Source organism: Psychrobacter urativorans (genome assembly GCF_001298525.1).
Lineage (GTDB): Bacteria > Pseudomonadota > Gammaproteobacteria > Pseudomonadales > Moraxellaceae > Psychrobacter > Psychrobacter urativorans_A.
The window spans coordinates 1,614,800-1,672,470 of record NZ_CP012678.1 but is presented as its reverse complement, the minus strand read 5'-3'; the positions used below and the strand labels follow the sequence as shown (position 1 = coordinate 1,672,470).

Sequence of the window (57,671 nt, the reverse complement as noted above, 5' to 3'; positions counted from 1 at the left end):
GTCCGAGATTCATTATCGCCATGAATTTGGCGAACAAAATATCTACCGCTTAAAATTTAGTGATGACAAGGTGAAAAGCGAGCGCAATGATAAACAAGCCAATTTTCATTCCAAATGGCTGTTTGGCAAGGATGTCACTTATACCAAACTTGCCAGTATGCTATCCAAAAAAGCCCGCATTAAAATCACTAATATCACCGACTCTTATAGCCTTGAGCAATATAAAGCCGACAATAAACAATTCGTGCCGCTATATACCATTGATAAAGAAGGTAAATTGCACGTGATTACCGATAAATTCGATGGAACAGTACCGCGTGACCGTAAGCTGGTGGCTCTCGTTGTTGATGATGAGATACAGCCAAAACCTGTCGATGTGACCGCCAAACAAGAACAAGCGCGCGCAATGGCAGATGCCCATTTTGACGCGACGGCTAAAGCGCCAGAAAAGCGTAAAGAGATTAAGCTGGCAGAAGAACTGGCTAACGAGCTAATTGTTGATAATACTGGTGATATGACTCGTGGTATGACGGGCAAGCCTGACTCTGAAGGTGAGATAAATGAGAATACCCTGTTAAATAAAGACAGCGCAGCTATGCCAATAAAAGACCCTGCAAATAGCAGCACTAAAGCCAATGGCAATACGAAAAATAATAACAACACACCGAAACCTAAAAAAGGCGCGTTAGACCGCAATCGTTTACCTGACTCAAATAATGGCACGGATAACAGCGCAGATAGTGTGACGGATAGCAATACAGGTAACGATGAGTAGAACGCTCATTAAGCATTACGTTGCTTTGCTTTAAACTGAATTGAATGAAACGCTCGAGAATAAAAAAACCCAGCGTTAGCGTTGGGGTTTTTTATGGAGATTGGTACTGCTTAACAGATAAGACACGCTGAGCTTAAATTAAATTAGCTTAAATCGAATTTATCTTGCACCAGTTGCCAAATCCGCGCACTGACCTCATCGGCGCTCCCTGTCGCCTCAATACGGCAGATACGCTCCGAATGTTCGGTAGCCAGTAGGGCAAATCCTTCATGCACTCGGGTAAAAAATTCGCTGGCTTGTTGCTCAAAACGGTCGGCAGCACTACGCTTGCCCGCACGCGCCATGCCCTCATCGACTGGCAAATCGAGCCACAAGGTCAAATCTGGTAACTGCGGAATAAATTGGCTAATTAAAGACTCAATCTTTGCCAACATTGCCGCATCGCCATGCGCGCGCCCAAAGCCTTGATACGCCACAGTTGAATCGATAAAACGGTCGCATATTACCCACGTGCCACGTTGTAGAGCAGGCATAATCAGCTGTTGCACATGGTCACAACGCGCGGCAAACATCAATAACAGCTCAGTATCATCATTAATATCGGTCGCTGGGTCTAGCAATATGGTGCGTAGACGCTCCGCAAAGGGACTACCGCCCGGCTCGCGGCTACGTAAATAGTCAATACCGTTTGCTTGCAGGCGCGCACACAACGTCTCAATCGCCGTGGTTTTGCCAACGCCCTCTGTGCCCTCAAAGCTAATAAAGCGCCCTAATGGCAGCGCGTTTTCGGTAGCTTTTGCGTCTGCTTTAGCATTTAAAGATACTGACATGACATTGCCTTATATAAATTATACGTACGACTATCATTGCTGACAGCTCAAACTACTTATGGCTGAAATTGCTTACGGTCAACACAGTTTATTGCGCAGATGCTTGCGCTTTTTTCTGACGCATGACGCTGAGATAGTCTTTAACCGCTTGATTGTGTCCTGCCAAGCTATTGGTAAATTTATGACCGCCATTACCGGTTGCTACAAAATACAACACGTCACTATCTGCCGGATGCAAGGTGGCTTCAATCGATGCGGCTGATGGTAAGGAAATCGGTGTTGGCGGCAGACCGTCGATTTGATAGGTATTATAAGAGGTTTTTTCATCGATATCTTTACGGCGAATATTACCTTCATAGCCGCTGCCCATACCATAGATAATGGTCGGGTCAGTTTGCATGCGCATGCCTTTCTTAAAGCGATTATTAAATACCGCTGATACTAAAGGACGCTCCTCGGCAACGCTGGTTTCTTTCTCAATAATCGACGCCATTATTAGCGCCTCATACGGGGTTTTATACGGCAGATTGGGCGCACGATTCTCCCACGCTTTGGTCAAAGCTTTTTGTTGCAGCTTATATAAGTCAGTCAGTATCTGCTTATCGGTTGCGCCTTCGCCATAATAATAGGTATCGGGTGCAAACCAGCCTTCCAAGTTATGATTGACGATATAATCTTGGCTGTTGGTTACCGCATTCGGTAGTATGCCATCAAGCTCCAACGCTTGGGCGATACTGGCATTATCTGCATCTTTGGTAAGCACTTCTTTTTTGATGCCTTTTGCATCGCGTAAGGTTTGGTACAAATCCTTTGAGGTTTTGCCTTCTATCACTTGCACCTTGACCATGGCTACTTTTGCGCCTTGCTCGAGTACTTTTAGCACGCTGGTAAGCGATGGATTTTCCGGTAATTGATAGACACCGGCATGCAATGGCGCATCGACTTGCGACTTGATATACAGCTTTGCCAAACTTGCCGAAAACAGCGGCACGTTTTGCCACTTCGGCAGCAAGCCATAATAGGTATCGCCATGCTCAATGGTGACCAACTGTTGCGGCTGGGTAATCCGACCAAATAAGGTCTGATAAATCATCACCAATACAAAAGCAGCAATCAGCCCAAGCACCAATAATATCTGATAGCCACGCTGCATAAAAAAGGAGGGATTGTCTGTTTTATAGCGGCGCACGGTACTTTGTTCATTGATAAGGGAGAGGTCAGTCGCGGGCACTGTCTCGTCTGCTATCTTGTCCGTTTCTATGTGCTCTGTTTCTATGCTATCCGTTTCTATGTTGTTTGCACTATCATCCTCTGCCTGAGTGTGCTCCGCGCGCGCCTCATCAGCTGCTGTTGGTTCAGTGCTTAGCGGTGTCGCGGCATGCTCATCAACCGTATGTTCAGTGTCATTTTTAGCATTATCATGCGATTGATTAGAAGGTGTTTCAGGGGTCGGCGTGCTCATGGCTACTCGGAAGGCAGAAGTTTGCTAGAATTTAGCACTGAACCGTGCGCTTTTCAATATTATTTGATAAGACGTTAATAAAATGGCATTAATTTATGAATCTACATTTTAACCAAAAACTGGCAGAGAACTATCATTCACCGTCACAAATCATTCGCGTGCTCAGTGAAGCGTGGGTCAAAAATAATGGCTATTGTCCCAATTGCAATACACCGTCATTGTCCGAATTTGCCAATAATCAACCTGTCGCTGATTTTTATTGCCCCAGTTGTGCTGAGCAATATGAGCTTAAAAGTAAAAAAGGCACGCTGAGCCATATTATTAATGATGGCGCGTATGACACCATGATGCAGCGTATCAGTAGTGAGGATAATCCTAGCTTTTTCTTTTTGACCTATTCAAAAGAGCTGAGCGTCAATAACTTTTTAATCATTCCCAAGCATTTTTTTAAGCCGGATATGATTATTAAGCGTAAGCCGTTGTCAGTGACGGCAAGGCGTGCAGGTTGGGTTGGCTGTAATATTGATTTGCGCAAAGTACCTGAATCGGGAAAGGTGTTTTTGGTTAAAAATCAGCAAATTATCGCAAAAAATATTGTCAGCCAACAATTTCAGCAAACGCTGTTTTTACGCACACAAACGCAGCGGGCGCGTGGTTGGACATTAGATATTTGGCAATGCATTGATAGACTTGATGAGCAGTTTACGTTAAAACAAGTCTATCATTTTGTTGACGAGCTACAAGGCAAGTATCCTGATAACCATCATATTCAAGATAAAATCCGTCAGCAATTACAAGTGCTACGCGATAAAGGCATTATTGAGTTTTTAGCGCGTGGGCATTATCGGAAAATAGGATAACCATTCCGACTTATATCAAGCGTTTTTCAGGATAGCCTTTAGGTCGCAACCGCCCTTTGTTATCCTTATAAGCTGGTGTCGCTAATATTTTTTGCTCATCCCAAAGCGGGAGATATTCGCAAGCGACCAGACGTTCATGATAACGGTGAGGTGGATATTCTATTTCCAGCTCATCATTAACAGGAAAAAAAGGCTGTTCATCAATATCTAAATAGGTATAGCGTCTGTTTTTGACATAATCTTGCCAGTGCCACAGCAGCTCGACGGGCGTGCGCACAGGTTTGGTAAAAGCTTGCCGTTTTATGGTAATGGCGCACATGACGTATTGATAATGCGGTAAACGGTGCACGCCTTGCTCAACCACATCACGCCGTACATGCGCATATTCAAACATACCACCGTAGGCGATATATTTTTTGCAGTCTTGCAAATACATGACCCCAAATGCCTGTTTGGTATGCGGTAATAAATGAACCATCTTATTGGGTTTAAGCCTAGCCATACGACAAATTTCATTGAAAATTAATAATCGACGAATGGGAATTGGCAGTCGTTCTTCTTTATAACTCAAGCGATAAATTGAGCGCATCGATATTTCTCCTTTAAAACGTTCTCCTTTAAAAAATCATCATTGATCGATTTGCTTAATGACACAAGCCTGCGTAACAAAAGACGATCACTTCTTTTGAGTCGCCCCAATAATGAGGTGACATAATATTGCCAATAAATAGGATTAAGAGTGGTGAGTGCATAGCATGAATAAAGCAGTAGCCGTTAAAAGAATTTTTAACGTTGAAATAACGGAAATTTTAAGCAGAGTGATTAAGGTTAATGCTAAAGATGAACAAAGTGCTTTATCACGTGTTCAAGCACTTTATCAAAATGAAGAAGTTGTTTTAGGTTCAGAAGATTATCGGAATACGGAGTTTGAAGTTGTCGAATAAAATGCTTATGCAAAATTGATTACTTCACCCGTCAGCAATGTTAGCGAACTTACTGGCATTATCCCGCGCAGCGCATTACAAAAAAATAGCTGTGACAACTTTGGTAAATCCTCGTCCCTCAGCGGTCGTTCCATAATCGGTGTCGTGGACGTTGCAAACCCTTCCATGATAACGGTACGCATTACCCCTCGTACGCCTGAGTGCTCAAGCGGTGGCGTAAACCATTGGGTATTGTCAAATTGTTCTGCTGTAGCAGAAGTTTGTTTTTGAGAATTGAGACGATAAAATATATTGCTCATCGTGCCCTCAATCCAGCTCCCAGTCATATCTCGCACCAAGCCTTCACCAAATTTTTTATCAAGATTCGGTGCTGTCTGATTAAGACGCTGTAGCTCACCACTTGCCAGCACATTATCGAGACGGTTTAAGCTTTTTAGACCCGCTAAAGGTGGTGGAAAGCAAGCAAGTTGTGCGGTCAAACACGCAGCAGGTATCACAGGTTGCATAGGTACTAAATGCCCATTAGGTAGCTGCCATTGATCAATAGTGGCTATGTTCATAGGCATTGCCTTGAGCCAAATTTTACACTGACTACCTGATACTTTTGGGGTAAAGCCATAACCACGCACAGCTTGCGGCGCGCGAGTGATGATAAGTTTTAGCACCCCTTGTTGTAGCTGCTTGGCGTGAATTTGTAAATCTATACATAGCGCGTCACTATCAATATCAAGCTGTAGAGCGGTAGCATGAGAGCGGATGCGCTGACGGTGATAGTCTTGCCACAATATCGCACCATCAATGACGCCCATCGTGGTAAAAAACCCATCGCCATACGCCAGACCACGACTATCAAGGCTGACGCTGTTTAAAGGCTTATCCAAGCTAGCGGTAGCTTGCGACTGCAAACATATCCAACTATTCGTCTGCTTTATCATGACTGCTTTATCATTATTCAGTTATCATCACTGTATGACTCTCATTGGGCGCTCTATTCTTTATTGATTATTGGCTATTGATTATTGGCTATTAACGTCTGGCTCTGCAACGGTTGCCTCTGATACGGATTTATTGAGCACCAGCATACAGCTATAAAATTCACATTTTGCCAATTCTATTTTTTGCCCACCAACGGTTTTATTTTTGATAATTTGACCGGCAAGCATATCCGCCATAACTTTACCGCCATCATCACCCATCAGCTGCCGCGCCAGTTTATAGGCTTTTTTGGCATGAGCGCGGCTTATTTCCTTTTCTTTGTCGGTATCGGTTGGATTGGCAAAATACCAACCCATTTCTAAATATTTGGGCGAGTCAATGAGGTCAAGATACGGTGCATCGGTAGCCATAAAGCGATATTTGGTCGCAGGATTACTGGCATAGTCGAGGCTATTCTCATCCGTGCTTAATACTTTACCAAAGGTCGCTTTTATTTTATCTATCTCGCCCAAGTTCAGCGGTTCAACACTGCCTTTGCTCCATGCAGACACATCATAACTGACCGGCACGCCTTGCCCAACGGTAGCACCGTCTAAGTCTGCATTTGGCGTCGATGTTGCCGATGCTGACTGTTTGGCAGGGGCTTTTTCAGCACTCAAATCAGCGGTAACCTCTTCAACGCTGTCTGGTTTTGAGCCGTTACAGGCACTCAATGAAACGCCTGCCACTAGTGTGACACCGATAACACAGGTCTGTAGGATATTCTTCCACATGGACAATTTACTCACAGTTTTTGGGTTAATCTCTCAATAGTATTAACGAGACAGCATCAATGCTGCCGATAATGAAAAATAGTATGGTCTAACGAGACATTATTATTATGGTAGCTGTACGCATCAAAAATCAAAAGCAATCATCAGGGAAAGTGATAAGTGTAATGACGCGATGGATGCTCTGTTGCTAGTGACTGCATATTAATCCTTAATATCACTTCTTAAGACCAATCTTTAATATCAAGAATTAGCGAATCAATATCGAGCCTTTCTGCCATACAGTTTACCCAACTGCCCAGCAATTGACTACCTTTTACGTTACGCGTAACAATCGCAGCGGGTACAAATTTGTTAAAAACCTTGTTATCGCCTATGATGCCCTATGATGAATAAGGCTGATGATTTTATCTCAGCCGTATGAACTGATGAGATAACGGTTTTATAAGGTTTACCCTTTCACCTATTTTGGACAGCAGACAGGCTATGAATAAAAGCACGCACCATTTTATCGTTATTGGCAATCCGATTGCGCACAGCAAGTCACCTGAGATTCATCAGGTTTTTGCCGCCCAAACGGGATGTGATATTCGTTATGAGCGGCAATATTGTCCAAATAATGCTGAGAGCTTTACTGCGGTGGTTGAGGCGTTTTTTCATGGCGGCGGTATGGGTGCGAATGTGACCGTGCCTTTTAAACAAGTGGCGTATGCGGCGTGTTTGGCTCGTGGTGGGATATCTGAGCATGCAAGCGTTGCAGGCGCGGTCAATACGCTGTTATTAAATAAAGAGAAATTACAACAAGGCGCATCGTTAACAGACGCGCTGTATGGTGATAATACCGATGGTCAAGGCTTGGTCAATCACATCACAAGCTTAGGCTGGCAGCTTGAGGGCGCACGCGTGGCGATTATTGGCGCAGGTGGAGCAGCACGCGGGGCAATATTACCACTGATTGAAGCAGGTATTGGGCAGTTGACGCTTGCCAATCGTACGATGAGTAAGGCGACTGATTTAGTGTCTGAGCTAAGCGCGGCAAGTGCCACCATTCATCAGCATGATATTAAAAGTTGTGCAACTACCGAGTTAACTGGACAGTTTGATGTGATTATTAACGCCACCTCTATTGGACTGAGTGGCGAGACTTTACCTTTAGCGGATGATTTAAATTGTCACTTTGCTTACGATATGATGTACGGACGCGAATTGCCATTTTTACAGCATTTTGCTGCCCGTGGTGCCCAAACCTCAGACGGTTACGGGATGCTGATTGGTCAAGCGGCGTTGAGTTTTGAGCGTTGGACGGGGCACGTTATTGATGTCGCACAGGCAACTACAATATTAAAAAAGCAATCTGGATAAGTTCCTAACTGCTTAATTGCTTAATTAACTAACTGCCTAATTAACCAATTGCCTAACTCGCATTTTTATTCCCATCAAACCGTACCAGTAACCAATTTTCCACTCGCCGTAGCGGTGTGCGTATTGTGGTGGAATGCATGACCACCCCACCACTTAACCCTATCATACAGCCGAGCGCGGTATCCAACAGCCGCGCCTGAATAATCTCAGGGTACATCTCCGGCACGAGCGGTAAACCACTACCATATTCGGCAATAAATATCGTCAGCGGCGTAATAAATATCACCGCCAAGCCATAATGACGGTCAATCAATGACTCAATGCTCAGCACCATAAGCAGCAATGCAATCGCCACGCCCCACATGGACAGCCCCCACGACAGCATCCAGCTTGCCAGCCCAATACCAAGCATCGTCCCAAGCAGACGATGCAGCTGCTTAATCCATATCGTACGCAAATGAATGCCTTGAATAATAATAAAACAACTCACTGCCGCCCAATAAGGGTTAGACATCTTAAGGGTCATCGCCAGTAATAACGCCAGGCTGACAAAACCCGTGACAATAATACTTTCAGTGATGGTATCCGGCTCATAGCTATAAACGGGCGCAGGCTGCGAAGGTCGGGTCATCAGTAAAAATAGCGAATATAGCAACCCCATCACTATTGCAAAACCACTGCCCAACATCACCATGCCTGTCGCTGGTAACAGTTGCGTGAGCGGTAGCGGAATAAACAGCGCAAGCGCACTTGCCATCATGATAAACAGTCCAGCGGGTGGCGGCTGGCGATAATAACGCCCTAACCCCACGATCCCAAATGCCACCAACGTAAATACGGGCAACCTAAGAATAGGCACTTGCTGTGCGATAAGACCTAACGCAAAACATAACGACATGGCAAATCCCCATGCCAGCAGCGTCACAATCCGATAAGGCAATGTCCCCACCAAGGGTAAATTCAAAATAACCATGGCACCCAAAGACGCCTTAATACCCGACGATAACACGCCAAAATAAGCACCAATAAACACGGGGAAACTAATCGCAATCGCTGCCATCAGCGGTAAATGCCATGGTCGACGACTTTTATTAATCGTTAGCAGATGGGTTAGCTCACCACTGATAAAACGTTTCAGCGCTGCCGTGTACTGCGAGGTATGCATGAACGAAAATCCCAATTTAAATTTATTGACTTTAGTTTATTTATCTTTAGTTTATAAATAGACTCTGAAATATAGAAAGCAACATGATATATGCCTTACTAGCGACTCTTTATCTACATGAAATCAGCATAATATTCATACAAAGTAATACATTATCAATAAAACTATGAATATTAGTTATACGTACTATATTTCTCTAAACAGACGACTTATACTGACAATAACGCTGTATTACAGATACATATTAAGTAAAGCTTAACCATTATGATAATAAGTAAGCAATACTTCATAAAATTTATAAAAAATGCTCTTTTTCATACTGACTAACCGCACCTTTAACACACTAATAATGGCTTATTAATTCTACGACAGCCAACCGATTAAAGAGAATGACTATGTTAACTTACAAAGCTCCTTTACGTGATATTAAGTTCTTAATTAATGATGTTTTTAATTTTCAGAAGCATTATAAAGATTTGGATAATGGCGAAAACGCTGATCCTGAAACCGTCGATATGATTTTGCAAAGTATTGCTGATTTTGCCGAAAACGTGCTGATGCCTATTTATCAATCGGGCGATGCCGAGGGCTGTCATTTTGATAATGGCGTGGTTACTACTCCAAAAGGGTTTAAAGAAGCGTATCAGCAGTTTGTAGAAGGGGGCTGGCAAGGTATCTCGTATCCAGAACAATACGGTGGTATGAATTTACCCATGTCATTGAACCTCATTAAATCTGAGATTATCGGCACTGCCAATTGGCCATGGTCCATGTACCCTGGTCTATCCACCGGCTGTATCAATACTCTAATGCAGTACGGTAACGATGAGCAAAAAGAAACCTATTTGCATAAATTGGTCGCAGGCTCATGGGCAGGTACGATGTGTCTGACTGAACCGCAATGTGGTACGGATTTGGGTCAGGTAAAGTCAAAAGCCATTCCACAAGAAGACGGTAGCTATAAGCTATCGGGCACTAAGATTTTTATCTCCAGCGGTGAACATGATTTAACTGAAAATATCATTCATATCGTATTGGCTCGCCTACCGGACGCCCCTGAAGGCACGCGCGGTATTTCGTTATTTATCGTACCAAAATTCTTGCCCAATGCTGAAAGTGAAATTGGTGAGCGTAATGGCGTGAGCTGTGGCTCTATTGAACATAAAATGGGCATTAGCTCATCAGCAACTTGTGTCCTGAACTTCGATGAGGCAGTCGGTCATTTGATTGGCGAGCCGAATAAAGGTCTGAAAGCGATGTTCACCTTTATGAACACTGCTCGTATCGGTACTGGTATCGAAGGCTTGGCGCATACGGAATTATCCTTCCAAAACGCACTGCCCTATGCCAAAGATCGTCGCTCTATGCGCACGCTATCCGGTGTTAAAGACCCTGAAAAAGTAGCAGATGCTATTATTAATCATGCTGATGTACGACGCATGCTACTGACTCAAAAAGCGTTTGCTGAAGGTGGTCGCTCCATGATTTATCATGCCGCACGTTATGCTGATAAAATGTCACAAGCCGTTGTCAATGGCGATGAAGCAGAGTTTGAAAAATGGGATGATAAGCTTGGTTTTTATACCCCAATTATTAAAGGTTTCTTAACTGAGCTGGGTATTGAATCCGCCAAACACGGGCAACAAATCTACGGTGGACATGGTTATATTAAAGAATGGGGCATGGAGCTCATCGCTCGTGATGCCCGTATTGCCACTATGTATGAAGGCACGACCGGCATCCAAGCCCTAGATTTACTGGGTCGTAAAGTGTTGCTACAGTCGAAAGGGAAAATCATCCGCGACTATACCTCTAACATCATGAGATGGTGTGGCGAATATGCGCTTGATAAAGACATGCGTAAGTTTGTATGGGCATTGACCAAACTGTGTGCCGAGTGGAATACCCTGACCGTACGCTTGATGCTTATCGCTCGTAAAGACCGTGAAATTATCTCAGCAGCGTCCGACGACTTCTTAATGTATTCAGGCTATGTGATGATGGGCTATCACTGGGCGCGTATGGCAGCTGTCGCTCATGAAAAAATTAAAAATGGCGGTACTGAATCAGAAGAATTCTATACTGCTAAAATCCAAACTGCCGAGTTCTATTTTGATAAAATATTAACCCGTACGTCAGGTCATGCCGAAAGTATGGTAGCGCCAAGCGAAAGCATGACGGCAATGAAAATCGAAAGCTTTGCCTTTTTAGACTAAAAATAAATATAGTCTGAGCTGAGCTTGAGATAACACTAGCCTGCCAAATGTGATAAAAAAGCGCCTATTAAACGGGCGCTTTTTTTTGCTTAGCTTTTTTGCATAATCATTTTTGCTTAACCGTTTTGTATAAGCTTTTTTTATTAACCATGAACAGTATTACGACACAATATCGCCTTACATTCACCATATTTGGCGTTCTATGACTGTGATATTCTCAGAGTGATTTTACTATTTATTATCATTCATTATAGGAGCGGATTATGTTACCCATCACTATTAAGAAGCCTTTATCATCAGCGACGGTATTTATTGTATCCGTGCTCAGTATGACCATGGTGAGCCTAGCCGCAACTGCTGCAGTAACTAACACCAATAGTACTAGTGGCAATGATACGCCCATTCGTTTTGCTAAAGGACAAGTGAGCACCACTGTTACCGGTAAATTGAACCCAAAACAAAATGAACGTTGGTATCAATTTAGCGCCACAAAAGGTCAATATGCCATCATTAATATCACGCCACTAGCGGGCACTACTGAAACTGCTAACGTTGGTGTGTTGCAGATGCCCAATGGCACCCAAGATGGCACTAAAGGCGGTATTATTTATCAAGGATGTCTGCCCGCCTCGGGTAAATATCGACTACGTATGGCACGTAATTTAATGGCAACCGAGGGCAAAACTGCGGGCTACACCACCGAGATTATTATTTTACCTAAATATGCCAGTCAATCACTGTGTTCGTAAGGTTCCGGTATAAAAAACGATGAAAATCAGCATTATTGACCCAGTATTTTTTTCTGATAAATAGTGCTAATTTCTTCTACTTCGACACATATTTGTAATTGGGTGCGTCCTGATTGGGCGGCTGCCAACTTTTCGTCTATGGTCGTGACCAATAACTGCGCCAGACTATCGCGGACACTCGCCTCACGTCCTGACATCAATTTCAGATGTGCATAAATAAAGCCATGTTCTTGCTCATCATCTTCAACACCTACTAAAAAAGTATTCACTGGTAAAATACGCGCCTTAATATCAGTCGCTTGTTTAAAATGTCCCGTCTCCCAAAGCGCGTTATTTAACGTTTTGAGCAGCGATTCGGCATGAGGAATCATGACATTGGGCGTGGCTTGAATGGTTAAATGCGGCATAAAAACTATCCTTATAAGAAGTGAGCGATCATTCGAATTTTTAAATGAGAGACGATTTAGATATTAATAATGACTATACATTAAGCTTTTTTAACGGTCAGCGATATCCGCAAATCGAGCGTTAAGCGTAGTAGCCAACTGCTGCGGTGACAGTTCAATTTCTAAACCACGGCGACCAGCGCTGACATAAATGGTAACTTTATCTTGTGCTGATAAATCAATCACAGTCGTTAAGCACTTTTTTTGTCCCAGTGGACTGACGCCGCCAAGTACGTAACCGCTACTGCGTTCGACTTGTTTAGGATCTGCCATTTTGACCTTTTTACAGGCAAGGGCTTTTGCCATTTTTTTAACATTTAAAGTGGTAGCAACTGGCACAATCGCCACCGCAAGCGTACCCGATTCCGTTGCTACCACTAAGGTTTTGAATATTCGCGCGGCTTCAACGCCTAATTTTTCAGCAGCTTCTAGTCCATAAGAGGGTGCGTGCTCATCATGGATATATTCATGCAGCTCATAATCAAGACCGCGTTGTTTGGCAAGGTTAATGGCAGGCGTCATAAGGGCTCACAGTCAATAAGGGGTTATAAGAAACAAGTCAGAAAAACGAATGATAAAAACGAGTGATAAAAATGTAAGTCACTTATCTTACGCAAAAATTTTAGGCAGTGAAACCAGTGATCGTGTAAAGCGCGATATTATTCAGCTGAGATACCGACGCTATATATCGCTTTCGCGACTTTTATGGCATGATAAGGTTATTATATTTTACAAAATTTGACGTTTGATTATGATACCGAAGTTCTTAAAAAAGCGGATGTTTAAAGCGCCTGTTATTAGCGATACCACGATTAGCCATGATGTGGCTCAACTCTCTGACAACGATAAAATAGCGACGACGGTCTATACCAAAGCGCCGATTAATCAGCTCTATCGTAAGCTATCAGGGCAAGTTCTTGATGTGGCGGTCAAGCCAAAATTATTAGGCGAGCTACCAGAATTTGCTGCCGATGATAAAACGCTGACTTTTTATGTGCTGCAAGATTACTCACGCTCCAACAGTATTTTGATTGATTTGCAAACGCAAGAATATAAACTGCCGCCGGCTTTGGTTGGGGTAAAGGACAGCGTGCATCAAATCGATGAGAATGCCGCGATTGTCTTTTTGCATCATCCAAAAGCTAAAAATGATGACTTATCACCGCGTCTGTCTCGTCTCATTGCCGCGACGTTACAAAATCCAGCGCTTAAGATTCGCTTGGTGCCGGTCTCCATTCTTTGGGGGCGCGCACCTGAAAAAGAGGATTCTTTATTTAGATTGCTCATGATCGATGGTTGGGAAGACCCGAGCATTACTAAGCAATTATTTAATATCGGAATGATGGGTCGCGATACTTTTGTACAGTTTCATGCCCCGCAAGATTTGCGCAGCCTTATTTATGAGAGCTTACATGATGATGTCGCAGAGCCTGCGCATAGCACGGATAGTGCTAACTTGAATGATGAAACAAGCACTCATGAAGCAGTCACTCATGCTTTAGTACCATCTGCTAATGCCAATCGCGAGCTGGTACGCACGCTACAGCAACAGCTCAATATCTATCTCGATAAGCAACGTGCCAGTATGCTTGGTCCTGACTTATCTGACAGACGTAACTTAGTGGATAAGCTGATTTATTCGCCCGCTATTAAACACGCAATAGATAAAGAAGCCACGGCAACGGGCGTTACGGTACGCGAAGCGCGAATCTTAGCAAAAGGCTATGCCAATGAGATGGTCAATGACTACTCCTACCCCATTATTCGTATTTTTGATCGGTTCTTAACGTGGTTATGGACGCAGCTGTATGATGGCGTAGATGTGCATCATTTTGAGCGCGTGCGTGAGCTGGCGGTGGATCATGAGGTGATTTATGTGCCTTGTCATCGTAGCCATGTTGATTATTTATTATTGTCTTACGTTATTTATAAACGCGGCTTGAGTATTCCTTATATCGCCGCAGGTGATAACTTAGACGTACCAGTGTTAGGACCTTTTTTACGTGGTGCGGTGGCATTCTTTATCCGCCGTAGTTTTCGTGGTAATGCGCTTTATACTGCGGTTTTACGCGAATATATGCACACGCTGATTACCCGAAAAACCCCGATTGAATATTTTATTGAAGGCGGACGCTCACGTTCAGGGCGGCTCTTACCACCGAAGATGGGTATGCTCGCCATGACGGTGCACAGCCAATTGCGCCAGACCAATAAACCAGTCGTTTTTATTCCGACTTACATTGGTTATGAGCGCATTATGGAGGGCGGCACCTATATTGGTGAGCTAAAAGGTAAACCTAAAGAGTCAGAATCCCTCATGGGTCTGCTGAAAGTGAGCCGTAAGATTGAGCGGATTTTTGGTAATGTGCATCTCAGTTTTGGTACACCGCTACATTTAACCGACTTTATGCAGAAATTCGATGTGCCTGCGGATAGCCTACCCGCTGACCGTACCGATACGCCACTCGATGCGAAAGCCAGTGCCATGGTGGATAATATTGGCATCAAAATCATGCAAAATATTAATAAAGCAGCGGTGGTCAATCCAGTATCGCTGTTATCCTTAGTGCTGTTATCTGCGCCCAAAGCGGCACTGGATGAAGACATTTGCCGTGAACAAATTGCCCTTTATCAGAATATCGCGCGGCAGTTGCCTTATGCAGATGATACGGTCATCACCGACATGAGCCCGCAGCATATTATCGATTATGGTATCAAGCTCAAACTTATCGAACGTATACCGCATATATTAGGCGACATCATTCAAGTGGCTGGCAAACAAGCGGCGCTGCTCAGCTATTTCCGCAATAATATCTTGCATGTCTTTATTTTGCATTCTTTCTTAGCAGCGCTCGTGGCACGTAATGGACGCATTGAACGCAGTCGCCTTGAAGGTATCGTCGCGCAGATGTATCCGTTTTTACAAAGTGAGCTGTTTTTACATTATTCAGCCCACAGCTTGACCGAGACGCTCAATCAAAAAATTGATAATATGCTCTCGCATGGTCTGATTATCGAATTGGGTCATGGCGTATTGAGTGTGCCTGATGCCAATAGCCGTTGTTATCAGCAGCTTAAGGTATTGGCAACCCCAGTGGGACAAAGTCTTGAGCGTTACTTTATGACGCTTGCGCTCCTTGCCCAGCAAGGCTCAGGGAACTTGACAGTAGAGGAAGTCGTTGATTTATGCCATCTGCTCGGACAGCGTTTATCCGTACTTTATGCCGATGATATTCCTGATTTCTTTGATCGTTCGCTATTTTTGAGCTTTGTTAATGCGCTTATCCGCCTGAATTATTTACAAAAGGATGAGGAAACTGGCATATTAATCTTTGATAATCGCATTGATAACATTGCTCATCATGCTAAATATGTACTCAGTCCGGATATGATGCAAATTTTACAACAAGTGGCAAGCTTGGATGAAGCAGCGATTGCGCATGCCATGAACGAAATTAATAATAAGAAACAGCGTAAATTTGGGCGCAAGCGTTAATTAATCGTATCCTAATAAAAATGACTCAATAAAACACACTCAATAAAAAAGACCGCTAATAGTTAGCGGTCTTTTTTATTGATATCAAGATAAATAAATTTTTAGGATTAAGACCGTTGTCTAAATTTAACTGTCTAAGCCCAGTTATCACAGTCCAGTTATCACAACCTAGTTAGATATTTTCTTAAACTTCGCACGTTTTGGACTGGCATCATCACCCATAGTCTTTTTACGATAGGTTTCAAACTCAGAATAGTTACCATCAAACCAAACTGGACCTTCATCTTCAAATGCCAAGATATGGGTCGCAATACGGTCAAGGAACCAGCGATCATGCGACACGACCATAACCGTACCTGGGAAGACCTGAATCGCATCTTCTAGCGCACGTAAGGTTTCGATATCCAAATCGTTTGAGGGTTCATCAAGGAGCAATACGTTCGCGCCTTGCTTAAGCGTTTTTGCCAATTGCAAACGATTACGCTCACCACCAGACAATTGACCAACGTGTTTTTGTTGGTCTGAACCTTTAAAGTTGAAGCGCCCAATATAGGCACGGCTTGGCGTGGTATAGTCGCCAACCGTAATGATATCAAGACCGTCAGAAATTTCTTCCCACACCGTTTTGCTATCGTCTAAGTTATCACGAACCTGACCAACATAAGCCACGCTAACGCTTTCACCCAAGTCAACTGAGCCGGTATCTGGCGTATCACGCTCGGTAATCATGTTAAATAATGTGGTTTTACCCGCACCATTTGGACCAATAATACCAACGATTGCGCCTGCTGGTACGTTAAAGCTCAGGTTTTCATACAATAAACGGTCGCCAAAGGACTTGGAGATATTATTAATTTCAATAACTTTATTACCCAAACGTGGACCGGGCGGAATATAAATCTCAGAGGTCTCGTTACGTTTTTGGAATTCTTGTGAGTTCAATTCTTCAAAACGCTGCACGCGAGATTTAGACTTGGCTTGTTGACCTTTTTTATTGGTGCGAATCCACTCTAGCTCTTTTTTCAGCGCTTTAGCAAACGATTCTTCTTGTTTATTTTGCTGCTCTAAACGAGTATTCTTTTGCTCGAGCCACTCAGTATAGTTGCCTTCATACGGATAGCCATGACCACGGTCAAGCTCCAAAATCCATTGGGCGACATTATCCAAGAAATAACGGTCATGGGTAATGGCAACGATAGTACCGCTATAGTTTTGTAGGAATTGCTCTAACCATGCCACGGACTCAGCGTCCAAATGGTTGGTTGGTTCGTCAAGTAACAACATATCTGGACGTGACAATAGCAGACGACATAGAGCCACACGGCGTTTTTCACCACCGGATAACTTACTGACATCGGCATCCCATGGTGGCAGACGTAGCGCATCAGCGGCTTTTTCTAACTGATTATTTAAGTTATGCGCATCCCATGCTTGGATGATGTCTTCCATCTTGCCTTGTTCTTCAGCAAGTTTATCAAAGTCCGCATCAGGCTCAGCGTATTCTGCATAAATCGCATCGAGACGTGATAACGCATCTAGGGCTTCGCGCATACCATCTTCAACGTTGCCACGCACGTCTTTACTGTCATCAAGCTGTGGTTCTTGCGGTAGATAACCGACTTTAGTACCTGCTTGCGCACGCGCTTCACCACTGAATTCAGTGTCAACACCCGCCATGATACGGAGCAAGGTTGATTTACCTGAACCATTAATACCCAACACGCCAATTTTGGCACCAGGGAAAAAAGATAGATTAATATTCTTCAGAATCTCACGCTTAGGCGGAACAAGTTTTGACACGTTGTTCATCGTGTAGATATATTGAGCCATTAACACTCCGATAGACTGCATGGAAAAGGTCAGCACCTCACTTAACGTGAATGCTAAGCGTGCTGCACCTTAAAATCAGGGTTACAAATTGTCTGCCATTATCGCATTGTCGGGCAACCCCTGCAAGCTGACAGATATTTTTCCATTACGTTTTATACCTTTTGTATAAAAGCATTGCACTTTTCACGTAAAGCTTGCCATAAAAGCAATATTTAATATCGCTACTGATAATTATTAATAATCACCACTCACACAGCCGATAGACTTTAGTGGGTTAATTGCCACAAAAAATTGCAGCAAACCTTTCGCAAAGTTAAGCAATACCCGCTAATATATAACGAATAGCTCTCAATATATTAGAGCAGCTTATTAATAAAATTGCCGTTTAAAACGGTTATTTAAGTCAAAGTAGTTATAGAGTTAGCTATAAAAGCAGTTATAAACCGTATCTAATCAGTATTCAAAGTAAGGTAGTGTGTACATGACCCACGGTTATCGTCCTGAGATTATCCAAAGCGCATTTGTTGATTTTATCGGTGCGCGTCTAAATCCATTTTGGTCATTAACGGTGCCTAAGCTGCGCTTAATGAGCAGAGTTGCGCTCAGCGAAGATTTAATAGCGCTACAATTTGAGACCAACCACGCTTTTAAAAAGCAGGTGTTTGATTTACAACAGGGTTGGGCGGGCGGACAGCATATTAATATCAGCGTCCCGATTGACGGTATCCATCATCAGCGCCGTTACTCGCTAGTGGGTCTAGCTAAAGAGCAACTCTTGTACGAGCAAACCGATAATGATAATAACGCTGAAAAATCACCCACCGTCACCATCGCGATTAAACCGCAAGGTCTGGTTTCTGATTACCTAACCAAGCACGCAGCACTTGGGGCAATATTTAACAGTGGTATGCCAAGTGGGGATTTCACTTTAGCGCAGGCTGCTAAACAGGCAAACTTATCGACGCTAAACCCAACGCTTAACAAGCAATCTTCGTTGTTATTTATCGCCGGTGGTAGCGGTATTACGCCTATGCTAGGGCTGATAATGCAGGCGCTACAGAGTGGGCAGAACGTGACTTTATTACACTACAATCGTATGCCGCTCCTCACAACCTATTGGGCTAACCTCGCCAAAAAATATGCTACTTTTACCTATCATCTTATTCATACTGAAGACCCGAGCACTTATTTGGCGAACAGTCGGTATTTAAGCGCACAAGTTTTATTATCATTAGAATTGCCACTCGCTGATACCCAAATATTTGCTTGCGGCTCACAAACCTTTTTAGCCGAACTCTATCGAGTTGTGGATGAAATAGAGTTAGCCAGTGACCCTTTATCAATTAATAAAACAGCCGACACGCCATCGTTACGCGATAATATTATGATAGAACGCTTTGGCACGGCTTTACCTGACTTTATAAGTAGCAATGAGATAGCAGAAGTTGAGCCAAAATCTATCTCGCTACGCACGCGCCAACGCCAATTTACCACTAGCACTACTTTACTGCTCGGCGCTGAGCAAGCAGGGTTAAAACTGCCTTATGGTTGCCGACAAGGGATTTGCCAAATGTGCCGTTGTCATAAAATCAGCGGGGTGGTCAAAAATATTCAAACTGGCAAAATGAGCACGGATGGTCTGGAATCCATCCAAACCTGCATTCATGTGGCGATGACCGATGTGATATTGGATATATAGAGAATTTGAGATATAAAAATATTTTCTTATTGGAGCTTGTCATATGAAAAGACAGATCAACGTGAACTCATAGCGCAGGCTAACCCTTAGACGACTGATTACACCGAACCTAACGCTGCTAGACACCTAAGCTGCTAGACACTAAAGCTTCTAAAAATCCAAGCTTCTAAAAATCTAAGTACTATAAGCCATTTCGGTTGAGGATTATTTATGCGTGCATTACCGTCATTATCTACCGCCCACTCTGCTGTTCCTATGCTAACGCCCTTGACTGATGAGCAGTTGATCGCGCAAGCTCGTTTGCTATCGGTACAAAAGACCGCTACTCAAAATCAAGATACTGAAGACCAATATATAAATACGCACTCTGTGCCTACGCAATATCCGACGTTAACGGCTGCACCACTGCCAAAAGAGCAGACTGAAGCACTAGCCGCTGAGCTAGATACGCTATATAAAAGTGTGATGGACTCGTTAGACGCTAAAGATGCCCGCTATATTCACCGCATTTATGCCACCGTGGTCTATAGTGAGCTGGTGGCGCGAGGCTTACTTGCCACTGCTGGACGACTGTCATCAAAACGCAGCCAAGTTGGTACGTGGCTGCTTGGGACAACACTGCTGAGTTTTAGCAAAATATTAAACAATATGGAGCTTGGTCATAACGTCATGCATGGGCAATATGACTGGATGCAACATCCGCATCTTAATAGCCAAAATTTTGATTGGGATATTGTCTGCCCCGCACCATTATGGAAGCACTCGCATAATTATTTGCATCATACTTTTACCAATATCGTGAACCGCGACCATGACGTGGGCTATCATTTAATTCGGGTGACTGATGAGCAGTCTTGGACACCAAGCGACCGCTACAACCCTTTCAAAACCATGGTGTTAGCTCTTGGCTTTGAGTGGGCAGTGGCGTTCCACGATATCCAAATCAGCGTTGATGAATATGCTGATGACCCTGATATCCACCCTATATTGCAACAAAAATCCCGCGATTTATTTGCCAAAATTGTACGGCAAGTCGGTAAAGATTATATCGCCCTACCGGCTGTTGCAGGATTGGCACTGGGTCGCCGTAGCGCCGTAACCACTTTGAGCGGCAATATCACCGCCAATATCGTGCGCAACCTATGGACGTGGGCAGTTATATTTTGTGGGCATCTGACCGATCAGGCGCATATTTATACCCATCTTGATGACATTGAAAGTCGAGGCGATTGGTATGTGCGGCAGATTCTTGGCTCCAGTAATGTCAAAGGCGGCTCATTATTCCATATTTTAACGGGTAACTTATCACATCAGATTGAGCATCATATCTTTCCAGATATGCCCGCGCATCGTTACGCCAGTATCGCACCACAAGTACAAGCGATATGCCAAAAATATAATTTGACCTACAATACGGGACACTTTGGCAAACAATTCAAAGAAGTAATCGGGCGTATTATGTATTTTAGTAAGCCCAGTAAAAAAGAATGGCTATCCTATCAACAATCGCTAACAAAAATGGATGCTAATGGCGTGACCGAAGCCGAGAATATTGCTAAAAAACAACAGAGAACGGCAGTCAAGGGTTCGGGTTTAAGTAAAGTTATCCCCCAAGTCGTCCGCCAAGCATGGTTCTATGCATGGTAAATTGAATGTTTACCGTATTAATATTCAGTATTAACATTTAGCCTATCTACTCTTACCATCAGACACTGGTAGACTAAATGACAACCGTCCATAATATTAAATTGAAATACGATTACACTTTATAATAAAAAAGGAGTTCTCTAATGAGTGCCGAACATTCTAAACCAGCGCCACACATTACTCACAACCAATCAGCCCATCGCTTTGAAACCACTATTGAGGGACAAACTGGCTATATCAGCTATAAAGAACGCGGTGATACCTTAGTATATGACCATACGATTGTCCCGCAATCCTTAGGCGGTCGCGGTGTCGGCTCCGACTTGGTCAAGCATGCTCTTGATTATGCGCGTGAGCATAATAAAAAGGTCGTGCCGCAATGTTCATTTGTATCCGCTTATATTAACAAACACCCAGATTATCAAGATTTGGTATAGCGCAAGCGTGTAAAAAAAACCACTATTATATAAAAGCAGTGCGTCATAGCTAATACATATAATATGGTTAATTTTCGCTAGAAACTTAAGTATCCTTACCCGCCTACTGGCTTCATATTTTTGCTCATATATTTATCAACAAATATATGGCAATATGTGCGGCATAGGTGGGTTTTTTACCCTATAGCAAATATCAAATCACTACCGACAATCAATAAACTATTAATTATAAATATGAATAATAATATCAATTTTAGGTAAATATTTCCGGAAAGTTGAATAACATACACATAACAACAAAGGATATTCCTATGAGTAGTTTATCTCATCAACAAGTTGACTTACAGCTAGAAGAGCTTGCAGGCTGGGAACGCGAGGGTGATAGCATCGTAAAGACCTATCATTTCAGCGATTTTATTGAAGCGATGAGCTTTATGAATCAGGCGGCTTTTTATGCGGAATCTCTTGATCACCATCCTGAATGGCGTAATATGTATAATGTGGTAGAAGTACGCCTAACCACTGGCGACACAGGCGGTATCACCAGTCATGACATTCGCTTGGCTAAGCGCATGGAGCATATCGTTCAGCCTAAACATCTATAATGATTGATGCGCCATTCATTTATTAGGTTGTTAAACGACTAAACAAAAAAATGTCCTCAATTGAGGACATTTTTTATGATTCTTATGCTTATAGATTTTTTAAAGTCGTCAATTTATAGAATTCAACTTATAGTAATCAAAGCTTATCAACTTATACCAGTCAAAGCTTATTAACCTAGCATCGTTCCAGCTACATCTTACGACCGACGAAAGCGACGATAAATAAGATAACAGCGACTACTAAGAATATATAGGCTAAGTTAGATGACAGACCGGCGACTCCGCCAAAACCTAGAAAACTCGCAATCAATGCGATAACAGCAAAAATGATAGCCCAGCGGAACATAATGATTCTCCTCATATAACTTATATTAATATTTATTTTGTTAGTGCTTTTTTTGTTTGATACTACTTATTGCTTGTATGATTAGAATAGCAATCTTTAAACGCAATCTGCGTTCATTTTAGTAATGAACGCGCTATGTTGTGTAACCTATGTAGTATTCTTACGTTATATGTAGGAAATTTGACATCAGAAAGGCATTTTACTTGGCTTTTAACGCGGTATATGCTCAGATAAATTCTGTCTTCGTCATTGAGTTGGCGTATCTAATTGTTCTTGGTTAGAGAAGAATTTTCAATTCTCACTTATGTATATAATTGATTTCTCTGCGTATAACTATTAAAGGAAGCTATTATGGATAATACCGACATCGATAATACCGATGTGAACGTCGCCAAAGAGAAAAAGAACGCTACGATAAATGTAGAAAAATCAACCAAAAATTCTGAACGGCCTTATGCACTGGTATTATATGGTGCGACTAGCTTCGTTGGGCAAATCACCGCTCATTATCTGGCAAATTTTTTATCAGATAAAAAATCTCAAGAGAAGGTTATTTGGGCAATTGCAGGTCGTGATGAGGCTAAATTAAAAAAACTACAAACCGAGCTGAACGCTGCACAGACGGATAGAGATTCAAACGTAAAGGTCGATATTATTATTGCCAATAGTAATGATGATGCCAGTCTCGATGAGATGACCACCCAAACCAAGGTCATTATCTCAACGGTAGGTCCGTATCTGAAATACGGTGAACCACTGATTAAATCCTGTGCAAAAAACGGTACGGACTATGTCGACCTGACCGGTGAAGCTATTTTCATTAAAGATATGATGGATAAATATCAAGATAGCGCGCAGAAAAGTGGCGCACGTATTGTAAACTCATGTGGATTTGATTCTATTCCCTCAGACTTAGGCGTTTACTTCACCCAACAACAAGCCAAAGCACAGTTTGATAAAGTATGCGATGTCATTCATATGCGCGTGAAAGCCGTAAAAGGTGGACTATCTGGCGGTACGATTGCATCCATGGCGACTATCTTCGAAGAAGTTGGACAGCATAAAGAGCGTCGTCAGCAATTGGCGAATCCTTATTTACTCAATGATGATAAAAACGTCCCTGATACACGTCAAGATAATGTGAACAAACCAATATACGATATCGAGCATAAGCGCTGGCTAGCGCCCTTTGTGATGGCAAGTATCAACACCCGTATCGTCCATCGTAGCAATCAATTGCTTGGTTATGAATACGGGCGGGCATTTAAATATGACGAAGCCATGTGGATGCAAGATGGGGTTAAAGGGCAACTGATGAGTGTTGGCATGAGTGTGGGAATAGTTGGGTTTGCCACTGCCATGACCTTTAAGCGCAGCCGTGAGTTTCTCTCCAATCACGTCTTAACCAAATCCGGTGATGGACCTTCTCAATCTGACCAAGACAATGGCTATTTTGATATTCGCTTTTTTGGTAGTACGGCAAATAATGAGACTATTGTGACTAAAGTGACTGGCAATAAAGACCCTGGTTATGGCAGTACATCACAAATGCTGGCACAAGCAGCGCTATGCTTGGCACAAGATATCACTCAAGAAGAGGTTCAAGGTGGCTTTTGGACACCCGCGTCGGCTATGGGTGAGAAGCTATTAACAAGATTAGAGAGTCATGCAGGTCTGCGCTTTGAAGTAGTTGATTGAGTACTTTCTTTAAATAAAAACACCGTTAACGATGAACAATTTATTGACCGTATCTTGGCAACAGGATGCGGTTTTTTATCGCCTAAACTTAATCATTTATCCCTGTCTAATGTTAATAAATGCTAACTATCTATTTATTTTATGAACTATATTGCTGAAACCTTACTTTTTAACACTCTAAAAATAGATATTCTTAGCGTATTGTTACAGAGATAGTTGATAAGTGAACGCTGATATTATTAAAAAATTAGAAATTAAGCATACCTTTCTTCTCATTTATTTCCCTAACAATAATAAGTAAAAAAGGCTGACAAGTTCAATATTGGTCAATATATCATCTTTCAATGCGATAGCAAAATGGCACAATATCAGAAGTAATATTTTCATATTAACGTAACAATACGACTACAGCAGTTTCGCAATGTCACATGAAAACATTAAGCCGTTAGACTATTCATTGATGTACCACTGAATTATTAAGGTTTTAGTTGCTACTCTTACGTTCCAAAGTTTTAACCCACTTAGTTTGGCTTATAAGTCGTTTTATTTATACTAATCATGACAATCACAATAGTGGTTATCGTGATTTTATTTTAACTATCTGTATTGTGTTAGAAATACTAAATACATATATTTGAAATTGTAAATAGATTCGAGCTGCGCAAACTGCAAAATACAATGTTAACTGTTAGTCCAATTAAAGAAATTTTTAAACATAAACTGTAAATCAAGCACTGTGAATCAAGGAATCAATTAATGAAAAATCGTACTTTATCTTTATCGCTACTCATTGCTGCGGCATTTGCTATTCCAAGTGTAGCCATGGCTGCACCTGCTAAACCTAAGCCTGTAACTGCGAAAACTGTGGCTGCAAAAGCTGTAGCTGCTGATAATACAATTCAAACTGACATTGAAAATAACGATGGCAAACTTGCATCAACTCAATTAAGTGCGGTTGAGATTAGTGAAACGAAAAAGGTTTCTCGTTCACGCGTTAATAACAATCTTGGTCAGCAACCAATGACTACTGAGATAAAAGCGCCAGCAGAAGCTTTACAAGACAAAGAGTTGCAAACAACTGAAATAATATCTGAAGATCCTGTACTAGATGCGCCAGAAGATCTAGCAGAAGTTTCAGAAGAAGACCTATAAGTAAGCACTTAAATAACCGTACTAAGGCGACGATTGTTTTAATTATGATTATTAAGAATAGTTATTAAAAATAAAGTCGACATATTTGATTTAACAAAAAAGGCAGCCTAACGGCTGCCTTTTTATTACTACTTATCACACAAAGTCTTATTTCTTAGCTTTAGCCACGCCCGCTTCTTTTAAAAGTGCACCAAGTGTACCCATTTTAATTGGCGCATCTACTTTTGGCTTCTGGGCTTTACTACGATTGTCAGCAGCACCTGCACTCGCTTTATCGTCTCTATCTTGACGCTTAGGACGCGGCGTAGCGCGACGTTTATCAGCATCAGGACGATTGCTACGTGGACGGCTAGTTTTGTCGTCAGCAGTGGTTGTATTGTCAGTAGCCACTTTAGCCGCTGTACGCACTGGTTTTGTAACTTCTGGCTTCATACTAAAACCAATACGTCCACGCTTTTCATCAATATTAATCACGCGAACAGAGACAATATCGCCCGGTTTCACACGATTCATGGGATCAGCGACAAAGTCATTTGCCATCTGTGAGATATGTACCAAGCCATCTTGATGCACGCCCACATCGACAAAACAACCAAAGGCGGTCACGTTAGTCACAACACCTTCTAAAGTCATGCCTTCGCTTAAGTCTTTAATGCTATTCACATCATCGCGGAAGGTGGCGGTTTTAAATTCAGGACGTGGATCGCGTGCAGGTTTTGCCAACTCATCAATGATGGCTTTAATACTGACATTGTCATCATTCGCCACTGTCGTGGTATCGATGCTATTAAGCACGCCATCATTACCCAGAATATCACTTAAGGTTTTACCCGTTTGGGCAATTAAGCTATCAACTAATGCATAGCTTTCTGGATGGACACCAGTGGCATCAAGCGGATTGCTACCATCATGAATGCGCAAGAATCCTGCTGCTTGCTCAAAAGTCTTGGCACCTAAACGCGGTACGTCTTTTAGTGCTTCACGGCTTGCAAACGCGCCATGCTCTTTACGATACGTGACGATTTGCTGAGCGACATTGCGATTCAGACCAGCAATATGTGCCAAGATGGCAGGACTGGCGGTATTCACATCAACGCCAACCGCATTTACGCTGTCTTGGGTGACTTTATCAAGGCTATCAGCAAGCTGGGTTTGATTGACATCATGCTGATATTGACCCACGCCAATGGCTTTTGGATCAACTTTGACCAACTCTGATAACGGATCTTGCAGGCGACGGGCAATAGAAACCGCACCGCGTACTGAAACATCCATATCACCAAGCTCATCACTAGCAAGCTCACTAGCAGAATAAACAGACGCGCCAGCTTCATTAACGATAACCACTTTCGCCGTCAACGCATCATTTGCCGCTAAAATCTCTTTAATCATGGCATCAGTTTCGCGACTCGCCGTACCATTACCAATAGCAACCAAATCAACGTGATAAGTGCTCAGTAAAGTATCGATAACCGCTTTGGCTTCAACCATTTTATTATCAGGGGCAAACGGATAAACGGTTGCGATAACGGGCTTGTCAGCAGTATCAAGAAGAACATGACCTTGCGCATCGATAATCGCCATTTTAACGCCATGACGAATACCAGGATCAACACCCAAGATAACTTTACGACCCGCAGGCGCTGACATAAGCAAATGCTGTAAGTTATTGGCAAACACATCAATCGCATCCGACTCAGCCGTCAGACGTTTTTCCGTTAATAAGCGATGCTCGATATGCGGACGCCATTTATCTTTCCAAAGACTGGTTGCAGCCTCTGCTAAAAACTCACGACGGGCATCAGGGGTTTTGGTATCAATATCAAAATGCTTGGCAATTTTTTCGATAAAGGGCGCATCTTCGCCTTCGATTTTTAACCCTAACACGTTTTCTTGGCGACCACGAAGCATCGCTAAGAGACGATGATTCGGTAAGCGCGCCAGACTTTCGCTATGTTCAAAGTAATCTTTAAACTTCTCACCGACTTCGCGTTTTTCATCACTCGCAACTGTTGTGACGATATTTGCTGTTTTGGCAAAACTTGTGCGCACATTGTCTAGTAAGTCTAAAGCTTGTGTCCAATCATCAACGATAATCGCTTGCACGCCAGCAAGTTGTTTTTCAATATCACTGAAATCGACTTCAATGTCATTACCGCTATCGTCAGTGATACTGGCTGGCGCTTGATAACCTGCCAACGCATCAGTTGGGGTAATTTCAGTCGTTAATAACAATTGAGCGGCATTATCTAAGCCTGCGGCACGTGCTTTTGCAGCCGGTGAACGGCGACGTGGACGGTATGGCAAGTAGATATCCTCTAGCTCAAGCTTAGAGGTGGCATTATCAATACGCGCTTGCAGTTCGTCGGTTAAATTACCTTGCGTACTTAGCAGTTCGGTAATTTTCAAACGACGGGTTGCCATATCACGCTCATAGTTGAGCAATTTTTCAAGTTTACGCAATTGAGCATCGTCAAGATTTTGGGTATTTTCTTTACGATAACGGGCAATGAAAGGCACAGTAGCACCCTCATCGTAAAGTTTGACAAAGGCGTTGACTTGAGCAGACGTAATGCCAAGCGCGCGAGCAAGTTTGTCGTGAATATTCGCGTGTGTCGTTGCGTCCAAGCCCTGTACTTTTGTTGGGGCTTGAGAAGACGTTTGGGTATCAGTGCTACTCATATCCGTATCTATCGTTGAGAAATGTAGTTTTGCATTATAGCAAAAGCTGCATGAATAGAAATCCTTTTTATCTTTTCGTTCATTATCGGCGCTTTTATCGCGCAAATCTTGCTATATCAGCGCTCATGACGCATTGTTAAACAAACACCTACAGCATTTATGTGCGCAAGTGATGCAATTATCCGTACAATCTTATACACTAAAGCGGTAACGCTATAAATATGATAACCAAAAAAGTCGTTGCACAAAAGTTGTGGCTAACCTGTAAAATCTGATAATAACGTAACTATGCCCTACTAATAATACTTGTTAACAATAATAATGTTCATTTAAGGATATCGGTATGACTGACAATAAAAGCTCCGACACCATGACTCAGCGTATTTTAGTGGTTGATGATGACGCGCGTTTGCGCTCTTTGTTGCAACGCTACCTAGAAGATGATGGTTTTGTCGTCCGTACCGCACATGATGGCAGTCAGATGGATAAGTTGTTACAGCGTGAGTTATTTTCCTTAATTGTACTGGATTTGATGCTACCGGGCGAAGACGGCATTAGTATCTGTAAGCGCTTGCGTGAAGACAATAGTGATATTCCTATTATTATGCTGACGGCTAAAGGTGGCGACGCTGACCGTATTGCCGGTCTTGAAGCCGGTGCAGATGACTACTTACCTAAGCCATTTAACCCAAAAGAGCTACTCGCGCGTATTAAAGCGGTACTGCGTCGTCAAAATCGTGAGCTGCCTGGTGCGCCAAGCTATCAGCTAGAAGTGGTTGAATTTGGTCCTTGGACGCTTGATTTGTCTACGCGTACGCTAAAACGTGATGGCAGTGTGGTGACGTTGACAACGGGTGAATTTTCGGTATTGAAAGCACTGGTGCAACATCCACGCGAACCATTAACCCGTGATAAGCTAATGAATTTGGCACGTGGTCGTGAATGGGGTGCAATGGAGCGCTCAATTGACGTACAAGTATCGCGTTTACGTCGTCTGATTGAAGCCAATCCGTCACAAGCACGCTATATTCAAACGGTTTGGGGCGTAGGTTATGTCTTTGTACCGGACGAAGCTGAGCAAGCAGCCGTGATCACTGAATAATCCTAATGTCGTTTTTCTTAGCTTTAAGAATTAACACTTAAGACCTTTGCCTCTTATGACAATATCTCCTATTATCCAAAACATACCCTGCACCTTGGTGACAGGGTTTTTGGGCGCGGGTAAGACGAGCGTTATCAACCAATTACTGACGACTAAACTGGTTGACGCACGTTGGGCGTTATTGATTAATGAGTTTGGACGCATTGGTATTGATGGCGCATTATTGGCAAACGCCAATCATGAACCAAACCATCATGAACCAAGCAATATCGCTATTAGTGAGGTGAGCGGTGGCTGCATTTGTTGTACCAGTCAACTGCCGTTACAAATCGCCCTTAGCCGTTTGCTTAGTGAGCACCGTCCACAGCGACTAATCATTGAGCCGACAGGAATGGCACATCCGCGCGAGCTGATACGGCAACTTAGCGAGCCACATTGGCAAACGGCTTTACGTATGCAAGCGGTCATAGCGGTACTGAGCGGCAGTCAATGGCAACAAGCAAAGTATCGCAATCATGAGGGCTTTCAAGCTCATATTTGTGCAGCTGATGTCGTGGTGATTAATCGCTATGAACACCTGAGCGCCACTTGCCAGCAGGACTTGCAAGCATGGATTACTATTTTAAATCCGCAGACACAGATTATTTGGTTGGCGGCTTCTAAACAGTCTGATAATGAAGCAGATACTCGTATTATAACCGAATTAACCGCGCAACTTGACAAACCCAGTCAAACTATTCAGCAGCAAACAGAAAATAGCAACCAGTCTCGTATTCGCTTACAGCCGCCAACGTCACTCTCATTTGCTAAGTCATCTGACAATACGACTGACCACCATACAACGCCTGCGAGCACCACTGTTGCCATCAATCACGAACTGCCCTATCGCTACCATGATCAGCAGCAAGATATATTTCAGCACAGCGTGTCCTTAGGCGGTTGGCGGCTTCCCGAACATTGGGTATTTGATGCCGACGCACTGCAGCAATGGCTATTAGCATTACCAAATTGGCAACGTATTAAAGGGGTCGTGCATACTTCTGATGGCTGGCTACAACTGAACTTTACGCCTGATAGCTTAACGATGACGACTACTGGTGCACAAATTGATAGCCGATTAGAAATTATACTGCTCAGCGAAGCAGACAAAGAGGCTAATGGCGAAAAAACGATGCAGAATGATGAGCCACACCAAGAAAGCCAAGCAAACTGGGCAACATGGGATGACGAACTGATGGCACTCATTCTGTAGAATATGCGTTAAAAAGCTAATACAATCATGCAAAAAAAAGGCTCACATTAAATCATAATGTGAGCCTTTTTTGGTTTTACGCGTTGCTTCACTAACGCAACTGACTGTCTTTACTACCGCGCCGATTGAACAGCTCAGTCGCTTTAGCCTCTTGCTCAAGCTCAGTTTGGCAACGTACACAATGCTGCACTCCCGGTAATGCTAAGCGCCGCGCCTCTGCTATCTTCTCACCACATTCATCGCAGCACTCAGCACTTGCGCCACTTGGTAGCGCACGCCGTGCACGCTCTAATGCATCATTGACTGTGGCATCCATTTGCTCCTGTTCTGCACCATCTTTTGACCATCCACCCGCCATCATTTTTCCTTTTTATTTATCAATCATTTATTATTAATAACTGTTTATTTTCAATAGCATAAACCACTTTAAGAACAAATAGATGGGGCTAAACAAGCGCGATTTCAATAACTAAAAATCTATTAACAAATATTGAAAATAGACGCTTAATGTTAAGAGAGTGCTGCTAGTCTTTGGGTTGTAGTGCTACCACTTGTCCGCGCACCTCAATGCTGGCGTCACTCATTAAACACACATACCCTGCCATGATGTCTTCAGGTGTTTTGAGGCTCATCGGATTTTCGCCTGGGAACGCATGAGCGCGCATATTGGTACGTGTACCACCCGGGTTAATACAGTTAAAACGTAAATTGGTCGTATTGCGCGTCTCTTGGGTAAAGATATCGCTCATGCCTTCGACCGCTTGTTTTGAGAGGGCGTAAGCACCCCAAAATGCGCGAGGATGCGTGCCTACTGTGCTAGAGGTAAAGACGATAGAACTATGTGGCGCGTCTTTTAATAGCGGCAATAAGGCTTGGGTGAGCATAAAAGTAGCCGTACAGTTGACCTGCATCACTTTAGCAAAAGTATCAACATCGTACATCTCAAGCGGTGTCAACACCCCTAATAAACCAGCATTATGCAAGATACCGTCAAGCTGCCCGATTTCTTTATCAATCAGTCCTTCTAATTGCTGCATTTCGGCATACGTGGCTTTTTCAAGATCCATCGGCAGTACCGCAGGCTGCTTACCGCCAAGACGCTCAATCTCATCATAGACCGCCTCAAGCTTACTACTGTTACGCCCCAATAGCAGCACTGTCGCGCCATAACGCGCATAAGTCAGCGCGGCTACACGTCCGATACCAGAGCCTGCACCCGTCACTAAGATAGTTTTGCCGTCTAAGCAATTTTCTGTCGGTACAAAGTCACGGATATTGGCGTGGGTTAAATTTGGCTTAGAAGTTTGATTGGTGCTGTCGCTCATGGCATTACTCACTACTTATGGTTTAATAAATAAAATATCGTCTTATACAATCTTGTTGAGCAACATCATTTTATGATTTAGAAAAATCGTTTTTAAAATGAATATCGCTCGTTCAAAGTGAAAAATCATGGAAAATATGGACGGCTAAATATTAACGGCTCAGCAGTATTTATAAATACTCAAATTGACCGGAAAACAATAGCAATTTATTAAGATGCTCAGGCGTTTCCGTAATATAATCTGCGCCCCATTTTTTTAAATGGTGTTGGTCTTCAGGAGGAATGTAACCATAAGCCGCTAAAATCGTTGGCATCCCCGCCGCTTTGCCAGCGTCGATATCGCGTACATGGTCGCCAACATACAGCACGCTACCTGCTGCCCCGCGCGGAATGCCTAGCTTTTCTAGCGCCAAATACATCGGTTCAGGATCAGGCTTGGCATGCGAGACATCGTCAGGACAGACTAACACGGCACAGCGTTCCTCTAAATCCATGACCTTTAGCAGTTGCTCAGCCAAATAACGCGGTTTATTGGTCACAATACCCCACGGCACGCCCTGACGCTCAAAGGTGGTCAATACTTCTTCAAGCTCAGAAAATACACAGCTATCGACACAAATATCGGCAGCATAATCATCTAAAAACTGCTGGCGAAATTTGAGTAACTGCTCATTGCTGACGGCTAACTGTTGGTTATGACGCAGCATGAGCTGCACCATCGCTGAAGCGCCCGCTGACACTTGCTCACGAATATGCACTTCATCCGGTGCTAGCCAATTATTTTCGGCACTCATTTTGCCAATAATCCGCACAAAATCAGCAGCGGTATCAATCAGCGTGCCATCAAGGTCAAATAAAACTGCTTTTACAAACGTAGCCATGCAAGATGCTCTTATGATGATTAAATAAACTTAAACCAATGATTTAAGCTGAGGTTTATGAACGGCTAACATATAATTGACATCAACATTTTGTGCCAGCCAGTAGCGTTTAGTCAGTGGATTATAATGTAGCCCAATGATATCTTGGCGGCTAAATCCAGCATTGATTGCCATTTTATCCAGCTCAGCAGGCGTGATAAATTTAGCATAATCATGCGTGCCACGGTCGAGCAAGCGCAGCACATATTCCGCGCCAATAATGGCAAATAGATAAGATTTGGGGCTGCGATTAATGGTAGAAAGCACGCAAACACCACCGGGCGCAAGCAGCTTAAAACAAGCATCTACAATGGCGGCAGGGTCTGGCACATGCTCAAGCATTTCCATACAAGTCACGACATCGAACTGACCAGCATGGGTGGCTGCAAAGGTTTCAACAGGAATATGCTGATAACGTAAGGTAGCCATTAATCCACTTTGTTCTGCGTGAACACTGGCCGCTTTTAAATTTTCCGTACCTAAATCAATGCCCGTCACATCCGCACCACGACGCGCCATCGATTCCGCTAAAATACCACCACCGCAGCCGACATCGAGGATTTTCTTACCTTTTAAGCCCATCTCTGCGGTTTTATCTGCGTCCAAACCTTGATAGCCGAGCTTGACGTTTTGCTCTATCCAGTTCAGGCGTAACGGATTAATTTGATGCAAGGTTGCAAATGCACCGGTATTGTCCCACCATTCATGTGCCAATTTATTGAACTTATCCACCTCACTTAAGTCAACGTTGGTGGCATTATGCATCGTATTATCTGTCGAGTTGTCGGCACGATGAGAGGAAGAAGGGACAGCTGAGCTCATAGCATTTTCCTTTATTGGCAGCACAATTGGCATTATATTAAAGTAGGCGCGATCATGGGCTTAATGTTAGCATGAGAGCAGTCGTTTTGTCGTGAACACATCGTGAGCGATTGTGTATGCTCATGATAGCCAATTAAGCAGGATATCGTTGAATACGATAGTTTCTAATTCGTTATAAGCCGTTTTAGGGAGTCGGGTCATAACTTCGAGGGTAGCAGGCAAGACCTTTTGAAATGGTGGCGCACAGATTGACAACCATTGGTTAAGAATGCAGTTCACAATTGTCGCCATTTTACGTTATTATAGACAAAATTTAGCGAAACCGCGCTGAACGCTTTATCATTCATTCTCATGAATATCTTGCAACCGACAATATCTAACTAAATCATTGGTATAAACCTCAAGCATTTACTTCTCAAGGAAAAAACATGAAACGTGTCATCGCATTGACGGGTCTAGCATTTGCCATTGGCTTGGCTAACATGGGCGCACAGGCGGCTGATTATGTCGCTGGAAAAGATTATCGTGTGCTTGATAATCCAGAAAAAATCACCGGTAATGCCATCATTGTCCGTGAGTTTTTTTGGTATGGCTGCCCGCATTGCTACAATCTGAATCCACATATGGAAAAATGGGCAAAAACCAAAGATAAAGATGTGGCATTCTTTAAGACGCCAGCCGCATTGAATCCAGTTTGGGAAGCCAGTGCACGTGGATTTTATGCCGCGCAGCTACTAGGTTATGAAAACAAAACCCATGACGCGCTATTTGATACGATCCATAAAGACGGTAAAGAATTATTTGACCAAGCATCACTCAGCAAATGGTATGCCTCAAAAGGGGTTGATCAAAAGAAATTTAACAGCCTTTACAACTCATTTGCCGTCAGCACTAAAGTGGGACGCTCACAAACGGGCGCAAAGCGTTACCAGATCTCAGGTGTACCAGCCGTCATAGTGCAAGGTAAATATGTAGTAACGGGTGAAGGCCCTCAAGTGGTCAAAGTGGTTGATTATTTGGTCGATAAAGTACGCGCTGAGAAAAAATAATTCGCGGGTAGTAAGGATTATTAACATTCATTAAAAAAGCCAATCTATAAAAGATTGGCTTTTTTGTATTTACTATTTTGACTGTCTAAGCAGTATCTCTTATTAAGTATCAATAGCTACTAATGTAGTTACTACTGGCTATTTTTCTAATTCTGTCAAAATAGTCACTTCACGAATATAGCTGACCAAATCTTCATGAGATTCTTGCAGTAGTTCGTCATCTTTTAGATGCTTGGCATATTCGATCCATAACAGTAACTGATATAGACTATTACGCTCCGACGCTTTGTACTGCTTCACAAACTGCTTCAGCGTGCCTTCATCATTGATATTTAAGCGCCCAGCCCAGCTTTCAATTTTAGAGATTTGCTCATTTGGGAAAAATGCATCGAACAGGGCTTTGACCAGTTCGTGGCGATTTTCTTCACTGATGAGCTTGCCGACACGTTTGGTTTGGCGAATGCGCGCAGTTGCACTGGTAATATCAGCCAGCGCCATTAATTCTGCCATGAAATACTCACTGGCAGGCAGTTTTTTGAGCTGTTTTTTGGATAAGTTTGATAGCGGTATAGACAACGTTTGTAAGCGCTCATGGGCTTTTTTAAGTTCAGTGCGCGAGACGCGCATGTCATGTTCTGACCAGTCAATCATGGTAAGCTCTCTAATTCAATAAATAAAATGTGATGGTAGGTAAGTGGTATCAGCAACTAAATTTTTAGCATGGCTGGCTTAGCAGCGTGATGCATTGTAGTCGCTATTTACCAGTGACGCTTTTCACGATGCTTGGCAACCACGGTTAACGCGGGTGGCAGGCTAGCGCTAAGCCTACGTTGCAGCTGTTCAGTGATGAAGACTGAGCGATGTTTTCCGCCCGTACAACCGATACCCACCGTCACCGTATGGCGATTGTTATGTAAAAAATCTGGTAGCCAACGCTGCAAGAATTTGGCGATATCGTCTGTCATTTCTGCGACTTCTGGATAATCGCTGAAAAACTCGCCAACTTCAGGATCAAGTCCAGTCGCTATACGCAGTGCAGGACTCCAATGCGGATTAGGCAAAATTCGAACATCAAATATAAAATCAGCATCGATGGGACTACCATACTTAAAGCCAAAAGAAAGTAGATTAATAATTACCTTATTCTCAGCACCAATATGGTCACGCAAACGCTCTTTCAATTGATGAATATTAAGATTACTGGTATCAATTTTAATATCGGCAGAAGATGCAATGGGTTCTAATAGCTCTGCTTCTTTTTTAATGGCAGCAGGCAAATTATAGGCGGAATGTAAGGAATCCTTCGCATCCTGCGCCATTAGAGGATGCACACGGCGGGTGGCATTAAATCGCGCCACCAGTGTTGTCTCTTGCGCCGTCACATAAATAACTCTGACGGTTTGCTCACCATACAGCTGCTGTAGCGTATTATGAATCTCTGAAAAATTAGATAAATCTGCACGCGGCGAGCGGATGTCTACACCTAACGCAATATGGCGTATGCCGCTTTCATTCACCAGTTTGTGCACCGCTTCAGGTACTAAAGACAACGGTAAATTGTCAATAGAGTAATAGCCCAAGTCTTCTAAAATATTTAGGACTGAGGTTTTGCCCGACCCTGAACGCCCTGATACAACCAAAATACTGATGCTATTCTCTGTTACTAGTGTGTGCGTTTTATTGATATCTGCTACTACCATGACTTATTACCCTAGTTTCTGTGCAATTCCAAATGGCTAATTTGTCTTTATTAATAAGCAGCTATTAATAAACTGTCACAAGTTGATTGTCTAATAATCGCGCGCGCCCTAACCAAGCAGCGACAACAATAATGAGCTCTTGCGCTGTATATTTCTTATTCTCGCCATCATTTGCTAAGCGATCAATGACAGGTTCTAATTGTGCCGTTTTTATTTCTAAATAGTCAATTTTAAAACCCGCTACCGTAATACGTTCACTGGCGTCTGTTATAAGAGTATTAAATCCTTTATCAATATGTTCACCTGCTGCTAACTGCTGCGCTAATCGTTGCAATTCTTGCTGTAATATTGGGGCAATTTGGCGCTCATCTGCACTCAAGTATTGATTGCGCGATGACAATGCTAAGCCATCAGCAGCGCGAACGATAGGCGCGGCAACAATGTCAATAGGGTAACTCAAATCGCGTACCAGTTGTTTGATAATTGCCAACTGCTGATAGTCTTTTTGCCCAAAGATTGCCACATCAGGCTGCACGATATTAAACAGCTTCGATACCACGATGCCAACACCATCAAAATGCGTGGGGCGCGATTGACCGCATAACTGGGTAGTGATAGCACCAGCGCGAATGGTGGTTGGTGGTGGCAATACCGGATACATCTCGACGCTGCTGGGTGCAAACACATAATCAGCGCCAACACTTGCCAACTTAGCAACATCTTCATCCAATGTCCGCGGATAGCTGTCAAAATCTTCGCCGACCCCAAACTGGGTTGGATTAACAAAAATACTGACCACTACGATATCTGCATGTTGTTTAGCCAGTTTGACCAGCTCTAAATGCCCGTCATGCAAATTACCCATAGTAGGCACTAACGCAATGCGTTGCTGATTGCGAACAGGCTTCAACGCGGCTTGTAACGTCGCGATATGACGATGAATAATGGGCATGATGACTCTTCTTATGCGATGATTTGTTGAGAACACTCGGTGATAAAACCTATCCGACAACTCTTTTATCTGAGTACTTTTAATAGGTATATTAAGACTATAATGGTCAATGATGCTAGCTAAATTGGTGCTGCTCAGTGGGGAAACTACCACCGCGTACCGACTGCTGATACAACGCAAACGCGCCTTCGATACTGTGCGTGGTATTACGCTCGTCAGTCAAAAAGTCATGCACAAAGCGCGGTACGCGTCCATGAGCCATACCGAGCATATCATGCATCACCAATACTTGACCGTCAGTATCCGCACCTGCACCAATCCCAATGACTGGCACGTCTACCGTCTCGGTTACGGCTTTGGCTAATTCAGCGGGAACACATTCTAACACCAGTAAAGCAGCACCTGCGGCAACGACCGCTTGCGCATCAGCGAGCAATTTAGCAGCAGCGCTATCACCGCGACCTTGTATTTTATAGCCACCAAACACATTGACGGATTGTGGCGTTAAGCCGAGATGCACACAGGTGGGCGTTCCGGCTTGTGCCAGTATCGTCACCAACTCACATAACTCACTGCCGCCTTCAAGCTTAATCACATGCGCACCTGCCTGCATCAGTTGACGACTATTCACGATTGCCTCAGGTAACGTCACATAGCTCATAAACGGCAAGTCAGCGATAATCAACGCGTGCTGATTACTTCGAGCAACATTAGCGGTATGATAAGCCATATCATTGACGGTCACGGGTAAGGTTGATGTGTGACCTTGTACCACCATGCCCAAACTGTCACCAATTAAAATGGTATCAATCAGCGCCTTATCCATCATGCGTGCAAACATAGCGTCATAGCAGGTGAGACAAGTAAATTTAACGCCGTCTTTTTTGAATTTATTTAAAGTCGCTAATGTGGTCATGTCACCCTCAATTTTACTATTCAATAACGTTCTGCCACGACATGAGCACTCTGTCAGTGGCTACCATCAATCTGCTTCAGCCCTGCCCAATCATTGCTTTGCGGATAGCTGCTTATCGACTGACCGGCAATCATGATCTCTGGCGCTAATTCTCGCAGCGGTATTAAGACAAAATTACGCTCACTTATGCCTGCATGCGGTACGATTAACTGTGGCTCGGTAATTTGCTGTTGACCATATAACAAAATATCTACATCCAAACTACGCTCGCCCCAATGACGCAAGCGCGCACGTTTTGCTGTCTGCTCCAACTGCTGACACGTCTTTAGTAGCGCTAGTGGTGTTAGTGTAGTTTCAAAACCTGCGACCGCATTAACAAAATCGGGCTGATCTTGTGGTCCCATTGGCGCGGATGCGTAAAATGACGACACCCGCACTTCTCGTACTTGCGGATGCTGCCGTAAACCATCAATCGCTTGCTGTAAGTGCTCAACAGGAGAGCCTAAGTCATTAGCAAGGTTACTGCCTAAACCGACATAGCAGGTCACCCAACTATCAGATGCAATACTATGCGACTGAGCACTGCTGTTTGAAGAAACGTCCATAGCTACATGTTACTCAATAATTAATAAACAGCCCTACGAGTATTAATACTAGCCGTTATCAATGCTAGGCATTGTCAGTACTGGGCTGACGACGGCGACGTTTTGCTGGCACCGGACCTTTATTAGTAGCCTCTTGGTAAGGACTTGCTACATTATTGGTGTTAGCCAGATTTTTGACATCATTTTTTACGTTGGCTTTTTTAGCTTTACCTACTGTATCAACCTGATCAGTTGCTGTCGATATCGCCGCTTTAGTCGGTTTGACACTGGCTACATTTTTATCGACTTTGGCAGTCGTTTTCGTCTTAGGTCGAGCAGGAGAAGACTGTGCAGGTTTAGGTGCTTTTTTCTCGTACTGAGTAGTCGCTAAACTAGCTTCAGCCTTGCTAGGTGTTTGCAGCTCAAGACTTTTTGGCGTAACATTTTTTAGCTCAATACTGGGCTGACGGCGACGACGTTTATACGGTATCGGCTCGTTATTGATAGTCACCATTTGCGGCGTTTGAGCAATGCTACGAGCTGCATCTGGCTTTACTGCACTGACATTAGGATCAGATGATTGCTGAGCATCAGACGGTTGTTGCATTTTGGGCGCGTTAGTCGTAACAGCGTGTTTTTTATTTGAACTGTCAACCTGTTCAGCCGCTTTGTTATCCTGTACTTGGGCTGTCTGCTTAGTAGGTACTCGCTCTTGAGCGACTTTCTGAACGGCTGCTTTACTGGTAGCAGACTGGGCTATTTGCTCTGTGGTTAGCTGCTTTTGTAGCGGCGGTACGACGTTGCCATGTTCTATCACAAACAGTGGCGCAGGCTTAGAAGTAGCATATTTCTTTGATATGCCAGTGCTGCTAGCTAAAGACAGCTGTTGCAGTTGCGACAACTCATGACTGTCTTGTTTTAGCTGCTGTGAGCTTTTCTGCACGCGACCGTTAGGTACTTTTGCAGTAGTAACGTCTGGCTGTTCACTCTTCTGAGCCGCACGACGGCGACGTGACGGTATGTTCGAGGCATCATTGACAGTAGTTTGAGCATTTCCAGTTTGCTGTAAAACGTCTGGTTTTGCGCTATGTTGGTCGCGACTGCTATTGTCTGTATTTGATGGTTTGTTTACTGGCTGACTATTTGTATGCGCAGCAGATGGTTGGCGATTACGTCCGCGCCCACGCTTATAAGCCCCGCGACGCAGGTTTTCATCAAAATCTTCAATCGCTTGCTGCTGCTCTCTTTCAGATAGCGTCTGATACGTCTGCCACCAGTCGCCCATACCATTAGTAGACTCTGATAGAGGATGCTCAGCATCGCCACATTGTTCACGTAATAGTAAAAAGTCAAAGCCTGCACGAAAACGCGGATGCTCAGCCAGCTGCTCAATTTGTTTACTGCGCGGGGCGGCAAGTTTCGGCTGTAATAACCAAATATCACGGATAAATTGTTCAGCAAATTTAGGAATAGCGGTTTTGATACGCTGACGGTCAATGACTTTACCAGCGGCATGCAACTGCGCTTCCGCAAACGGCATATTACGTTTTTTGGCTTTTTCTAACTGATGCAGGTAATTTTCCCACAATAATGCAGCATAGAAAAACGCGGGATTGATACTTTTACCGGCATTAATACGCTTATCAGTATTGATGGCGACCTGTTGCACTAAGGCATTGGGCTCAGATGGGGGATAAATAATCAGGCTATCAATCGCGCCTGATTCAAACAATAATGGTAATAATGGTACGAGATAACCACCGGTGAACATTTTTTGCGTTTCATCATATAGGCGATGCGGCGATATTTGCTCAAGCAGTGCCCAGTTACCTCGATGAAATTGTGCCGCCAGCTCATCATCGAACTCAAAGCCTAATTTGGCTTTAAATCGCAGCGCCCGTAATAGACGCACCGGATCTTCTTCAATACGTACAGGCGCATCACCTAATAGACGGATAATTTTATTGTCTATATCATTAAGTGCACCGCAAAAATCATGAACCACGCCTTTAAGCGGTTGATAATACAAGGCATTAATCGAAAAATCACGACGGGCAAAATCTTGCTGAATATCGCCCCAAACATTGTCGCGCAAAATCATGCCATCTTGATTGGTATTCGAATCATTAATCGGTGGACCACGAAAGGTCGCGACTTCGATTAATTCGCGTCCTGAATAGACATGCGCCAATTGAAAGCGACGTCCGATAATACGGCAACGCTTACCAAACACATCTTTAATCTCATGTGGCTTGGCATCGGTGACGGCATCAAAGTCTTTCGGCTTCAGACCTAATAAGGTGTCACGCACGCCTCCGCCAACGATATAGGCGTCAAACCCAGCTCGGGACAGGGTAGCAATCACTTCAGTAATGGAATTGGGTAACTCAGATTTATTCAGTTCTAACTGCTTGGCGGCGCGCTCGGCCATGCATCTACTCCTTGCCGGTATTCTCAACGTCCCCTGATGAACACAGCGTTTATCAGGCGGATATACCTGCTAGTTTAACAAATTTTGCGCGCGGTGGGTGTGTTATGACAGTTAGTTACGTGCTATTTTGTCAATCTTGACCTTATCTTCTGCTGTCATTACACCTGTTGTGCGCTCCCTTTTAAGATAATCGTTCATAAAGTTGGATTATCTAATTCCGTATCTGCAAGCGCGCGCGGTTTTTCTCGATAGTTTTTGGACCAATGCCTTTCACTTTTTGCAGGTCATCAACCGTTTTAAAATCGCCAAACATTTCACGATAGAGGATAATCGCTTGCGCTTTACTGCTGCCAATACCGTGTAGCGATACCAATTCGCTCTCGGTTGCCCGATTAATATTGATGCCCATTTGGGTGTTGGCTTGGTAAGTGAGCTTTTCTTGTTGTAATAAATACTGATAAGCGCTTTTTGGATTGTCAAAACACGGTTCAGCCTGTGCGTGATTAAGGGCACTCGTAAAGACAACGATAAATAAAAAGGTAACATAAATTCTTTTCTGTATCGACGCATAAGCGCACGAAGACCTACTGCGCGCGTTCATGCTGTTTCGCCGCCTCCCATAACACCTCCATTTCAGTGATATTGCTGTCCTCAATATGCTTGCCAGCCGCTTCTAACTGCGCCTCGATATAACCAAAACGTGACTTAAATTTATGTACACAGGTTAAGGCAGCAGCTTCGGCATCGAGATGCAATTTACGTGCGACATTCACCAAGGCAAATAAGCAATCGCCCAGCTCTTTTTCAATGTCATTGATATTGGCTTTTATCTCGTCTTTAGACTTAATAATATTAGATTTAGCAATATCAGACGTATCAAGCAATTCTGCTTTTAGCTCGTTTACTTCTTCTTCTAATTTTTCGAGCGCCCCACTGACACCGTCCCAATCAAAACCTAATTTTGAGGCTTGTTTTTGCACCTCTTGCGCCTGCATCAAGGCACTACCCGCTTTAGTATTGTCTAAACGACGCTTTGGCTTACCACGTAGCGCGCGGGCTTTATTTTCTTCCTTTTTAATTTCATCCCAACGCCCTTTGACGGCGGCTTCATCTTGAAGATTTTCAGCTTCAAAAACATGCGGGTGACGACGTACTAACTTTTGCTGTAAGGTCGTAATGACATCTGCAATATCGAAACGCCCTTGCTCCGCATAAAGCTGACAATGAAAAATCACTTGTAACAATACATCGCCAAGCTCACCTTTGATATCCTCATCATCATCGCTCTGCACCGCCTCAGCAAGCTCATACGCCTCCTCAATCGCGTACGGAATGAGGCTATGATTACTTTGTTCTTGATCCCACGGACAGTCCGCGCGTAGGCGTGCCATTAAGGTTAATAAATCAGCCAGTTGCCCAGTGGCTTTCGGTGTGCCTTGCACCGGTGTCGGTGGCAAAATCTCTCTTTGGTGCTCATTGATACTGTTGAGGTTATTCATAATAGCGACTCTTATCAGTTTGGATAATTATTTTGTAGAACAGATATTGGTTGAATGCGGTTGGCTGAATAATAAATGCGACTGCCCTATTCTTTTGTTAGGTAGTGTATCATTTAATATTTATCATCTTATTTTTATGCTTTTTATTTTATAGCCGTTCATTTTCATAGCCATTTATCTACTTCAGAACTTCATACTTAACAATTTCATACTTCAGAACTTTATATTTAAAAAAAGGAACTTTATCATCATGACCTTGTCTACTACCGCTACTTTGTCAGGCTATCAACCGCCTCATACCGAATTTACACCCATCACGATTGACTCTTTTAAAGCCTATGACATTCGTGGCGAGCTTGGCGTGAACCTTAATGAAGACATTGCCTACCGCATCGGTCGTGCTTTTGGGCAGATTTTATTTCAGCGCTATCATGCGGCTGACGCCAATGAAGACATGACAAATTTACAGCCGGCAATCGTGATTGGTAGTGATATTCGTCATTCCAGTGAGCAATTAAAACAAGCGACTATTGCAGGTATTATCGATGCAGGCGTTGATGTCATTGACTTGGGTATGACCGGTACTGAAGAGGTCTATTTTGCCACCACGCATTATCACGCATTGGGTGGCATTGAAGTCACAGCAAGTCATAACCCCATTAATTATAATGGTTTAAAATTGGTCAAAGAGCACTCAAAGCCCATTAGCGCCGATGATGGCTTAGCCGAAATTCAACAATTGGCAGAATCCGGACAATTTACTGCAAACGCGAATAAAGGAAAATTGCAGGTATTAACGGATAAAAGCGCTTATATCAATCACGTCATGAGCTTTGTGGATACTGATAAATTAAAACCACTAAAACTGGTTATCAATTCAGGTAATGGTAGCGCAGGACCCGTCGTTGATTTATTGATTGATAAACTGGCACAAGCAGGGGCACCGATTGAGGTGATTAAACTGCACCATGAGCCGGATGGTAGCTTCCCGAATGGTATTCCCAATCCGATGATTATTGCCAATAGAGACGCGACCCAGCAAACGGTCATTGAAAATAAAGCAGACCTTGGTATTGCTTTTGATGGTGATTTTGACCGCTGCTTTTTATTTGATGAATCAGGTGAGTTCATCGATGGCAGTTATGTGGTGGGGATGCTCGCTCAAGCCTTTTTAAATAAGTACCCCGGTGAGTCTATCGTCTATGATCCACGGGTACTTTATAACACTGAAGCGGTCATAGAAACCCATGCGGGTAAGGCTGTCATCAGTAAGTCGGGGCACTCGTTTATTAAGCAAGTGATGCGTGAATCAGGCGCAGTATATGGTGGCGAGATGTCCGCGCATCATTATTTTCGCGACTTTTGCTACTGTGATAGCGGCATGATTCCGTGGCTATTGACCATTGAGCTATTATCCATTACTGGCAAGACCTTATCAGAACTGGTCACAGGCTGTATTCAGGCGTATCCCAGTTCAGGCGAGCTCAATTTTCGCTTAACGACACACGATGCACCGACGATTATTAGCGCTATTGAAGAAAAATTCAGTGGAGAGAAACCTGCGAAATCAACACTCGACGGTCTGAGTCTTGACTTTGGGGAATGGCGCTTTAATTTACGTGCCTCTAATACCGAACCGTTAATCCGCCTTAATATTGAAGCGCGCGGTGATGAAAATTTACTCGCGACGAAAACGCAAGATATTCAGCAATGGCTTGCTGGTCAAGGCGCTGTACCTGCTTAATCCTTTATAGGATTAACTTGTCTTATATTTGAGACTGTACAAAAAAATAAGCGTCTGTTAATACATAGATTAACAGACGCTTTTTAATGACTTAATGGCTTAATCACTTAATTTTGGCTAGGCTATGATATGAGTGGTTAGGATTTACTGCGCCCAATACCGAGATAGTCACCTACTAACGCCGCAATTTGTGGACGCGTCAGAACATTTTGGGCGTCAAATATGGGCATCGCTTGCTGATTAAGGCGCGTGATATCCAGCTCATCTTGTGGTGACCGGCTAATAATAAAAATAGCTTGTGCCGTATCGAGCCGCTCATAAGGACCATCAATGAGCTGTAATAAAGGTTGCTCAGGATATAACGTCGTCAATTCAGCTTGTGCCTTATCACTATGCACGAGGGTGGTGATATTGTACGACCAGAGTAAATTTAAGAGCGGATGAATAGCCGACCCTGCGGTACGACCTGACCCCGCCTTATAGCTACCGCCCCAAATCATCACTGTCTTATGGTCAATAAAGCCATCAAAATACTGCCAAAACTTACGGAATATCAGCTCTTTTTGATCTTCATTAATATGCATGACGGCTGTTAAAATCGGCATCTCGACACGGCTGGTCAGACCTGACTGTTGCAGCTTAGCCAATTCAGCAGGTAACGTATTGCCGCCAAATCCCCAGCCTGCCTGCAAGTAACTGCGACCAACGCGCTCGTCTAAGCCCATAATTCTGCTAACTTGCTGGATGTCTACCTGATGACTATCGGCAAGGCGTGACATTTCATTCATTAGGCTCACGCGGGTGGCTAGCATCGCCATAATGCTACTGCGCGCAAACTCAATAGTGGCAATATCAGCACAGTGATACGCACGCGCATGTTGTATTAACGGCTGTAGCGCCGTGAGACGCTGACTGCTGGCGGGTGTTTTTTCACCCAATAGCCAAAGCGAGGGTTTCAACATCGAGCTAAAAGCTTCGCCATCTTGCAAAAAGACAAACGGCACATAATAAACCCAAGGACGCTGTAATTGCTCAGCCACTAAGGACATCTGCCCTAATGCCCCAATACCGCTCATAATAATCGGTAGCTTTTGCTGGTTACTATGATTAAATGCCGTTATCCACTGCTTATCTGACCATACTGACTTTATACTGTCTAAAAATAACCAATAAAAAGCGACTTGACTGCCATCAGCGGCGTTCACCGTCTCTAGCGGCTCACAAATAGCGATAAGTTTATCTGCACTATCGGGTAACGCTTGAATGATAATCTGCTGTTGTTGGCTATATAGCTGCCACAGCGCCTGCAAATGATGCTCAAAAGCATACTGCTGTAGCTGTTGTTGTAGTAGCACATTGTCGGCATATAAATGCACATTATGTCCTAAACTTGCGAGCACCACCGCGCTAGTAATGGCTTCAATGTCGTGCCCAATAATGACACACACATCAGAGGTTGTCGGCATAGGCTGTTGAGCACTGAGTTGTTTAGGACTAGACTGTTTAAGACTAAGAATAGAATCAGAGGACATGGGACTACCTTTATACTTTAAATATATTGTAAATGACTGATGAGCCAAATGACCGATTAGTAGATAAAATGTAGCGCTCTATCCGTGGTAAAAGCGTTAAGACCACTGCCTAATATGCGCAAGCAGTTGATTGGTAGAGGTATCAAAAGCGCTCGCGCTATCCTGTTGCAGCGCCTGATACACAGTTTCTGCCATCTGCTTACCCATCTCAACGCCCCATTGGTCAAAGGGATTGATATCCCAAATACTCGCCATCACGTAGACCTTATGCTCATATAATGCAATTAACGCCCCTAAGCTATGCGGGGTCAGCTCATCAATTAATAGCGTGGTTGAGGGTTGATTGCCGCGATAGTGCTTGTATTTATCCGCATCGCAAGCTACCTCTGTATCCGCAATAGCCGCATTACCAAACGCTAAAACGCGACTTTGTGCCAAACAATTCGCCAAAGACAGCTCATGTTGATGCTGCAACGAAGCATTTTTTACCTCATCACTATAATGACGCACGCAAGCGATAAAATCGCAAGACACGTGCTGAGTACCTTGATGCAGCAGTTGATAAAACGCATGTTGGGCGTTAGAGCCAACCTCGCCCCATAAAATAGGACAAGTATCGTAATCAACCTGCTTGCCATCATGAGTCACTGACTTACCATTACTTTCCATCTCAAGTTGAGTCAAATAGCTGGGCAGATAACCCAAACGCCCGTCATAAGGCAATACAGTATGGGCATGAATGTGTAAAAAGGTACTATTCCAAACCGCCAGCAAACCTAATAATACCGGTAAATTATTTGCAAAATCAGCGTTGGCAAAGTGCACATCCATACTGTGCGCGCCTGCCAACAGCTCGCGGAATTGCGTCATACCAATACGAACTGCAATAGCCAGACCAATCGCTGACCACAATGAAAAACGCCCACCGACCCAATCCCAAAGCTGCAACTGATGCTCAGGATGAATACCCCACGCGCTCATCTTCTCGCTATTTGCGGAAATACCAATAAAATGTCGGCGTAGCACACTCTCTTGAGTACCAGCGTATAATGTTGCCGTTGCCAGCAACCACGATAATGCCGTCTTAGCATTAGAGAGAGTATCCACCGTCTCAAAAGATTTAGATGAAATAATAAACAGCGTCGTCTCTGCATCTAAGCGCTTCAGTAAATTATCAAGCTGGCTGCCATCCATATTAGAAACAAAATGCACGACAATCTCGGTATCAGCCCATTCATCAAGTGCCGTCGCTGCCATCAGCGGCCCTAAATCAGAACCGCCAACCCCGATATTGACCACATCAGTAATCGCCTTACCTGAAAATCCGCGCCACGTCCCCTGACGAATACGCTGGGATAAACGCTCAACCTGCATAAGGCTATGATGCACATCAGCGACAACATTTTGCTCACCCACTTGTAAGGTTGCCGTGGCTGGCAAACGTAGCGCTGTATGTAACGCAGCACGCTCTTCGCTGGTATTCACCATTGCGCCCTGCATTAATTCGTCAATACGCGCTGATAACTGACAGGTTTTAGCTAAATCTATGAGACTCGCTCGCACCGTATCATTAATACATTGCTTGCTATAGTCCATATACAAAGCGCCTTCTTGAGCGCTAAAACGCTGGGTACGCGTCTCATCCTGCGCAAATAAGGCAGCTAATGACCATGGCTGCTCCGCAAGCTGTTGTAATTGCGTCCAGTTTTTTGAATCGCGTACACTATGGTATGAGGTGTCGGACATAGTATTATTCATCAACCGCTAATTGTTGTTGAGCAAAATAAATAAATGCCTGCATATACGAGCGCATATCACCCGCATCATAACTGTCGCCAAGCATCGTCGTCACATCGACTCCATACTGGCTAATTAAGGCATCAATCGCATCGGTCAGCTGAATTTCTCCACCCACTGATGCCGTGGTACTTTCTAAATAATCAAATATTTGATTGGCAAAGACATAGCGTCCAACTACCGCTAGTCGAGAAGGCGCTTCTGCTAGACTGGGCTTTTCTACAAACCCTGCTACACTAAAGCTGGCATTTGCATCTATATTATCGTTCACACTAACCGTATCAATCAGTTTAGCGATGCCGTATTTAGACACATCTTCATCAGCGACTTTATCCACTAATATTTGTGAATGACCCTTTGTCACAAACTCATGAATCATGAACGCTAAGTTATCGGTGTACATATCAGTCGTAAACGGATCAAGTACTACATCAGGCAACAACACGGCAAAATCATGTGCACCAATAATGGGACGCGCCGCCAATACGGCATGCCCAAGTCCTAGCGCTTTACCTTGGCGTATCATCGATATCGTGACATCTTTTGGCAGCCAATTGAGACTATCTGCTAGCTCACCCTTACCTTTAGCACGCAACTGATTATCCAGCTCCGCATTGATATCAAAGTAGTTTTCGATGGCACTTTTTTGCGCATGTCCGACCAATACGATGTGCTTAATACCAGCAGCTATCGCCTCTTGCACCACATAATGAATCGCAGGACGATTACCTAGTGGCAATAGCTCTTTAGGTACAGATTTAGACAATGGCAGCATACGTGTACCAAAGCCCGCAACAGGAATAACAGCATGGATAATTTTGTTCATAATTGTAGGGCTACACTAAAATAATAAAATCAATCTTAATAATAAAATATTATGAAGTAAATATAACGGCATAAACTCATGATATTTTTTACGTTACTTTATAACCATCAGGATTTGCACTTTGCCAGCGCCATGTATCTTGGCACATATCGTTAATATCTAACTTTGCTTGCCAACCTAACAATTCTTTTGCTTTATCAGCGCTAGCATAGCAGCTAGCAATATCACCCGCACGGCGAGCGGCGAACTGATAAGGGACGTTTTTTCCGGTGGCTTCTGTAAAAGCAGTCACCAACTCTAATACCGAGCTGCCTCTACCTGTACCTAAATTAATAGGCATAAAACCGACAGGGGCAGTTTGTTGTTCGGCATAGCGAAGCGCATCCACGTGCCCTTTTGCAAGATCGGTCACATGAATATAGTCACGCACTCCAGTGCCATCCACTGTTGGATAATCATTGCCAAAAACACTTAATGTCGCCAGTTTACCAACCGCCACTTGCGAAATATAAGGCATCAGATTATTAGGGATATCATTGGGATCTTCACCGATTTGACCCGAAGAATGCGCACCGACTGGATTAAAGTAACGCAACGTAATTAAATTCCAGTGGTTATCGGATACAGCTAGGTCTTCTAAAATATGTTCTACAGCAAGCTTACTTTGACCATAAGGATTGGTACAAGAGCGCGGAAAGCTTTCGTCAATCGGCAAGGTTTCAGGATCACCATAAACCGTTGCCGACGAGGAAAAAATAAAGTTTTTAACTTTATGTGCTGCCATGACCTCAAGTAAGGTAATCGTACCGCTAACGTTATTACTATAATACATTAAGGGCTTAGCAACAGATTCGCCGACCGCTTTTAAACCGGCAAAATGAATCACACCAAAGAATTGATGAGCTTTGAATATTTCTTGTAATAAATCAGCATCCCGTATATCGCCTTGAATAAACTCAATGGGCTTGTCAATCAGTGCAGAGACACGGTTAAGCGCTTCACGGCTACTATTAGACAAATTATCATAAACCACAATATCGTAACCTGCTTGATGCAGAGCGATACAGGTATGCGAGCCAATATACCCTGCACCACCCGTTACTAATATTTTATTTCTCATATCATCATCCAAAGCCGTTTTCAAAACAAAAAAAGACACCCCATTGTAGGGGTGTCTTTAGTGTATATCAAGTGAGCTTAGCGCTTAAAAACGAACTTATGTTTTTAACTTTGTTATGACTTACCAGCCTGTTACTTCTTTTAGTTTCTCACCCAATTTTGATGGGTCACGCGTGTAAGCAATGCCTGCCGCTTCGAACGCTTTAAATTTATCTTCAGCAGTACCTTGACCACCAGAGATGATAGCGCCGGCATGACCCATACGCTTGCCTTCAGGAGCCGTAACACCAGCGATATAACCAACTACTGGCTTAGTTACATGGTCTTTGATGTAAGCAGCTGCTTCTTCTTCAGCAGTACCACCAATCTCACCGATTAGGATAATAGCTTCAGTTTGTGGATCTTCTTGGAACAATTTCAAAGCATCAATTTGGTTCATACCAGGGATTGGATCGCCACCGATACCGATACAAGTTGATTGACCAAAACCAAGCTTAGTGGTTTGAGCAACGGCTTCATAAGTCAAAGTACCAGAGCGTGAGATGATGCCCACTTTACCTGGCTGATGAATATGACCTGGCATGATGCCGATTTTGCACTGACCTGGAGTGATAACACCTGGGCAGTTAGGACCAATCAGACGTACATCGCCTGCTTCTTCTAAATAACGCTTAGCTTTTAGCATATCAAGCGTTGGTACGCCTTCAGTGATCACAACAATCAGCTTCACACCAGCGTCAATCGCTTCAACGATAGAATCTAGTACAAATGGTGCTGGTACATAGATAACAGAAGCGTCAGCTTGGGTAGCTGCCATTGCTTCTTTCATGGTGTTGAATACTGGCAAACCTAAATGCGTTTGACCGCCTTTACCAGGTGTTACGCCGCCAACAACTTTAGTACCATATTCGATGGCTTGTTCTGAATGGAACGTACCATTTTTACCAGTAAAACCTTGTACCAATACTTTGGTATCTTTATCAATTAATACACTCATTACTTTATCCTTGTATGCGGTTGTCTTGTAGGCATCTGCCCATCCTGCGTTAAATGTTAACGACTAAGAATGACAGCAGATGCCTGTTACGCTTGGGCAATTAGGCTTTAACAGCGTCAACGATTTTTTGAGCAGCATCTGATAAACCTTGAGCTGAAATCAATTTCAGACCAGAGTCTTCTAAGATTTTTGCGCCAAGCTCAGCATTGTTACCTTCTAAACGGACAACAACAGGTACTGTTACGTTAACTTCTTTGATAGCAGCGATAATGGCTTCTGCAATCATGTCACAACGTACGATACCACCGAAGATGTTAATTAAAACACCTTCTACGCTGCTGTCTTCAAGGATAATCTTGAAAGCTTCAACAACGCGATCTTTAGTTGCCCCGCCGCCAACGTCCAAGAAGTTAGCAGGCTTGCCGCCGTACAATTTGATGATGTCCATCGTTGCCATTGCAAGACCAGCACCGTTAACCATACAACCGATATTACCTTCAAGGGCAACATAGTTTAGGTCAAACTCAGCCGCTTTAAGCTCACGCTCATTTTCTTGTGACTTGTCTTGTAACGCTGCGATTTTAGGCAGACGATATAGAGCATTTGAATCGATACCAATTTTGCCGTCAACACAAACGATTTCGCCATTTTCGCGAACCGCCAATGGGTTGATTTCAAGTAAATCAATGTCGTTTTCGATGAATGCTTGATAAGCACCAGACATCAATTTAACGAATTGATTGATTTGCTTGCCTTCAAGACCCAATTTAAACGCCACTTCACGCGCTTGGAATGGCAATAAACCAACCAATGGATCAATGCTTGTTTTAAAGATTTTTTCTGGCGTATTGTTAGCAACTTCTTCAATATCAACACCGCCTTCAGTTGATGCCATAAACGTCACGCGACGTGAAGAGCGATCAACAACAGCACCAAGATATAGCTCAGTTTGCACTGGGTACATATCTTCTGCAACCAATACGAAGTTCACTGGTTGACCAGCAGCGTCAGTTTGGTAGGTAACTAGGTTAGTACCGATAAGCTCGTCTGCCACTTGCTTCGCTTCTTCACGAGTTTTAACCAATTTCACGCCGCCCGCTTTACCGCGACCACCAGCATGAACCTGTGCTTTAATCACAGCGATATCAGTTGGGTTTTTATCAAAAGCAGCTGCTGCTTCGTCGCCACTATAGGCAATGATGCCTTCTTGAATTGGCAAACCGTAGCTTTTTAGCAGCTGTTTTGCTTGATACTCATGTAAATTCATTGATTGAATCCTTTATTTTTTACTATTAATAAAAAGTGGAAATAAGCACGCGACAACATCAATTTGACGCGCTTTTGACTATGACTGCCCTGCCTATAAACTAATAAGCACGACAGCAACAATCAGGGTAAAGCGTGATTGATTTATTTACGTTTTTTGCGCTGGATGGCGTGAATCGGACGGCCATCAGCTGATAAAGCAGCTTCATGAACCGCTTCTGAGATCGTTGGATGCGCAAAAGTCATCAGTTGCAAATCTTCAATACTAGAAACAAACTCCATCGCAATCATACCTTGATGGACAATATCTCCAGCACCAGCAGCGATAGCATGCATACCTAGTAGACGATCCGTCTTAACATCAGCAACGACTTTGATAGAGCCTTCGCCTTCACTTTGAGCCAAGGCACGACCGTTAGCTGCTAAGCTGAATGAACCCGTTTTAACTTCAAAACCGGCCTCAGTAGCTTCTTGCTCAGTCATACCTACCCATGCAATTTCTGGATGCGTATAGATGACATTAATAATAGTGTCATAGTTCACTTGGGCTTTTTCGCCATGAATGCGCTCAACGGCCATGATGCCTTCTTCTGACGCTTTGTGCGCAAGCATTGGGCCACGTACTAAGTCGCCGATAGCATAAACGCCATCAAGGTTGGTTTTACATTGATCGTTAACATCAATAAGACCACGTTCGGTCAATTGAATACCACTGTCTTCACCAAGTAGTTTTTCAGAATAAGCACGACGACCAACACAAACAATCAGCTTATCAAAACGCTGCTCTGATGACTCGCCTTTGTTCTCACTAGTGACCACAACTTCATCACCATCGATTTCAGCTTTGATAACTTTGGTATCAACACGGATATCAAGACCTTGCTTTTTGAACATTTTAGCAGCTTCTTTAGCGATATCTTTATCAGCAGCAGCTAAGAAGCTAGGTAGCGCTTCATAAACAACTACTTCTGAACCTAAACGACGCCATACAGAGCCTAGCTCAAGACCGATAACACCAGCACCGATTACGCCTAAACGCTTAGGTACTTCATTGAAATCTAATGCACCCGTTGAGTCAACGATACGGTCATGATCAGTCTTAGCAACTGGAATATCGATAGGAATAGAACCTGAGGCAAGGATGACGTTCTTTGCGGTAATAGTAGACTCAGCAGCATCTTCAGCTGTGAATTTAACTTTTTTATCACTACCTTTACCGTCAACTAAAGTACCCCAGCCTTGTAGCCAGTCAATGCCATTACCTTGGAATAAACCGGCAATACCACCCGTTAATTGCTTAACAATCGCTTCTTTACGGCCGATCATGGTTTCGATATCGATAGCAACATCACCAGTGCTGATACCATGCTCAGCAAGGTCATGCTTAGTTGCTTCGTAACGATGCGAACTATCAAGTAAGGCCTTTGATGGGATACAACCAACGTTTAAGCAAGTACCGCCAAGTGCAGGCGTGCCTTTATAAATACGTTTTTCAATACAAGCCACGCTCATACCTAGTTGAGCTGCACGGATAGCAGCTACATAACCACCAGGACCGCCGCCGATAACGACTAAATCATAATTATCTTTCATAATATGCTTCCATGTTTTATTTATGGTTTACTCTGCAGCTCATTAATAAATCAGGACAAAATAAACTCACCGTATGAGTACTGCATAGCTAATACGCTATCTCATTGAGGTATGACTATTTGTCGATAATTTATAGTGATGAATAACTGCTAGATTAGCTCAGGTCATTGCCTGCACGGCAATAAGATATAAATAATAGCTAAGATAGCTATCGTTAACAAAGATAAAAAGCTTGTATCGGTCATTACCAATACAAGCTTAAAAAATTAAAGATCTAAAAGTAGCATAGTAGGGTCTTCAACCAACTCTTTAATAGTAACTAAGAATTGTACCGCTTCTTTACCATCAATCATACGGTGGTCATAAGACAAGGCAAGATACATCATTGGTAAGATTTTAACTTCACCATTAACCGCCATTGGGCGATCATTAATAGCATGCATACCAAGAATAGCAGTTTGTGGTGGGTTCAAAATAGGCGTTGACATGAGTGAACCAAATACGCCGCCGTTTGAAATGGTGAACGTACCGCCAGTCATATCATCTAGACCAAGTTTACCTTCTTGTGCTTTGCCACCGAACTCACGAATCTTGGCTTCAACATCAGCCATGCTCATCTGATCAGTATCACGCAATACTGGCACGACAAGACCACGATTAGAAGATACCGCAACACCGATATCATAGTAACCATGATAGACGATATCATTACCATCTAACGATGCGTTCACTGCTGGGAAACGTTTTAATGCTTCTGTTGCAGCTTTTACGAATAACGACATAAAGCCCAAACGCGTACCATGACGCTTTTCGAACTGATCTTTATACTTACTACGCATATCCATCAACGGCTTCATGTTGACTTCGTTAAACGTGGTTAACATTGCCGTTTCTTGAGACGCGGCTAGTAAACGATTGGCAACTGTCTTACGTAAACGCGTCATTGGAACACGACTTTCACTACGCTCACCAACTGATTCAGCGACAGGACGACCACTGTCAGTTTTGATGCTACTGTCAGCTTTTAAGGTTGGGCTGCTCATGTCACTCTTAGTAACACGACCGCCGCGACCACTACCTTCAACGGCTTTAGGATCAACGCCAGATTCTTTAGCCGCTTTGCGCACTGCTGGGCTTTGATCTTTATGATCAGCTTCTACGCCGCCGGTACTAGCAGTTGCTTGTACTGGTGCGCCGCCATCAGTCGCTTGTTTTTCTTCAACTGGAGCGGCTGCAGGTGCTGCACTAGCGCTTGCGCCAGCTTCAAATTCTGCAATCAACTCATCAGACAAAACGATATCATCAACGTGCTTGACGATTCTAGTCACAACACCATTGTCAGGTGCAACAACTTCTAATACCACTTTATCAGTTTCGATTTCAGCCAATAAGTCATCACGGTTAACTTGCTGACCTTCAGTGACATGCCATTCAACGATTGTGCCATCGGCAACCGATTCTGGAAAAACGGGGGCTTTAATCTCAGCCATCGATATACTCCTTAGATTTGGATATTACTATTTATTATTAAGTCGTGATGGGCAATCAGTATTTATCATAGGTTGCACTATTAATAATACAACCTGATGAATAGTTTGATAGTGCCTGACTGCCATCGCCTGATTGATATAACTTGTGTTAGTCGCTTTTATCTTGCTAGCTTTGGTACTAGTGATTCTTGTTCAGATAAATTATTTAGCCAATTCATCAACACTAATACCAAGTCCACCAGCAATTAATGCTTGCTGCTGCTGAAGATGTATTTTTGCAGAACCTGTCGCAGGTGCTGCACTTGCAGGACGCGCAACCGGCTCCATTACTTTTGCTCTGGTTGGATGCGGGACAACAATGCGGTACATGTGCGGTGCTAGATAATACCAAGCGCCTTGGTTCAATGGCTCTTCTTGCGTCCAGACAATTTCAGCTAGATTACTGTATTTTTCAATTTCAGCGATCAAACGTTTTTCTGGTAAAGGATAGAGCTGTTCGATACGAACGATTGCCACATGATCAAGACCTAACGCGCGACGCTGTTCTAGTAAGTCATAATAAACCTTACCACCACATAGCACTAAGCGTGTGACTTTGTCGGCATTTTGCTGATCAATTTCTGGTAATACCGTCTCAAACTTACCGTTAGCCAATTCTTCTAACTGTGAAGTCGCAAGCTTATGACGCAGTAGGCTCTTCGGTGACATAACAATCATTGGCTTACGGCTTGGGCGTACCGCTTGACGACGTAGCGCATGATATATTTGTGCTGGGGTCGTTGGGGTAATGACCTGCATATTCTCTTCTGCACACAGCTGTAAGAAACGCTCAAGACGCGCTGAAGAATGCTCAGGACCTTGACCTTCAAAACCGTGTGGCAACAACATGGTCAAGCCGCAAACGCGCTGCCATTTGGTCTCGCCACTGGCAATAAACTGGTCAATAACCACTTGCGCGCCGTTGACGAAGTCACCAAACTGCGCTTCCCAGATAACTAAAGCATTTGGAACGGTAGTGGCGTAACCATATTCAAAAGCCAGTACCGCTTCTTCTGACAATAACGAGTTATAAGTGGCAAAGCGCGCTTGCGTTTCACTCATATGAGCAAGTGGCACATACATGCTGCCATCGTCCATATTGAACAATTCACTATGGCGATGTGAGAACGTACCACGACCCACATCTTCACCAGTGATACGAACCAACACTTCATCATGATCGACCAAAGTAGCGTACGCTAAAGTTTCCGCGGCACCCCAGTTTAATGGCTCTTCACCAGTTTGCATGGCTAAACGCTGTTCAACAACTTTTTGAACCTGACGCTGTAGCTTGTAGCCTTCTGGCATTTCTGCCATACGACGACCATACGCTTTTAATTTTTCGATATCAACACTGGTATCCCATTCGTCAACCAAGTCGTGACCTAAATAAGGCGTCCAATCAACAAACATCTCCGTATTCGGTTCAAGAACCAGAGAGTTCGCTACATATTCGCCACGGTCTAATGATTCACGATATTCATCTTCGTATCTTGCTTCATCTGCCGCAGTGATAACACCTTCTGCAATCAGTTTTTGCGCATACAGTGTACGCGTCGTTGGTAATTTTTTAATGACCGCATACATAAGCGGTTGGGTAGCTGATGGCTCATCGGCTTCGTTATGACCGTTACGGCGATAACAGAACAAATCGATAATGATATCTTTGCCAAATTCATGACGGTAATCAAGCGCAAGCTGCGCGGCAAAGATGACAGACTCAGGATCATCACCGTTTACGTGTAGGATAGGCGCATGTACCATTTTCGCCACATCAGTACAGTATTCAGTCGAACGCGCATCTTCTTGACGACTGGTAGTAAAGCCGACTTGGTTATTGATAACAATACGTACTGTTCCGCCCGTGGTATAAGCACGAGTTTGTGACATCTGGAACGTTTCTTGTACCACACCTTGACCAGCAAATGCCGCATCACCATGAATAACAATCGGTAGTACTAAGTTACCAGTAGTATCATCACGACGCACTTGACGCGCACGTACTGAACCTTGGATGACTGGTGACACAATCTCAAGATGCGAAGGGTTAAAGCCTAACGCTAGATGTGCTTCGCCACCTGGGGTCATGACGTTAGAAGAATAACCGTTGTGGTATTTAACGTCGCCTGAGCCTTTTTCTGGCTGTACCTTACCGTCAAACTCATCAAATAAGTCAGCGGGGTTTTTACCCAACACGTTAACCAAAAGATTTAAACGTCCACGGTGCGCCATACCAATGACGACTTCTTTAGTACCATAACCACCAGCACGCTGAATGATTTCGTTAATCGCAGGAATAAAGCTTTCGCCACCTTCCAGACCAAAACGCTTCACACCCGTATATTTACGCGCTAAATATTTTTCAAGACCTTCAGCCGCAGTCAAACGCTCAAGAATAGACAAACGCTTTTCTTTATCGAATATGATATGACCGTGGTTGGTTTCTAGATATTTTTCCATCCAACGCTTTTCAGTGCTGGTAGTCACGTGCATGTATTCAATACCGATATGACGGCAATACACACGCTCCATAATCTCGATGATTTCGCGTAATGGTGCTTCAGACTTACCAATACTTAAATCGCCCGTAGAATATACGGTATCAAGATC

The 57,671-nt window shown here is 43.5% G+C and carries 49 protein-coding genes (2 of these 49 running past the window's edge); 17 read left to right on the top strand and 32 right to left on the bottom strand.

Annotation, left to right across the window (positions count from 1 at the left end):
- Positions 1-775, top strand: partial view of a cation:proton antiporter gene (locus tag AOC03_RS07215; RefSeq protein ID WP_062534620.1) — the 3' portion only. The gene continues 1,418 nt to the left of window position 1, outside the view; 775 of the gene's 2,193 nt are visible here — the last part of the coding sequence; the start codon falls outside the window, past its left edge; the stop codon is at positions 773-775.
- A 143-nt stretch (positions 776-918) separates the two neighbouring features.
- Here AOC03_RS07215 and tmk read toward each other — a convergent pair whose 3' ends face one another.
- Together tmk and mltG are read right to left on the bottom strand one after the other, a co-directional pair.
- Positions 919-1,605: a dTMP kinase gene (gene tmk / locus AOC03_RS07210; protein ID WP_062534618.1), complete on the bottom strand. Its 687-nt coding sequence runs from the start codon at positions 1,603-1,605 to the stop codon at positions 919-921.
- 88 nt (positions 1,606-1,693) lie between these two features.
- Positions 1,694-3,067 (bottom strand): endolytic transglycosylase MltG, encoded by a 1,374-nt coding sequence (mltG, locus tag AOC03_RS07205; protein ID WP_062534616.1) that lies wholly within the window; start codon positions 3,065-3,067, stop codon positions 1,694-1,696.
- Between the two features lie 95 nt (positions 3,068-3,162).
- On the opposite strand from mltG, the gene AOC03_RS07200 reads away from it, so the two are divergent.
- On the top strand, positions 3,163-3,927 hold the full coding sequence (locus AOC03_RS07200; protein ID WP_062534614.1) for a DpnI domain-containing protein: 765 nt from the start codon (positions 3,163-3,165) through the stop codon (positions 3,925-3,927).
- A 10-nt stretch (positions 3,928-3,937) separates the two neighbouring features.
- Here AOC03_RS07200 and AOC03_RS07195 read toward each other — a convergent pair whose 3' ends face one another.
- Positions 3,938-4,516, bottom strand: a complete 579-nt coding sequence (locus tag AOC03_RS07195) for a hypothetical protein (RefSeq protein WP_062534612.1) — start codon at positions 4,514-4,516, stop codon at positions 3,938-3,940.
- Between the two features lie 166 nt (positions 4,517-4,682).
- Between AOC03_RS07195 and AOC03_RS07190 the strand changes: the two genes are divergently transcribed.
- A complete protein-coding gene (locus tag AOC03_RS07190) occupies positions 4,683-4,871 on the top strand; it encodes a DpnD/PcfM family protein (protein WP_062534610.1) in 189 nt (62 codons plus the stop codon).
- A 5-nt stretch (positions 4,872-4,876) separates the two neighbouring features.
- Here AOC03_RS07190 and AOC03_RS07185 read toward each other — a convergent pair whose 3' ends face one another.
- Both AOC03_RS07185 and AOC03_RS07180 read right to left on the bottom strand, forming a co-directional pair.
- Positions 4,877-5,806, bottom strand: a complete 930-nt coding sequence (locus AOC03_RS07185) for an aminotransferase class IV (protein ID WP_227514207.1) — start codon at positions 5,804-5,806, stop codon at positions 4,877-4,879.
- A gap of 81 nt (positions 5,807-5,887) precedes the next feature.
- Positions 5,888-6,580, bottom strand: coding sequence for a hypothetical protein (locus AOC03_RS07180; protein ID WP_062534609.1), 693 nt, complete (start codon positions 6,578-6,580; stop codon positions 5,888-5,890).
- A 483-nt stretch (positions 6,581-7,063) separates the two neighbouring features.
- Between AOC03_RS07180 and aroE the strand changes: the two genes are divergently transcribed.
- On the top strand, positions 7,064-7,939 hold the full coding sequence (gene aroE, locus AOC03_RS07175; protein ID WP_062534607.1) for a shikimate dehydrogenase: 876 nt from the start codon (positions 7,064-7,066) through the stop codon (positions 7,937-7,939).
- Between the two features lie 52 nt (positions 7,940-7,991).
- Here the strand turns inward: aroE and AOC03_RS07170 are convergent, their stop codons facing one another.
- Positions 7,992-9,104: an FUSC family protein gene (locus AOC03_RS07170; protein WP_062534605.1), complete on the bottom strand. Its 1,113-nt coding sequence runs from the start codon at positions 9,102-9,104 to the stop codon at positions 7,992-7,994.
- 395 nt (positions 9,105-9,499) lie between these two features.
- Here AOC03_RS07170 and AOC03_RS07165 point away from each other — a divergent pair, with 395 nt between their 5' ends.
- Together AOC03_RS07165 and AOC03_RS07160 are read left to right on the top strand one after the other, a co-directional pair.
- Positions 9,500-11,320 carry an acyl-CoA dehydrogenase C-terminal domain-containing protein gene (locus AOC03_RS07165; protein WP_062534601.1) on the top strand — a complete coding sequence of 607 codons (1,821 nt, stop codon included), beginning with the start codon at positions 9,500-9,502 and terminating at the stop codon, positions 11,318-11,320.
- A gap of 263 nt (positions 11,321-11,583) precedes the next feature.
- Entirely contained in the window at positions 11,584-12,069 is a 486-nt protein-coding gene (locus AOC03_RS07160; protein ID WP_062534597.1) for a hypothetical protein, read from the top strand.
- Between the two features lie 32 nt (positions 12,070-12,101).
- Here AOC03_RS07160 and AOC03_RS07155 read toward each other — a convergent pair whose 3' ends face one another.
- Entirely contained in the window at positions 12,102-12,476 is a 375-nt protein-coding gene (locus AOC03_RS07155; protein ID WP_062534595.1) for a 5-carboxymethyl-2-hydroxymuconate Delta-isomerase, read from the bottom strand.
- A 90-nt stretch (positions 12,477-12,566) separates the two neighbouring features.
- On the bottom strand, positions 12,567-13,037 hold the full coding sequence (ybaK, locus tag AOC03_RS07150) for a Cys-tRNA(Pro) deacylase (RefSeq protein WP_062534593.1): 471 nt from the start codon (positions 13,035-13,037) through the stop codon (positions 12,567-12,569).
- A gap of 229 nt (positions 13,038-13,266) precedes the next feature.
- Between ybaK and plsB the strand changes: the two genes are divergently transcribed.
- Positions 13,267-16,011 (top strand): glycerol-3-phosphate 1-O-acyltransferase PlsB, encoded by a 2,745-nt coding sequence (plsB, locus tag AOC03_RS07145; protein ID WP_062534591.1) that lies wholly within the window; start codon positions 13,267-13,269, stop codon positions 16,009-16,011.
- Positions 16,012-16,179: 168 nt separating this feature from the next.
- Here plsB and ettA read toward each other — a convergent pair whose 3' ends face one another.
- On the bottom strand, positions 16,180-17,841 hold the full coding sequence (gene ettA / locus AOC03_RS07140) for an energy-dependent translational throttle protein EttA (RefSeq protein WP_062534589.1): 1,662 nt from the start codon (positions 17,839-17,841) through the stop codon (positions 16,180-16,182).
- A gap of 481 nt (positions 17,842-18,322) precedes the next feature.
- On the opposite strand from ettA, the gene AOC03_RS07135 reads away from it, so the two are divergent.
- The 4 genes from AOC03_RS07135 (at position 18,323) to AOC03_RS07120 (ending at position 22,229) form a co-directional block, all read left to right on the top strand.
- A complete protein-coding gene (locus AOC03_RS07135; RefSeq protein WP_062534587.1) occupies positions 18,323-19,540 on the top strand; it encodes a flavin reductase family protein in 1,218 nt (405 codons plus the stop codon).
- A gap of 210 nt (positions 19,541-19,750) precedes the next feature.
- A complete protein-coding gene (locus AOC03_RS07130; protein WP_227514206.1) occupies positions 19,751-21,187 on the top strand; it encodes a fatty acid desaturase family protein in 1,437 nt (478 codons plus the stop codon).
- Positions 21,188-21,330: 143 nt separating this feature from the next.
- On the top strand, positions 21,331-21,624 hold the full coding sequence (locus tag AOC03_RS07125; protein ID WP_062534585.1) for a GNAT family N-acetyltransferase: 294 nt from the start codon (positions 21,331-21,333) through the stop codon (positions 21,622-21,624).
- Positions 21,625-21,935: 311 nt separating this feature from the next.
- Positions 21,936-22,229, top strand: a complete 294-nt coding sequence (locus AOC03_RS07120; RefSeq protein WP_062534583.1) for a 4a-hydroxytetrahydrobiopterin dehydratase — start codon at positions 21,936-21,938, stop codon at positions 22,227-22,229.
- A 190-nt stretch (positions 22,230-22,419) separates the two neighbouring features.
- Here the strand turns inward: AOC03_RS07120 and AOC03_RS12540 are convergent, their stop codons facing one another.
- Positions 22,420-22,575: a DUF1328 domain-containing protein gene (locus AOC03_RS12540; RefSeq protein WP_084785797.1), complete on the bottom strand. Its 156-nt coding sequence runs from the start codon at positions 22,573-22,575 to the stop codon at positions 22,420-22,422.
- 351 nt (positions 22,576-22,926) lie between these two features.
- Between AOC03_RS12540 and AOC03_RS07115 the strand changes: the two genes are divergently transcribed.
- Together AOC03_RS07115 and AOC03_RS07110 are read left to right on the top strand one after the other, a co-directional pair.
- A complete protein-coding gene (locus AOC03_RS07115; protein ID WP_062534581.1) occupies positions 22,927-24,273 on the top strand; it encodes a saccharopine dehydrogenase family protein in 1,347 nt (448 codons plus the stop codon).
- Positions 24,274-25,029: 756 nt separating this feature from the next.
- Complete coding sequence (locus tag AOC03_RS07110; RefSeq protein ID WP_062534579.1) at positions 25,030-25,425, top strand: hypothetical protein; 396 nt, start codon at positions 25,030-25,032, stop codon at positions 25,423-25,425.
- Positions 25,426-25,572: 147 nt separating this feature from the next.
- Here AOC03_RS07110 and AOC03_RS07105 read toward each other — a convergent pair whose 3' ends face one another.
- The gene (locus AOC03_RS07105) at positions 25,573-28,107 is read right to left on the bottom strand and encodes a Tex family protein (protein WP_062534578.1); all 2,535 of its coding nucleotides are present in this window, start codon (positions 28,105-28,107) and stop codon (positions 25,573-25,575) included.
- A gap of 343 nt (positions 28,108-28,450) precedes the next feature.
- Between AOC03_RS07105 and ompR the strand changes: the two genes are divergently transcribed.
- Together ompR and AOC03_RS07095 are read left to right on the top strand one after the other, a co-directional pair.
- Positions 28,451-29,209 carry a two-component system response regulator OmpR gene (gene ompR / locus AOC03_RS07100; RefSeq protein ID WP_062534576.1) on the top strand — a complete coding sequence of 253 codons (759 nt, stop codon included), beginning with the start codon at positions 28,451-28,453 and terminating at the stop codon, positions 29,207-29,209.
- 55 nt (positions 29,210-29,264) lie between these two features.
- Positions 29,265-30,461, top strand: a complete 1,197-nt coding sequence (locus tag AOC03_RS07095; RefSeq protein WP_062534574.1) for a CobW family GTP-binding protein — start codon at positions 29,265-29,267, stop codon at positions 30,459-30,461.
- A 91-nt stretch (positions 30,462-30,552) separates the two neighbouring features.
- On the opposite strand, the gene AOC03_RS07090 is transcribed toward AOC03_RS07095, so the two are convergent.
- The 4 genes from AOC03_RS07090 to ubiG all read right to left on the bottom strand — a co-directional run bounded on the left by AOC03_RS07090 (position 30,553) and on the right by ubiG (position 33,527).
- Positions 30,553-30,819 (bottom strand): DksA/TraR family C4-type zinc finger protein, encoded by a 267-nt coding sequence (locus AOC03_RS07090; protein WP_062534572.1) that lies wholly within the window; start codon positions 30,817-30,819, stop codon positions 30,553-30,555.
- 166 nt (positions 30,820-30,985) lie between these two features.
- The gene (locus AOC03_RS07085; RefSeq protein WP_062534570.1) at positions 30,986-31,786 is read right to left on the bottom strand and encodes a YciK family oxidoreductase; all 801 of its coding nucleotides are present in this window, start codon (positions 31,784-31,786) and stop codon (positions 30,986-30,988) included.
- Between the two features lie 169 nt (positions 31,787-31,955).
- Positions 31,956-32,666 carry an HAD family hydrolase gene (locus AOC03_RS07080; protein WP_062534569.1) on the bottom strand — a complete coding sequence of 237 codons (711 nt, stop codon included), beginning with the start codon at positions 32,664-32,666 and terminating at the stop codon, positions 31,956-31,958.
- Positions 32,667-32,696: 30 nt separating this feature from the next.
- On the bottom strand, positions 32,697-33,527 hold the full coding sequence (gene ubiG, locus AOC03_RS07075) for a bifunctional 2-polyprenyl-6-hydroxyphenol methylase/3-demethylubiquinol 3-O-methyltransferase UbiG (RefSeq protein ID WP_062534567.1): 831 nt from the start codon (positions 33,525-33,527) through the stop codon (positions 32,697-32,699).
- Between the two features lie 428 nt (positions 33,528-33,955).
- Between ubiG and AOC03_RS07070 the strand changes: the two genes are divergently transcribed.
- Positions 33,956-34,576 carry a thiol:disulfide interchange protein DsbA/DsbL gene (locus AOC03_RS07070; protein ID WP_062534562.1) on the top strand — a complete coding sequence of 207 codons (621 nt, stop codon included), beginning with the start codon at positions 33,956-33,958 and terminating at the stop codon, positions 34,574-34,576.
- A 138-nt stretch (positions 34,577-34,714) separates the two neighbouring features.
- Here the strand turns inward: AOC03_RS07070 and yjgA are convergent, their stop codons facing one another.
- The 8 genes from yjgA to mazG form a co-directional block, all read right to left on the bottom strand.
- Positions 34,715-35,227, bottom strand: coding sequence for a ribosome biogenesis factor YjgA (gene yjgA / locus AOC03_RS07065; RefSeq protein ID WP_062534560.1), 513 nt, complete (start codon positions 35,225-35,227; stop codon positions 34,715-34,717).
- Positions 35,228-35,334: 107 nt separating this feature from the next.
- Complete coding sequence (gene rapZ / locus AOC03_RS07060) at positions 35,335-36,276, bottom strand: RNase adapter RapZ (RefSeq protein ID WP_062534558.1); 942 nt, start codon at positions 36,274-36,276, stop codon at positions 35,335-35,337.
- Between the two features lie 64 nt (positions 36,277-36,340).
- A complete protein-coding gene (gene panC, locus AOC03_RS07055; RefSeq protein WP_062534556.1) occupies positions 36,341-37,228 on the bottom strand; it encodes a pantoate--beta-alanine ligase in 888 nt (295 codons plus the stop codon).
- Positions 37,229-37,343: 115 nt separating this feature from the next.
- Positions 37,344-38,144 carry a 3-methyl-2-oxobutanoate hydroxymethyltransferase gene (gene panB / locus AOC03_RS07050; protein ID WP_062534554.1) on the bottom strand — a complete coding sequence of 267 codons (801 nt, stop codon included), beginning with the start codon at positions 38,142-38,144 and terminating at the stop codon, positions 37,344-37,346.
- A gap of 53 nt (positions 38,145-38,197) precedes the next feature.
- Positions 38,198-38,749 (bottom strand): 2-amino-4-hydroxy-6-hydroxymethyldihydropteridine diphosphokinase, encoded by a 552-nt coding sequence (gene folK, locus AOC03_RS07045; RefSeq protein ID WP_062534552.1) that lies wholly within the window; start codon positions 38,747-38,749, stop codon positions 38,198-38,200.
- A 64-nt stretch (positions 38,750-38,813) separates the two neighbouring features.
- Positions 38,814-41,159 (bottom strand): polynucleotide adenylyltransferase PcnB, encoded by a 2,346-nt coding sequence (gene pcnB / locus AOC03_RS07040; protein ID WP_062534550.1) that lies wholly within the window; start codon positions 41,157-41,159, stop codon positions 38,814-38,816.
- Positions 41,160-41,370: 211 nt separating this feature from the next.
- Positions 41,371-41,760, bottom strand: coding sequence for a ComEA family DNA-binding protein (locus tag AOC03_RS07035; protein WP_062534548.1), 390 nt, complete (start codon positions 41,758-41,760; stop codon positions 41,371-41,373).
- Positions 41,744-42,658, bottom strand: coding sequence for a nucleoside triphosphate pyrophosphohydrolase (gene mazG, locus AOC03_RS07030; RefSeq protein ID WP_062534546.1), 915 nt, complete (start codon positions 42,656-42,658; stop codon positions 41,744-41,746). The genes AOC03_RS07035 and mazG overlap by 17 nt, the downstream gene beginning before the upstream one ends.
- Positions 42,659-42,908: 250 nt before the next feature.
- Here mazG and AOC03_RS07025 point away from each other — a divergent pair, with 250 nt between their 5' ends.
- Positions 42,909-44,402 carry a phosphomannomutase/phosphoglucomutase gene (locus AOC03_RS07025; RefSeq protein WP_062534544.1) on the top strand — a complete coding sequence of 498 codons (1,494 nt, stop codon included), beginning with the start codon at positions 42,909-42,911 and terminating at the stop codon, positions 44,400-44,402.
- A gap of 137 nt (positions 44,403-44,539) precedes the next feature.
- Here the strand turns inward: AOC03_RS07025 and AOC03_RS07020 are convergent, their stop codons facing one another.
- The 9 genes from AOC03_RS07020 to AOC03_RS06980 form a co-directional block, all read right to left on the bottom strand.
- A complete protein-coding gene (locus AOC03_RS07020) occupies positions 44,540-45,934 on the bottom strand; it encodes a UDP-glucose/GDP-mannose dehydrogenase family protein (protein WP_062534542.1) in 1,395 nt (464 codons plus the stop codon).
- A gap of 96 nt (positions 45,935-46,030) precedes the next feature.
- Entirely contained in the window at positions 46,031-47,680 is a 1,650-nt protein-coding gene (pgi, locus tag AOC03_RS07015) for a glucose-6-phosphate isomerase (RefSeq protein WP_227514205.1), read from the bottom strand.
- A gap of 4 nt (positions 47,681-47,684) precedes the next feature.
- Positions 47,685-48,557 (bottom strand): UTP--glucose-1-phosphate uridylyltransferase, encoded by an 873-nt coding sequence (locus AOC03_RS07010; protein WP_062534538.1) that lies wholly within the window; start codon positions 48,555-48,557, stop codon positions 47,685-47,687.
- 88 nt (positions 48,558-48,645) lie between these two features.
- Positions 48,646-49,677, bottom strand: coding sequence for a UDP-glucose 4-epimerase GalE (galE, locus tag AOC03_RS07005; protein ID WP_062534536.1), 1,032 nt, complete (start codon positions 49,675-49,677; stop codon positions 48,646-48,648).
- 120 nt (positions 49,678-49,797) lie between these two features.
- Positions 49,798-50,673, bottom strand: a complete 876-nt coding sequence (sucD, locus tag AOC03_RS07000) for a succinate--CoA ligase subunit alpha (protein WP_062534534.1) — start codon at positions 50,671-50,673, stop codon at positions 49,798-49,800.
- A 100-nt stretch (positions 50,674-50,773) separates the two neighbouring features.
- On the bottom strand, positions 50,774-51,940 hold the full coding sequence (sucC, locus tag AOC03_RS06995) for an ADP-forming succinate--CoA ligase subunit beta (protein ID WP_062534532.1): 1,167 nt from the start codon (positions 51,938-51,940) through the stop codon (positions 50,774-50,776).
- A 143-nt stretch (positions 51,941-52,083) separates the two neighbouring features.
- Positions 52,084-53,532 (bottom strand): dihydrolipoyl dehydrogenase, encoded by a 1,449-nt coding sequence (gene lpdA, locus AOC03_RS06990; protein WP_062534530.1) that lies wholly within the window; start codon positions 53,530-53,532, stop codon positions 52,084-52,086.
- Between the two features lie 266 nt (positions 53,533-53,798).
- Positions 53,799-55,022 (bottom strand): 2-oxoglutarate dehydrogenase complex dihydrolipoyllysine-residue succinyltransferase, encoded by a 1,224-nt coding sequence (gene odhB, locus AOC03_RS06985; RefSeq protein ID WP_062534527.1) that lies wholly within the window; start codon positions 55,020-55,022, stop codon positions 53,799-53,801.
- A gap of 201 nt (positions 55,023-55,223) precedes the next feature.
- Positions 55,224-57,671, bottom strand: partial view of a 2-oxoglutarate dehydrogenase E1 component gene (locus AOC03_RS06980; RefSeq protein WP_062534525.1) — the 3' portion only. It continues 414 nt past the right edge of the window; 2,448 of the gene's 2,862 nt are visible here — the last part of the coding sequence; the start codon falls outside the window, past its right edge; it ends in the stop codon at positions 55,224-55,226.

Coding starts and splice junctions, on each gene's coding strand:
- AOC03_RS07180 (WP_062534609.1), bottom strand. CDS start 6,580: ATGTGGAAGAATATCCTACAGACCTGTGTTATCGGTGTCACACTAGTG.
- sucC (WP_062534532.1), bottom strand. CDS start 51,940: ATGAATTTACATGAGTATCAAGCAAAACAGCTGCTAAAAAGCTACGGT.
- AOC03_RS07080 (WP_062534569.1), bottom strand. CDS start 32,666: ATGGCTACGTTTGTAAAAGCAGTTTTATTTGACCTTGATGGCACGCTG.
- AOC03_RS07200 (WP_062534614.1), top strand. CDS start 3,163: ATGAATCTACATTTTAACCAAAAACTGGCAGAGAACTATCATTCACCG.
- AOC03_RS07120 (WP_062534583.1), top strand. CDS start 21,936: ATGAGTAGTTTATCTCATCAACAAGTTGACTTACAGCTAGAAGAGCTT.
- sucD (WP_062534534.1), bottom strand. CDS start 50,673: ATGAGTGTATTAATTGATAAAGATACCAAAGTATTGGTACAAGGTTTT.
- AOC03_RS07165 (WP_062534601.1), top strand. CDS start 9,500: ATGTTAACTTACAAAGCTCCTTTACGTGATATTAAGTTCTTAATTAAT.
- tmk (WP_062534618.1), bottom strand. CDS start 1,605: ATGTCAGTATCTTTAAATGCTAAAGCAGACGCAAAAGCTACCGAAAAC.
- AOC03_RS07185 (WP_227514207.1), bottom strand. CDS start 5,806: ATGATAAAGCAGACGAATAGTTGGATATGTTTGCAGTCGCAAGCTACC.
- AOC03_RS07105 (WP_062534578.1), bottom strand. CDS start 28,107: ATGAGTAGCACTGATACCCAAACGTCTTCTCAAGCCCCAACAAAAGTA.
- AOC03_RS07190 (WP_062534610.1), top strand. CDS start 4,683: ATGAATAAAGCAGTAGCCGTTAAAAGAATTTTTAACGTTGAAATAACG.
- yjgA (WP_062534560.1), bottom strand. CDS start 35,227: ATGATTGACTGGTCAGAACATGACATGCGCGTCTCGCGCACTGAACTT.
- AOC03_RS07125 (WP_062534585.1), top strand. CDS start 21,331: ATGAGTGCCGAACATTCTAAACCAGCGCCACACATTACTCACAACCAA.
- ybaK (WP_062534593.1), bottom strand. CDS start 13,037: ATGACGCCTGCCATTAACCTTGCCAAACAACGCGGTCTTGATTATGAG.
- AOC03_RS07035 (WP_062534548.1), bottom strand. CDS start 41,760: ATGAACGCGCGCAGTAGGTCTTCGTGCGCTTATGCGTCGATACAGAAA.
- galE (WP_062534536.1), bottom strand. CDS start 49,677: ATGAGAAATAAAATATTAGTAACGGGTGGTGCAGGGTATATTGGCTCG.
- AOC03_RS07195 (WP_062534612.1), bottom strand. CDS start 4,516: ATGCGCTCAATTTATCGCTTGAGTTATAAAGAAGAACGACTGCCAATT.
- panC (WP_062534556.1), bottom strand. CDS start 37,228: ATGCCCATTATTCATCGTCATATCGCGACGTTACAAGCCGCGTTGAAG.
- rapZ (WP_062534558.1), bottom strand. CDS start 36,276: ATGGTAGTAGCAGATATCAATAAAACGCACACACTAGTAACAGAGAAT.
- ettA (WP_062534589.1), bottom strand. CDS start 17,841: ATGGCTCAATATATCTACACGATGAACAACGTGTCAAAACTTGTTCCG.
- pcnB (WP_062534550.1), bottom strand. CDS start 41,159: ATGGCCGAGCGCGCCGCCAAGCAGTTAGAACTGAATAAATCTGAGTTA.
- AOC03_RS07025 (WP_062534544.1), top strand. CDS start 42,909: ATGACCTTGTCTACTACCGCTACTTTGTCAGGCTATCAACCGCCTCAT.
- plsB (WP_062534591.1), top strand. CDS start 13,267: ATGATACCGAAGTTCTTAAAAAAGCGGATGTTTAAAGCGCCTGTTATT.
- AOC03_RS07010 (WP_062534538.1), bottom strand. CDS start 48,557: ATGAACAAAATTATCCATGCTGTTATTCCTGTTGCGGGCTTTGGTACA.
- mazG (WP_062534546.1), bottom strand. CDS start 42,658: ATGAATAACCTCAACAGTATCAATGAGCACCAAAGAGAGATTTTGCCA.
- AOC03_RS07160 (WP_062534597.1), top strand. CDS start 11,584: ATGTTACCCATCACTATTAAGAAGCCTTTATCATCAGCGACGGTATTT.
- AOC03_RS07020 (WP_062534542.1), bottom strand. CDS start 45,934: ATGTCCTCTGATTCTATTCTTAGTCTTAAACAGTCTAGTCCTAAACAA.
- aroE (WP_062534607.1), top strand. CDS start 7,064: ATGAATAAAAGCACGCACCATTTTATCGTTATTGGCAATCCGATTGCG.
- odhB (WP_062534527.1), bottom strand. CDS start 55,022: ATGGCTGAGATTAAAGCCCCCGTTTTTCCAGAATCGGTTGCCGATGGC.
- AOC03_RS07095 (WP_062534574.1), top strand. CDS start 29,265: ATGACAATATCTCCTATTATCCAAAACATACCCTGCACCTTGGTGACA.
- AOC03_RS07085 (WP_062534570.1), bottom strand. CDS start 31,786: ATGAGCGACAGCACCAATCAAACTTCTAAGCCAAATTTAACCCACGCC.
- AOC03_RS07090 (WP_062534572.1), bottom strand. CDS start 30,819: ATGGCGGGTGGATGGTCAAAAGATGGTGCAGAACAGGAGCAAATGGAT.
- folK (WP_062534552.1), bottom strand. CDS start 38,749: ATGGACGTTTCTTCAAACAGCAGTGCTCAGTCGCATAGTATTGCATCT.
- AOC03_RS07115 (WP_062534581.1), top strand. CDS start 22,927: ATGGATAATACCGACATCGATAATACCGATGTGAACGTCGCCAAAGAG.
- AOC03_RS07135 (WP_062534587.1), top strand. CDS start 18,323: ATGACCCACGGTTATCGTCCTGAGATTATCCAAAGCGCATTTGTTGAT.
- AOC03_RS07170 (WP_062534605.1), bottom strand. CDS start 9,104: ATGCATACCTCGCAGTACACGGCAGCGCTGAAACGTTTTATCAGTGGT.
- AOC03_RS12540 (WP_084785797.1), bottom strand. CDS start 22,575: ATGTTCCGCTGGGCTATCATTTTTGCTGTTATCGCATTGATTGCGAGT.
- ompR (WP_062534576.1), top strand. CDS start 28,451: ATGACTGACAATAAAAGCTCCGACACCATGACTCAGCGTATTTTAGTG.
- AOC03_RS07130 (WP_227514206.1), top strand. CDS start 19,751: ATGCGTGCATTACCGTCATTATCTACCGCCCACTCTGCTGTTCCTATG.
- pgi (WP_227514205.1), bottom strand. CDS start 47,680: ATGTCCGACACCTCATACCATAGTGTACGCGATTCAAAAAACTGGACG.
- ubiG (WP_062534567.1), bottom strand. CDS start 33,527: ATGAGCTCAGCTGTCCCTTCTTCCTCTCATCGTGCCGACAACTCGACA.
- AOC03_RS07070 (WP_062534562.1), top strand. CDS start 33,956: ATGAAACGTGTCATCGCATTGACGGGTCTAGCATTTGCCATTGGCTTG.
- mltG (WP_062534616.1), bottom strand. CDS start 3,067: ATGAGCACGCCGACCCCTGAAACACCTTCTAATCAATCGCATGATAAT.
- lpdA (WP_062534530.1), bottom strand. CDS start 53,532: ATGAAAGATAATTATGATTTAGTCGTTATCGGCGGCGGTCCTGGTGGT.
- panB (WP_062534554.1), bottom strand. CDS start 38,144: ATGACCACATTAGCGACTTTAAATAAATTCAAAAAAGACGGCGTTAAA.
- AOC03_RS07110 (WP_062534579.1), top strand. CDS start 25,030: ATGAAAAATCGTACTTTATCTTTATCGCTACTCATTGCTGCGGCATTT.
- AOC03_RS07155 (WP_062534595.1), bottom strand. CDS start 12,476: ATGCCGCATTTAACCATTCAAGCCACGCCCAATGTCATGATTCCTCAT.